This is a genomic window from Arthrobacter sp. 05T410 (genome assembly GCF_056396505.1).
In genome coordinates this window covers 1-56,256 of sequence record NZ_JBFTLP010000003.1, presented here as the reverse complement: position 1 = coordinate 56,256, position 56,256 = coordinate 1, and the positions used below count along the sequence as shown (strand labels likewise).

Genomic DNA, 56,256 nt, shown 5'->3' with positions numbered 1-56,256 from the left:
AGGCTCGCGCCAAGTCGATCCCCAGACCACCGTCAGCCACGAGGCGGATGATCATTTCTCTGTCCAGCTTCTTGATCGAGTGCCGATAGCCAAGAACTTGGGCAATGGTGCCGGGAAGAGCTTTCCCCAGCTTCAGCTCGACAATTGAAATGGCGCCGGTCGAGTCAATCGCAAGCAGATCTATGATTCCCACGACCATGCCCACCTGCCGGCCAATAATCAATAAGTCCTCGCCGAGAAGCCAAGGATGGGCCACCAGATAGTCCTCCAGGTCCTTCTCGGACCGGATCGGGAACCTTGGCGGTGTCCGCTCTGCCGCTACCACCGTTTTTCCGCCCCCTCGATAGGCGCCGGGCCCCGTGTGGGAGTGGAGCAATCCGTAGACAACCGGAAGACGGGCGTCCGATGTACCGCCGGCGCTCCCGAGGACCCCCGTTGATTGCAGACCGTTGCATAAAACGCGAGACAAGCGATCCGCGGAGTAGGCACTACGCACCGAGGCTCATTGCCGGCTTGGTGTCCCGGTCCAGATCGAGTTCGACGCCTAACGAGTGCCTCGGACCCTTCGAGGGTCGGCCAGTAGCGCATGTTGCTAAATCCCATGCTGCCAGTGTCCGGGTTCGACCCGCCGATGTCGCATCGGCGGTCGGTAACATCAGCGGCCCGAATTAGCGGTTACTTAGAAGCTGAATCGATTCTGGCCGTAAATCAGAATTCCTGGCAATTTAGCTACAAAGTCATATATCGACATACAGCGGAAGCTGTTCGAAGTCTCCGCCTTCGTGGTCGGACGGCCCCGCGGCTTGTGCTGCGGGGACCCCATGTGTTCGGATCCGCCGCCGGCGTCGTTTACGCAGGCGGCCGCGTGCGAGTAATGATACGTCCACATCGCGAACACCATTTGTCATATGAACCCTGCATGGAATCTGGCCGAAAATGGGCCACATTCGCCCACCTGCCGCCCACTTGTGCGCCGGCGGTCCGCAACCCGCGTGATTCCGGACATTTTCGGGCCGTATCTGGGCTAGAAATGGGCCGTCAGGGGGTGGGTATTGGCCCCGAAGCGGCCAGACACAATTCTTGCTCAATTTCGGGCCGGATCCGGCCCACATGCGGGCCGGATGTGGGCTACAACACTCTTCAGTACGCCCGGCGGCGCTGGATTCCCTGGCCAGCAGCAGCAAACAGTCCCGTCCTCGGACACTCTGTGGTGACTTCTGGTCAGTTTCTGACCAGAAACGGGCCAAGGCTTGGCCCTGACTTTGCAGCCTTCGGGTTGCATTTTTTTCGATGGCCGGCCCTCTGGCGAGGCCCATGCAGCGGTGGCCGCAACGGTCGCTGGAGCGACCTGCAGCGGAGCTGGAACGGCTGCTGGCGCATCCACTGTCACTGCGTTGCAGCGACTGGATGATGGCGTGTGAATCATTCCCTGGCGGGCCGGTGAACCCTCGGGAGCAAAGCCCCCTGACAGCTGCTGCGCAGCGCCTTCGGCACCCCGGCGGCTCCGTCTTCGTCCCTCAGACTCCACCCCCGCGGCACCTCGTATGGGACCGCTGCTCCTGCGTCACAGCGCCTGCCGGTACGAGATCAAATGAGGGCTCAACCACGCTCCTACTCCTTCGTCGCAGGCCCGTGACGCTGCTGCGCAGCACCGTTCCTACCGGGTGCCATGCACCTAAAAACCCGGTAGGAACCAAAATGCCCCCAACCCGCGGAAACTAGCGCCACTCCTCCCCTCCCTCCTACGAGTAGGAACCAAAAATGGTCGGGTAGGAACGAAGTGGTAGGCGCTACTTTCCCCTGATGTACCAGCAGAAATCCCGCCGATCTTCCGCTAAAGCTCCAGATGCGACGGACAAAGGGAAAGGGCATAAGGGGGGTTGGCACCTCGCTACGCTCGGTGGTCGGCACAGCCGACGACCCTTCGGTCGCTTCGCTCCCTCACCCTCCGCTGCGCTCCGGGCCCTCATGCGGTCGCTGCGCTCCCTTCCCCACCAACGCTGACGCGTCGTTGGGGTGCCCCTGAAGCCATCGCTGACGCGAGTGGCTCCAGCCCCCGGTGACCGCTGTCGCGGCCCCCGGACAGAGCCTCCTGCGACTTCGTCCCAGGCGTCTCTGGAGACAAGCGGAAAGACAGTGCCAATGCCTCGCGGCACGTGCCACCGGTGCCCGCCGGTCCGGGGCCTACAGGCCGGACCAATGCCGCCTACCTCGCTGCACCGTGCTCAAGCAGAAGTCTCGATATGCCTAGCGCCCGCACCTATGCAGCGAACGGGCTCCTCCGACCGGGTACATTGCCGCGCGGAGGATCACACGAAGGGCAGGCTCGGTGTGCGAAGCTGAGACTGCTCATATACGGGTGCAGGAGTCAGGGGGAGACAATGCCGACGGAGCCCAGCCATATGCGGAGGCAGATCGATGTCGTGCTGAATGGCACGCGGATCCCCATCGATGAGGCGGTGTTCACCGTACTGCTCGAGAACTCCGTGGCTGCCAACTACAGCGACTACAAGAAGGCACTCGAGTCCTCCTCGATCACGTTCGACTCCCTGGTCGCTCTCGCGCGGACGGGCGATATTCCGTACGTGCTCTTCTTCGCCCCGCGGCCGATGGCCGAGGCCCAGGTCAAATCCAAGACCGAGAAGCTGCTGGCCGGGGTTACCAAGGAGATTTTCGCGGTGAACTCCCGCGACCGAGTGCACCTCCGGGACATCGAGCTGATCGTGAAGGACCTCCTGCGCAAGCAGGAGCTGTTGAAGAAGAACGACAGCACCCTGATTCGAAACAGGATCGTGGGACTGCTATCCAGGCCCGGCAGGACCCCCGAGGAGGACGCGGCCAAGCTGATGGAGGCGCTCGGGCTCTCCCACGGTGCAATCCGGGTGGCCCGCTCGAAGGCTGACGCACTCGAAGTGGTGACCGCTCGCCTCGAAGCAAACCAGATCCTCGTCTCTCGCGGCGTCCCCAACGCCATGCCGCAGAACCTCACCAAGCTGAAGGGGAACTTCAGCGGCATGGCCATCAGAGACGCCAAGGTGCCCTATATCTTTCTCGCAGGCGGTAATCGAGGGGACAGCCAGGAGCCCGCCGGCCGGATGCTCTTCACACTCGTCCTCATGGCCGTGCTGGTGGCAAAGAAGAAATTCATGCCGGTCACTTACGACGGCTCCAGCGCCGGGACCGACATCGGACCGGAGTACGACATCGTCGGTGCCATCCTCATGCCTGCCGAGACGCTGCGCGGTTTGTCTCTCGGAGTTCTGGACGATGTGAAGGCTGCAGCCGAAGTCCTTCAGGTCACCCCCAGCGCGATCACGGTGCGGGCGATGCGGCTTGGGATGATCTCGCCTGCAGCCGCTGACGACCACCTACAGGAGCTGCGGCGGGAGTTTTCGCAACGCCCGAAGTCCCAAGCCCGGTCGCTGGCCACGGTGAAAGCTGTGCGCAGGTACAACGGGCGCGAGTTCTCCCGGCGCATGCTCGATGTCCTCGACGCCGGACGCATCTCCCGTGGCGAGTTCTGCCGCGTCGTTTGCCTCCGCCGTATCCGACCACACCAGATCAATGCCTTCCGTGAGGCCGTGCAGTGAGCAGCTACGGCGATATATATGTCATCGACAACAACGCCTTGACCTTCCTCGGACCGGCCCACCGTGCCGGCACGTTCTTCAAGCAGCACTGCCGGATTCCCAGCGAGGTTCTCCACGAAGCCGAAGGCTTTCCTGATATCGAGGAGCTGAGACAGCTGGAGTACCGAACCACGCCGAACGTCCTCGCAGCTCTCGTCGAAGTAATGGCCTCAGTGCCGCCCGAGGATAGAAAGCTCGTCGACCTCTACGCCAACCTTGGCAACGCCGATCCCCTTGTCGTCGCCTGCGCGCTGAACGGCCAGCAGAGGGATGATGAGGGCGCGCTGTTCTCATTGACTTGGACCGTAGTCTCGGGCGACAAGGCGGTGCAGGCCACGGCGCGTCGGTTCGGACTTCCGGTGCTGACCAACGAGGAGTTCCTTGTCCTTCTGAAGGACGGGTGATATCCCGGTGACAACCCGCTCACCTCATGGCCGGCACAGGCCATGGGAGCCCGGCTGCGTGAATGCCGTCGTGGGCAGCGAGGCCAAGCCTGCGTTGTGTCCAGTGCTATCTGCGCCCCCGGCACTAGCCATACGGTCACGCTCTTAGGCGCACTCCGTCTGCTCGAGCGGGCAGCCGGCGTCCTCACTGTGGAGCCGCGAGCCCTCGAACGGGCCATACGGTTGCGTGAAAGCCCCTCCACACCTTGGGGCCACCGTGGGAAAGATGTAGCTTTTGTACGGCCAGCACATCCGCTCGGTGATCGGCGGAACATTTGCTTGGCACGAACAGGCCGGAGACACTGCCACAGGAACTCAGACCTTCGGAACGACCTCGACCGTTTCTGCCACGGCCTCCCAGCTCGTAACGCGGCGGCCTTTGCCGACGGGGCAGATTGCGACGGTCATCAGAAACTCAACGATTGAACGTTTACGAGCGAGGGTCGCGGCGTTCCACCAGGCGCGCACGTCCTCAACACCGATCAGTTCGGCTAAAGGACTCCGGCTCACAGCGCTGGCGATTTCCGAGTCGACGGTCCTCAGCTGCTCTTCAATGTTGTCGAGTCGGTCCTGGGCGTCTGCCAGCCGTGCCGGGTTGTCGTCGATGAGCAAGAAGACGTTTTTCCGACTCGCTCGGAGGGCATCGCGGCGTGTGTGCAGCGCAGCGATGTCCGCCTTATCCTGCTCAGGACTCAGCAGGGTCGCAGCGTCAGGCTCCGACAAACGTGCGATGCACAGATTGGCGACAAGCTCGTCGATGAGGTCCCCGTTCCGCATGAAATGGCCGTTGACGCAGCGATAGGCGTGGTAGCGCTGCCTGGGAGCCGTGCCAGAGCCGTCCTTGCGGGCCGATGGATGCGTTTCCCCACGTGCTGAACGAACGGGCTCGCGGCACGCGGAGCACACGGCGAGACCGGAGAGGAGCCATTTGCGAGCCGTGCCGCGGTGGTTAGGTTTGACCCCGACGAGGCGGTCGCGAGTGGCGACCAATTGCTCCTGTTCCACAATTGCCTCCCAGGCGCCAGGGGTGCAGGCCTGAAGATCTATTTTTGCCAGATCATGCGTCCCAATGGGTTGCGCTGGCGGCAACACGGCCGCGTAGAACGGGTTCATGAGAATGCGGCGCACTGTGGCAGAGCGCCACGGAGCGCCTTTCCGTGTGGTCCTGCCGGCGTCGTTGAGGTCTCTGGCGATCTGTCCGAGCGACGCGCCGACAAGGAACTCGGCGAAAATCCGGCGGACGTCAGCGGCCTCGACTTCGTCTACGACGTAGCGCGTGCCCGTCGGGCCACGGTCGGCGGCGGATAGCCAGCGGTACCCGTGGGGCGTCATTCCGGCGGTCGGGTGCCCCTCCTTCCGCCGCTCGGCGGCGTAGCGGGCCGCGCGCGCCGCCTTGATCTTAACCTCGCGCTCGGCGAGGAGGACGAGCTGTTTGAGCATGAACGCGTCGATCTCGGTGTCGATGCCCTCACGGATTACGACCACACGGATGGCCCGGCGCGGCGGAGTTACATCGAGGACGTCGGTGAGACTTCGGGTAAGCCGGGAGGTTTCGGTGACCAGCAAGACGTCGAACGTGCCGGCGTCGAACTCCCGCAACATCCTCACCCAGTCCGTTTTCGGGCCACGGGCCGCAGAGGCGCCCGTGTCGTTGTCCCGGAACTCAGCAACCAACAGCCATCCCCGCCGCGCAGCCTCGGCACGGCAATCGTCGAGCTGTTGGGTGATGCCCGCATCGACATCCTCCGACTGCCGGGCATATATGGCGACGCGGGGGCGGGGTGTGACTGCATGAGACATACCGATGAGAATAGCAACAAGTACGCCTTAGGGATCGCACGGTGGCCAGGGTTGCGATGGCATATTCAGCGGTAGCCATTCCCGCCTGCGCGGCCGGCGGCCCTGTGCGGCCCCGCGGTTGAACGGGAACAACCGAGCTGGCGCCGGGGTAGATCTCATAGACCTCCGCAACGCCGCCCTCCCCTGCTTCGATGCGACGTGCAGCGGGAGTGTCCTGATTTGTTGACATCTGCTTTCCTTCCACGGGACACCGGCGTGATCGCCGGCTGATTCGACTCTCCCGGCTTGCACGTCGCGCCATAAGCCCCGATGGCAGCTAAGTGGAAAACGTGCCCGAAGATGCCGTTGTGGCGGCCTGTGGAGGAGAAGTGTCTGGCCCTTTCCGGTCGGCCAACGGCCGCCAAACGCAAAGCCCTGGTCCGCCGGCGTTTCGCCCGGGCCAGGACAGGGCTGAACCCGAGGGGCTGCGGTCCGCACTGCGACGACAGCCCCTCGGGTTCAGTTGGTGCGGGTCACCCGCGTTCCTAAGGCAGGAAGTATCCCGCGAGGTCGGCGATGAGGTGTGAGGATCCGGAGGACCGGTTGAACAACGTCACCTTTCCGTCTGAGCCGACGGGGACCGAGACCAGGTTCGGCACAGTCTGTCCGGCGGAGAAGTTCAGGTTGGACGCGTCCGGACGGGTGGAACCGGAGGGGTAGGCGGTGATGTAGCCGATGGACTGGGGCGACACGACCGTCAGGTTGAAGACAGCCGCCAGGACGCTCGAGGGGATGCCGTTGGCGCCGGCAATCTGGAAGGACACCGTGGAGTCCGGGCGAACAGCCGTTGCGTTTCGGGTGTCGAGGATCCTGGATGGACCCGTGGCCTTGAACGCACCGGTTGCTGACGGCGTGCCGCCGAGGTAGTAGCCGGCAACGTCTGCGATCAGGTGCGAACGTCCGAACGAACGATTGAGCAGTGTGACTTTTCCGTCTGGACCGATGGGGACCGTGACCAGGTTCGGCACTGTCTGTCCGGCGTTGAAGTTGAGGTTAGACGCGTCCGGACGCGCCGAGCCCGAAGCATAGGCCGTAATGTAGCCGATCCTTGTTGGCTCGGTCACTGTGAGGTTGAAGACCACAGCAGCGGCAGATGCCGGTATGCCGTTGGTCCCCGCAACCTGCAGGGACACGGTGGAATCCCCTGCAAGCGCCGTCGTGGACCGGGTGTCCAGCAGCCGCTTTGGCGCGAGGCTTTGGAAGGCACCCGGCGTCGCTGGCGTCCCCGTGACGTAGTAGCCGGTGACATCGGCGATGAGGTGGGTTGTGCCGGAGGATCTGTTGAACAGCGCCACTTTTCCGTCCGCACCCACCTTGACCGTTACCAGGTTGGGCACGTTTTGGTTGGCACGGAAGTTCACATTGGATGCATCCGGCTTTGTTGTCCCGGAGGGGTAGGCGGTGATGTAACCAATGGATTTTGCTTCAGTGACGGTCAGGTTGAAGACGACCGCCGCGACATTTGCCGGGATCCCATTAGCCCCTGCAACCTGGAAGGAGACGGCCTTATCGGCACCCACGGGCACCGTTTTCCGGGTGTCGAGGAACCGTTGTGGGGCAATCGGGGCAAACGTTCCGGGCAGCTGGGCGGCCGCCTTTCCGGCCTTGATAACGACGTCGTCAATGAAGCTGTCGCCTGCCTGCCGCCGGTGTTCGGCACCGAGTTGCATCTTGGTGACCGCGGTAAAGCCCGTGGCGATCTGCTTGCTGGAATACAGGAGTTTGCCGTCGAAGATCACCTCGACCGTGGAGGAGGCCCCATTTGCGACGACGTGCGTGACGATATGGTGCCAGGTGCCGAGGGGGACATTGACTTTCATCGGGGTGTAGCGGAGGGTTCCGTCGGGCGCCGCGACCCGCAGCCACATCGGGCCGACGCCGCCGTTGGATCGGTAGACGTCTATGAACCGGGTAGTCCCGTTGAAGAAGCGGAAGTACGGGACGTTGTTGCCGGCGACGCCCTCTTTGGTGATGTTGAACCAGCCGTCGGCGTAGACCTCATTGTTTCCGGCAGGAAGTGGTGCGGAAAAATTGGCCACCGACCCGGCATCCGTGGTGACGTGAACAAAGGCTGAGCAGCGGCCCGAGTGCTGCTGTGCCGAGGAGACATCGGCAGTGCCTGTCCCCGCGGTGAATGCGGCGGCGAAGCCTGCAGTGGTGAGGCTTCCGGACTCGAAGTTCGTGGCAATCACCGTTGTGCCAGGGTATTGGTTGGTCGGTTGGGGTGCTCCCGGCTGACAGGTCGGTACGGCGGCGGACGCCGGACTGGCACCGACCGCCAAACCGGTCAACACTAGTAGGTTGAGCGCTGCAATCACGCCCGCTTTATACAGTCGAATCATTGATCTGCCCCCCTGGCATGGCTCCCAGTTAGTACGAGACCCCAGATACTCCGGGATTCGAGGCGCCAAGGAGGTGCTGTGAGAAGCCGACGCACGAGACCGCTCATACTCCGACGGTGCCTGCCCCAAAGGTATCCCCCAGCAACTTGAATAAACCTTGGGCCCGGGGTGATCCCCGGGCTGCCGGCATCACGCCCGCAGCAGCCCCAGCAGCACGGGCACGACGCCGAGGCAGACGAAAGCCGGCAGGGAGCACAGGCCCAGCGGCACCACGAGCTTCACCCCGAGCGTGGCCGCGCGCTGCTCGGCGGCCCTGTTGCGTTCACGGCGGAGCCGGGCCGCCTGGGCATAGAGGAGCGCTGAGGAGGGGGCGCCGGTAAGCGCGGCGAAGGAAAGAGCGTCGCGCAGGGCCTGAAGTTGGGGCGCCCGGGCACCGGAGCTGCGCCATGCCGTGCCCCAGTCCGCACCGATTGCGAGGGCTGACACAACCGGCCGAAGCTGCCGCCCGAGTTCCGGTGGCATGAGGGCGGCCACGAGGTCGAGGGACCGGCCAAGTCCGGCTCCCGCATCCAGCATGGCGCCGATCAGTTCCAGCATCATGGCGGTGTCCCGCAGGCCCGGGAGGCCGTGACGTCCGTGCCGGCCGGCGTCGTGGACCGTCGGGCGCCGGGCGGCCCCGCCAGCAGGGGCCCGAAGCTGGCGCCGGAGCCGCCGGCGGACACGGCCCGGGCGGGCGAGGACGACTGCGGCTGCCCCGGCAAGGCTCGCTGCCATCACGAATCCGGCAAGTTCGGGCCTCACGGCGACCACCGCGGAGTCACGTTGGTGCTTCCGCCGCGGCGCGGACGAGCCTTGCGGACCACAACCGGCCGACGGCGGTCAGCGCCACGCCTGCGGCCAACGCCGCGAGGCCCCAGGGAGTTCCCAGCAGTGTCGCCACCGGGTCCACGCCGAGCAGCAGGCCGAGACCCAGGCCCGACAGGGGCAGCCAGGTCAGCAGACGAACGGTCGCGCGGGGGCCCGCCAAGGCCGTCTGCCGCGCTGCCTCGGCGTCGTCCTCCGTTTCAAGGTGGGCGGCAAAGCGCGCCAGGACATCGGCCAGGGGGCAACCGCTGGCTTCAGCGGTGTCAAAGCATGCGGCGAGCTCGCCCCACACACGCACGTCGCGGCGGGCCCGGTTGCCGACGGCACCCGTGGTGACCGTGACGACGGCGCCCGCACCGGCAGTGACCGCGGAGACCTCGCGGCGGATGGCCGCGGCCACGGAAGACCCGCGCCGGGCGGCGGCACGCGCGGCTGCGAGGATCCTGCGGGACTCCGGGCCGAGGACCGTGCCGGCGCCGTTTGCGGTGCGGGGCTGGCCGGCGCTGTGAACTGCGGCCTGGGCCGCCGGCCCGTCCCGCGCGGTGTCACCGCCGTACAGGGCCCACAGTTCATCCCACAGCCGGGCGGGGATGCGCCCTCCCTTCAGCAGCGCGGCCAACTGCTGGACCAGGACTGTCATGGGGACGGGCCCGGCATCGGCGGCTCCCCTGCCGCGCCAACGGGTCATGCCCCCGACGGCCCGTCCTGGGCGGGATCCCGGGGACCCGTAGGCCGCGGGAGCTCGCGTGCCCGCGGCGTGCAAGGCCCTGCGGGTACGATGGCCGGCCGCGCGCGGGGTGGGAAATGCCAGCCACACGGCCAGGACCAAAACGACGATGAGTAAGACGGTCATCGCTGCGTCCAGGGCTGGAGGGATTCGCGGCCGGAACCCGGCGGCCGTCCTGCCGGCAGCGCCGCCTGCAGTTCGGAGGGGTCCGCCCCGGCCAACCCGGGATCCAGGCCGAGACGGCGCGCCAGCAGCGGCCAGGCTCCGCCGAAGCGGAGCTCGCCCTGTTGGATCTCCAGTGCGGCGGCGACAACGAGGCCCGAGTCTAGGACCTCCATGATTCCAACGCTCGCCACCTGGCGGCCCGATTCGGTCCGCTCGACGTGCACGACGACGTCGATCGCGCTGGCGACCTGCAGCCGTACCGCGTCCTGGCCCATGCCGGCGAGCGCGCCGAGGGCCGCCAGCCGGGCAGGCACAGCCGCCGCCTCATTGGCGTGGATGGTCCCGCCGCCTCCGGTGTGTCCGGTGTTCATCGCCGAGAGCAGCTCGCGGACCTCGGCGCCGCGGCATTCGCCCACCACCAGCCGGTCCGGCCGCATCCTGAGGGCCTGGCGGACCAGTTCGCCCAAGTCGACGGCGCCACCGCCTTCCAGGTTTCCGTGCCGGGATTCCAGCGAGACGACGTGCGGGTGGACGGGATTCAGTTCTGCGGCGTCCTCAATCAGGACGAGTCTCTCCCCCGGGTGGCACAATCCCAGCAGTGTCGCCAGTAACGTGGTTTTCCCCGAACCGGTGGCCCCGCTGATGAGGAAGCTCAGCCTGGCCGCCACCATGCGTTCGAGCACGGACTGGACCAGGCTCCCGGGCGTCCCGGCCCCGAACATGCCGGCGCGCTTCAGCTCGGGCATGGAGAAGACCGTGGCCCGGCGGATCCGCACGCTCAGGAGGGTCCCGGCCGTGGAAATGGGCGGCAGCACCGCGTGCACCCGGTAGCCGCCGTCGAGCCGGACATCGACGCACGGCGAACCGTCGTCCAGGCGGCGGCCACCGGCTGCCACCAGCCTCGCGGCGAGGGCCCGGATCTGCGGTTCCCCGGAAAAGACGACCGGCGCCTTTTCCAGACCGCGGCCGCGGTCCAACCAGACCGAGTCCGGCCCGTTGACAAAGATGTCTGTCACGGCGGGATCACGGGTGAGCGGTTGCAGGGGGCCCAGGCCGTTCAATTCCGCGCTGATGCTCTCCACTGCGGCCAGGGCGCCGGCCGTGCCGAGCAGCCGCCCGCTCGCCTGGACCGCAGCCGCCACCCTTGAGGGGGTCACCGGGGAGGCATCGGCCATGACGGACTCGCGCACGGACTCCAGCAGCGTCTGGTCGAGAAATCCCTGCGAGCGGCGGCGGCCCGGTGCCCGCCGGGCCGGACGTTCCGGTCCGGCCGGTTCTACGGCCGCGTGGGCACTCATGAGCCGTCTCCGCCGTTCAGCTCAAGGAGTCCGGCCGCGAACCGGCGGACGGCGCGCTGCCGGCCGGTTTCGAGAAGGCGGCCGAGTTCCGTTGCCCCGGCCAGATCCTTGATGTCCGGCATGATGCCCTGAAGGACAAGCCCCACGGAGCCGGCGATCAGCGGCGCATCCAAAGCGGCGCCGCGACTGGCCCGGACCACGAGCGCGGTGTCCACGGGTGGAAGCTCCTGCAGCAGCCAGGCCGTGGCGACGGCGGCCCGCAGCCGGGCGGGCGCCACGACGATGATCCGGTCGCATTCGCCGGCGAAGGCCCGCAGGGCCTCCCGTTCCCGGCCGATATCCAGCACCACCAATTCGCAGCCGCGGCGTGCGGCGTCAAGAACCGCGGCCACGGTGGTCGCGTCCACCCCGGCGGCTTTGTCACGGGTTCCCGGCCACGACAGGAAGGAGAATCCGCCGGCGACCGGCAGCGACTCCTCCAGCTGGGCGGGGTCGATACTGCCGCTCACCCCGGCCAGATCCGGCCAGCGGAGCCCGTGGGTTTCCTCGGCGGCCAGCGCAAGTTCCAGGCCTCCGCCCCGGGGGTCGCCGTCGATCAGCAGCACCCGGATCCCGGCCCCGGCGGCGGCCTGCGCGATCCAGATGGCGGCGGTCGTGGCCCCGGCACCGCCGCAGCCGCCGGTGAGACCCAGCACCAGGCCGCCGGCTTCCGGGGCGCGGGACCGGCTCAGGTATTCCGCCAGCCAGGCGGCCGCGTCCGGCAACACCGCGACGCGTTCGGCCCCGACGGCGGCGGCCAGATGCCATAACCCTTCTCCGTCACCTTCGAGGCCGAGCATCACGGCAGGGGTCCTCCGCCGGGGCGGCAACCCGCGGATGTCGCTGCCCACCAGCACGGCGGCCGCGGCGTCCCAGAACGGCGCGGCCTCGGCAACGTCCTGCACCGTCCGCAGCTGGCCCCCGGCTGCTGCGACGATGCGTTCCACCTCGCTGCGCAGCACATCGGCGCCGGTTACGAGCAGGATTTCCGCGGAATCCCCGGGGGTCCAGGGCTCATGCGCCCGCGGTGGCGGTGAGCCTGGGCCACGGTCCTGGTGCCTGTTCATGCTGCCACTGTGCCCGGGCCGGGACCGCAGCGGAACCGCCGTCGTGGGCTATGTGGACAAGTCCGGCGTCTTTCCTGCACCGCGGCCGGGGACCGAGCACAGACCACGTCCCGGAGCAGGGCAGAATTGATCCTATGTATCTGCTGCTCGCTGCCCACGCCGACGGCGCGGCACTGCAGCAGCTCACGGCCGATGGCGCCCCCGAACCCTCCAATCCGGAACCCCGTGTGGTCAGGGCCGGCGACCTCGCCGGAATTGTGCGCGAGTTTGAGGAGCGGCACCCGCGCTGGATCTGGCACCGTACGCAGGACTGGTATCCCGCGTTGCTGCGCGCCGGGGTGGAACTCGAGCGCTGCTACGACCTCACCTTGTGCGGTTCGATCCTGGCCCACTCGGAGTTCACCGCCCACACCGGCTACGCGCAGGCGGCGGAGAAGCTGACCCAGGACGACGAGCTGAACCAGCCCCCGCGGGGGCTGCAGCCTCCTGCCCCGCCGCCGGAACAAGGGGCCTTGTTTGATGCCCCGGCCTCCGGCCGGCGTCCCGGCCAATCCATTGAGGCTCTCCGCGCCGAGTACGCCGCGCAGCAGGAGGCCCTTCGCCAGGCGGGACCTGCGCCCGGAACGGCCTCCGGCACGGTCGTCGTCCCTGACGCCGGCCGGCGCCAACGGCTCCAGCTGCTGCTCGCGGCGGAATCCGCCGGAGCCATGATCGCCGCCGAAATGCAGCACACCGGCGTCCCGTGGCGGGAGGAACTCCACGAGCAGATTCTCGCAGAACACCTCGGACCCCGCCCGGCTCCCGGTCAGCGTCCGGCCAAACTCGAATCGCTCACGGCCGAACTGAGGCTGCTGCTGAAGTCGCCCGCGCTGAACCCGGACTCGCCGCAGGAGCTCATGCGCGCCCTGCACCGCAACGGCATCGAAGTTAAAACCACCCGCCAATGGGAGCTGAAAGAATCCAGCCACCCCGTGATCGTGCCGCTGCTGGCCTACAAGAAACTGGCCCGTCTCCACGCGGCCAACGGCTGGGCGTGGCTTGATACCTGGGTGAAGGACGGCAGGTTCCAGCCTGAGTACGTGGTGGGCGGCGTGGTCTCGGGCCGGTGGGCGTCGCGGGGCGGCGGGGCGCTGCAAATCCCGCGCCAGGTCCGCGGCGCGGTCCACGCCGATCCCGGCCACAAACTGATCGTTGCCGACGCCTCGCAGCTGGAGCCGCGCGTGCTCGTGGCGCTGGCCCAGGATTCCAAAATGGCCGAAGCCGCCCGGGACAAGGACCTCTACGCCGGCATTGCCGCCCAAGGCTTCGGCGGCGACCGGGCGAAGGCGAAGGTGGCCCTCCTTGGAGCAATCTACGGGGCGACCACGGGCGAGTCCGGCCGGCTGATGCCCCAGCTGGCCCGCACCTACCCCCGCGCCGTGGGCTTCGTCGAGCAGGCTGCCCGCGACGGCGAAGCCGGCAGGACCGTGACTTCGCGCCTGGGCCGGAGCAGCCCGCCGCCGTCGGAGCGCTGGCTGCAGAGCCAGCACTCCACCACCGCGGAAGAGCAGCGCCGGGCGGACTCGATCGCACGCTCGCGCGGCCGCTTCACCCGGAACTTTGTGGTCCAGGGCTCGGCCGCTGACTGGGCGGCATGCTGGCTCGCGGAACTGCGACGGAGGCTTCGCGCCATACGGTCGGACGGCGCAGCCGCCGGCGAACTGGTGTTCTTCCTCCACGACGAGGTGATGGTCCACTGTCCCGAATCCGCCGTCGGGGATTGCATCAAGGCGATCGAGGACTCCGCAAATGCCGCGAAGGAGCTCTTGTTCGGCCGCATTCCGGTCGAATTTCCGGTCAGCGTGGCCGTCGTCGATTCGTACGACAATGCCAAATGAGTGACCGAAGTCACCGCCTGTAACGTACCCGTCGGTAGCGTTGTGTGCGCTCCGTCACCGGGCTACCCTCGGAAAGGCCGGTGAATTTCCCGTACGATCCGCCGGCTATTGCAACGACGCAAGGATATTGGGGAGGCACAGGTTTGGCTGGCATTTTTGAGATCGCGCAAGCTGGCGACAAGGCTTATTTCTTCAGGTTGACGGCGGCGGATGGCACGGTAGTGGCCGTGTCCCCGCTCTTCAGCTCCATCAAGAGCGCGGCGGCGGGCATCAACGCCGTGCGCGAGAACGCCGCGACCGGCCTGGTTGTGGATCATTCCGGCGCTCACCGGCGGGTCGCCTCCAGCAGGTCGGGAGGACGGGCGATGGCTCCCCTGGCAGGCAGCCCGGTGGCTGCCGGCTAGATGGCTGCAACCCCGTTGCTGCCCGGCAGGCAGCCCGGCGGCTGACAGCCAGCGGACCGGCCGGCAGGCCGGCGCCGTGCGGCCTTCACACATCAATCCCGTAGAGCCGCGCGCGGTCCCACGGCACGGCCCAGCCCAGCTGTTCAAAAAGCTGGTTCAGGATCATCCCGGTAAAACCCCAGACCACGACGCCGTTGACGGTGAAGGCTGGGCTCTGGAATGTCTGGCCGGCCCGGCTGACCGTGGCCATCACCCTGTTGTCCGGGTCCAGCAGGTCCCTGACCGGGACCCGGAACACCTGCGCGGATTCACCGTAGTCAACCACCCGGACCGGCGACTGGGCAGCCCACCAGGCCAGGACCGGCGTCACCAGGAAATTGCCCCGGGGCAGGGCCAGTTCAGGCATCACGCCGAGTACGTCCACCCCCGCAGGGTTCAGGCCAGTCTCCTCCTCCGCCTCGCGGAGGGCCGCGTCCACCACGGACTCACCCGGATCGATGCCGCCGCCGGGAAACGCCACCTGCCCGGGATGGTCCTCCAGCGTTTGGGCCCGCTGCAGCAGCAGCACGTCCAAATCGGCCGGAGCCAGCAACTTCTCGGACACAGCGGGGACGTTGTCGAGCGCACCAAAGAGCATCAGCACCGCCGCCCTACGGACCCGCTCGCCGGGTTCGACGGCGAGTTCCCGCCAGCGCGGATCCGGGGCCGGCGCCGTGCCCGCCTCCACCGCGGCAACGAGCTCGACGAGGTCCTGGCGCGCGGTCACGGCTGTTTCCTCTGCGATTCCATCCGGATTTCCGCGGCGCGGTGAGTCTCGGCCAGCAGCCGGGCCAGCAGTTGCTCCTGGCCCGGGGCGAGTTCGTACTTCAGCAATTTCTTTGACTTCTCCGGGTCGGTTTCCCCCATGCCGTAGCTGGGGCACCAATTGGCCACCGCGCAGGCGCCGCACGCCGGCTTCCGGGAATGGCAGACGCGGCGGCCGTGAAAGACGACGCGGTGCGAGAGCATGGTCCAGTCCTTCGGCTCGAACAGCTCAGCGACGTCCGACTCGATCCGGACCGGATCATCCGACTCGGTCCAGCCAAAGCGCCGGGCCAGCCGGCCGAAGTGGGTGTCCACCGTGATGCCCGGGATGCCGAAGGCATTGCCCAGCACGACGTTCGCGGTTTTCCGCCCGACGCCGGGCAGCGTCACCAGGTCCGCGAGCCGGCCCGGCACCTCGCCGTCGTACTCGTCCACCAGCCGGGTGCACAGCGCCAGGAGATTTCTGGCCTTGGCGCGAAAGAAGCCGGTGGGCTTGATGATGGCCTCCAGCTCGGCCGGATCCGCCTCCGCCATCCGCCGCGCATCCGGGTAGCGCGCGAACAGCAGGGGCGTGATCTGGTTGACCAGCACGTCCGTGGTCTGCGCGGACAGCACCGTGGCTATCACGAGCTCGAACGGCGTGCGGAAGTCCAGCTCCGCGTGGGCGTAGGGGTACTGCTCCGCGAGTTCCCGGTTGATCCGGCGCGCGCGGCGCTTGAGCGCCAGCATTGACTCCCCCGACGCCCGCGGCGCACCCGGCTTGGCGCTCCCCGGGATCGGGGTGCCGGGTTCCGAGCTGCCGGATTCCGTGGTCACGGCGGCGGACTAACCGCGTTCGATGTTGCTGAGGTCCCGCAAAACGCCGAGCCGGCCGTCGGTGTGCTGGACCAGGAACTCGTTGCCGCGGTCCTCCAGGGCAAGGACCCAGCCGCCGGGTTCAATGACGAACGCCGGGGCACCGGTGCGCACATCGACGGCGGTGCGGGGCTGCGCGACGGCGAACCAGAAGGCCTCGTGCACGGGGTGGACATCATCCTCCGCGGGCCGGCTGGCGGGATCAACGGTCGCGCCGATGGGTTCCTGCGGCCGGGCCTGTTCCTGCGGCCGGACCTGGGGGTTGACCGTAGTGGGGGCACTGCCGCCGGTGGCGGCCGGCACGCCGGCGGCCTGGGTCTGTTCCCCGGCCTGGGTCTGTTCCGCGGCGGGAGCGGTCTGTGCAGCCGCACCAGCGGCACCAGCGGCGGCGGCACCGGCTGCAGCAGGGACGCCCGCGGTCCGGGTCTTGTCCGCGGCGGACGAAGCAGACTCCGGAGCCGGGGCCTGCGTCGGGGCCGCCGATGAATCCGTAGATGCCGGGGCAGCCGCGCCGGCGGCTGGCACCACGCCCGAGATCTGGGTCTCCGGTGCGCCGGGGGCCGCAGCGCTGGGGGCCGCGGCGGACGCCGCACCCGCCGAAGATGCCCCGGCAGGTGTGGTTGCCGCCGGCGTGGCCGTCTGGCTGCCGGTGGCCGGACGCTTGGCCCAGCCCGCGGCCTCCCCGGAAGCGGCTTGGCCGGACGCAACCCGGCCGGAAGCGGCCGCGCCGGACGCAACCTGGCCGGATGCGGCCGCCAGAGAGGCGCCCGCCCCGGCTGCGCCTGCACCCGCAGCGTCCTTGGTCAATTTGGGTTGCTTCGGTTGCTTCGGTTGCTTCGGCGCCTTCGGTGCGCGGGGCTTTCGCACCGGGACAACAGCTTCGCGGGCAACCACGTGGGCAGGCGCGTCCTCCCGGCCCAGGAAGTCGCCGGCAAAGAACGGGATCCAGCGGCCCAGCACCGTGGCGGCGAAGAGCCCCAAAGCGCCCAGGAGCGCGATCAGCATGCTCGGCACGAACGCCCCGGCGGCGGCGAGGAAAAAGAAGGCCAGCGTGAAGGACGCTACAACGGACGCGAACTGGTCGATCGACAGGGATCCGATCCGGATCCTGGTCGACGGGCTGAGGCGGCGGGCCACAAACAACGCGGTGACAATGAGGGGCAGCACGATGCCCAGGCCCAGGAAGAAGAGGCTGCCCAGGTTCCAGAGGTTGTAGGCGAAGGCAAACATCGGAATCAGTGAGGCGATGAAAAGAAGCAGCGTGGAGCCGAAAACGGTGAGGTCACGGATGGTGAACGGGCCGAGGACGGCTTCGTTCTTCTTCCCGATCTTTTTGTCCACCGTGAAGCGTGGCGCATCCCCGAACCCGGCGGGCCCCGGCTGCGCCGTTCCACCCTGGTTCTGGGCGGGCGCCCGGAGCTGCCCGTTGTCTTGCTCGTTCATTCCGTATCTCCTTAGCATGGCGGCGCCCTGGACAGCGCCGTCTAACGGCAGGCAAGGACAGGACCGCCAGCGGTCCTGTCGCCTCCATCGGATGTCACAACTTCATCTCAGCCTAGCCAAGTGAATGGCCGATCACTAGCTGACAAGCCGTGGGCGGACGCAGCAGAATTCCCCAGATTTCCGAATCCCGGACGCTTGCCCCGGCCCGCCGTCCGGCGCCGGGGACAGACCACTCGGCGCTTAACGAACACCGCTCACGGTGCTGTTTGTGACGGGGCGCACGTTTGGTCGGACCCAAGTATTAGTGTTGATTCCAGACAGCGCTAGCGGCACTGCCGCCGTCTGCCGCCGCCCGACGTCGCGCATGCGGCCCGGCGCGACGGTGGCGAGCACGGCCGCGCAGCCCGGATCGATGAATGATGAGGTTCACCATGTCCCAGCAGACACCCGGCTCCACGGCCACTCAGACGCCCCAGGGCGATGCGTTCGAAAACCTGTCCCAGGAGAACCGCCGTTTCGCGCCGTCCGCCGAGTTCGCCGCGAATGCAGTGGTCACCGCCGCCGATTACGCAGAGGCCGACGCCGACCGTCCCGCCTTCTGGGCGAAGCAGGCCCGGGAGCTGCTGAGCTGGTCCAAGGACTTCACCCAGGCGCTGGACTGGTCCGACCCGCCATTCGCGAAGTGGTTCGTCGGTGGCGAGGTCAACGCCGCCTACAACGCCCTGGACCGGCACGTCGAGGCCGGCAACGGGGACCGGGTGGCGATCTACTTCGAGGGTGAGCCGGGAGATACCCGCACCTACACCTACGCGCAGCTGACCGAGGAGGTGAAGAAGGCCGCGAACGCGTTCGAGTCCCTCGGCGTGGCCAAGGGCGACCGCGTCGCCGTGTACCTGCCCATGATCCCCGAGGCCGTCATCACCCTGCTGGCCTGCGCCCGGATCGGCGCGATCCACTCCGTGGTCTTCGGCGGCTTCTCCGCCGAAGCCCTGCGCTCCCGGATCGACGACGCCGAGGCCAAGCTCGTGGTCACGGCCGACGGCACCTACCGCCGCGGCAAGCCCAGCGCGCTGAAGCCGGCCGTCGACGAAGCGTTGTCCCACGAGGGAGACGGCACCGGACACACCGTGCAGAACGTCGTGGTGGTCAAGCGCAACGGCCAGGCCGTGGACTGGCACGAGGGCCGGGACCACTGGTGGGCGGACACCGTCGGCGCCGCGTCCCCCACACACACCGCCGTCGGGCACGACTCCGAACACCCGCTCTTCATCCTCTACACCTCCGGCACGACGGGCAAGCCCAAGGGCATCCTGCACAGCACCGGCGGCTACCTCACCCAGGGCGCCTACACGCACAAGGCGGTCTTCGACCTCCACCCGGAGACCGACGTCTACTGGTGCACCGCCGACGTCGGCTGGATCACCGGGCACTCCTACGTCGCCTACGCCCCGCTCATCAACGGCGCCACCCAGGTCATGTATGAGGGCACGCCGGATTCCCCGCACCAGGGCCGCTGGTGGGAAATCGTGGAGAAGTACAAGGTCTCCATCCTCTACACCGCCCCCACCGCGATCCGCACCTTCATGAAGTGGGGCAAGGACATCCCGGCCAAGTCCGACCTCTCCTCGATCCGGGTCCTCGGTTCCGTCGGCGAACCCATCAACCCCGAGGCCTGGATGTGGTACCGCGAGGTCATCGGCGGCAACGCCGGCAAGAACGGCGAGCGGAAGGAAAACCCCGCACCGATCGTGGACACCTGGTGGCAGACCGAGACCGGGGCGCAGATGATCGCCCCGCTGCCCGGCGTCACGGCCACCAAGCCCGGCTCGGCCCAGGTCCCGCTGCCGGGCATCGCCGTGGACGTCGTGGACGAACTCGGCGAATCCGTACCCAACGGCCACGGCGGCTTCCTCGTAATCCGCGAACCGTGGCCCGCCATGCTGCGCGGGATCTGGGGCGACCCGGAGCGGTTCAAGGAAACGTACTGGTCCCGCTTCGCGACCATGTACTTCGCCGGCGACGGCGCCAAGAAGGACGAGGACGGCGATATCTGGCTGCTGGGCCGTGTGGATGACGTCATGAACATCTCCGGCCACCGCCTCTCCACCGCCGAAATCGAGTCCGCACTCGTGTCCCACCCCGCGGTGGCCGAAGCCGCCGTCGTCGGCGCCGCGGACGAGACCACCGGCCAGGCCGTCGTCGCCTTCGTGATCCTCCGCGCCGACGCCACGGACACCGGCGACGCGATCGTCCAGGAACTCCGCAACCACGTGGGCAAGGAAATCGGCCCGATCGCCAAACCCAAAACCATCCTCGTGGTCCCGGAACTGCCCAAAACCCGCTCCGGCAAGATCATGCGCCGCCTGCTCAAGGACGTCGCCGAAGGCCGCGAAGTCGGCGACGCGACCACCCTGGCAGACAACACCGTCATGGCCCAGATCGCCCAGTCGCTGAAGAAATAGCCGGTTCGTTCCCATAAGGGTTCGTCGGCTGTGTTTGGCTCGCCTGTTTGTCCGGCGGCGGCGCCGCCCACCGTGGTGGGCCGCGCCGCCGTCGTCGTTGGTCCTGTCTGTCGACGCGGCCGCGGCGGGAACATCCGCAGCAGCGAAGAATGCGGCAGTAACGAACGGCGCGCGCGGGCCGCGGCGCGATAGATTTGCAGACATGACTGAAGCCACCTCCGCCACCGTTGCCGGCCGCGGCACCATCCTGGTTCTCAACGGACCCAATTTGAACCTGCTTGGCACCCGCGAGCCCGAGAAATACGGGACGGCGACGCTGGCCGACGTCGAACAGCTCGCCAAAGACGCCGGTGCCGCGCACGGCCTGGACGTCGAGTGCTTCCAGTCCAACCATGAAGGGGCCCTCGTGGACGCCATCCACGCCGCCCGCGGGAAGGCGGTGGGAATCGTGCTCAACGCCGGCGCCTACACGCACACGTCCGTGGCCATCCGGGACGCCATTTCCGCTGTTGCCCTGCCGACGGTCGAGGTGCACATCACCAATGTTCACGCCCGCGAGCCTTTCCGGCACCATTCCTACCTTTCGGACATCAGCAAGGCCGTGATCGCCGGCGCCGGGATCCTGGGCTACCGCTTCGCGGTGGAATACCTCGCCGGGCTGCACGCGGCCGGGGACTGAGCATGTCCCCCGCCGAACCCGCGGCGGCGGAAGCATCCGGGGAACCGTCCGCAGCTCCGGACGCTGCCACGGGCACCGCCTCGGACACAGCTCCGGACGCGGCTACGGCTACGGCTACGGCTACGGCTACGGACACAGCGCAGTGGTACCGGCACTTCGGCACGGTCGATGCCCCCGGTTCCTCCCCCTGCTATGCCGCGTGGTCCGTGGGGATCGCCGGGGACGCCGAGGTGATTCGGCGGATTGATCAGTGGCCGCACGACAAGCGCCAGCCGCTGCTGATCCTCGCCGCGGCCCGGTTCCTCGGCGCGCAGATCAGCCCTTACCGCGATTTCCGGAGGTTCCTGGACCATCACTGGGACGCGGTCTCGGAAATCGTGCTGTCCCGGTCCACGCAGACGAACGAGGCCGGCCGCTGCGCCACCCTGCTGCCCTCACTCGCGCAGATATCCGCGACAGAGGGCCGGCCGCTGGCCCTCATCGAGGTGGGCGCCTCGGCGGGGCTGGCACTGTTCCCTGACCGCTACGGTTACGAGTTTGTCGACACCGGGGCGGGGGCACCGGATGAGTCGGCGGGGGACCCGGCGGCGGAAGCAAGGACGACGCGGCTGGTTCCGGATGGCGCCCAGCCTGGCACGTTTCCGGTCCTGCGCTGCCTCACCTCGGGCCCGGTGCCGCTGCCGACGGAAATTCCCCGGGTGGCATGGCGTGCCGGGATCGACCTCAACCCCCTGGACGTGCGCGACCCGGCCGACGTCGCCTGGCTCGAAGCCCTCGTCTGGCCGGAGCAGGAGTTCCGGCTTGAACGGCTGCGCCAGGCGATCGCCATTGCCAGGGAACGGCCGCCGCTGCTGGTGGCCGGCGACCTCAACGAACAACTTGTGGAACTCGCCGGCCGCGCCCCGGCCGACGCCGCCCTGGTGGTATTCCACAGCGCCGTCATGGCGTACCTGGATGCCGGCGGCCGCTCCCGGTTCCGGCGCACCATGGCGGATCTTGCCGCGGAGCGGGGCTGCCACTGGCTCTCTAATGAAGGCCACATGGTGGTGGTGCAGGCAGACGGGTCCAGTGTGGTCCCGGAAATGGATGACGCCCGGCTCCGCGGCCGGTTCCTGCTGCTGCAGGACGGCCAGCCGGCAGCCATCACGGGCCCGCACGGGCAGAGCCTGGAGTGGCTCTAGCCTGCGTGCGGCTCCGGCCTGGCTGTGGCTAGGGCCTGCGTGGCCGTCCGGTTATTTCTTGATGCACTGTCCGGACGAAACGGCACTGCCCAGACCCGGCGCCTGAGCCGCCACGGGGCTCAAGTCATTCATGGTGATCGCAAATCCGAGCGAGGACTCGGTTGTGGCCTTGGCAAAAACCACCCCAGCCACCTGCCCGTCCATGGTCAGGAGCGGACCCCCGGAGTTGCCCGGCTGCACGTCGCCGGCCAGCCGGTAGACGTCCTCGGGCGACGCATTCTTGCCATAGATGTCCGGGACCAGCACGGTGGCGATGTCCTGCACCGTGGCCGGTTTGGACTGGAAAGGCCCGCCGTGCGGATAGCCGGCAAAGGCCGCGGCGCTGCCGGACGGCAGGTCGGCGGCCAGCGCCAGGGGTTCCGAGCGCAGACCGTCAACGGCCACGACGGCGAGGTCGTGCTGGGAGTCAAAGTACACGACGCGCCCAGGCAGTGCCCGGCCACCGGGCGTTTCCACCACCGGTTCGTCGACCCCGGCGACCACATGGGCGTTGGTCACCACGCGCCCGGGGGCGACGACGAAGCCTGTTCCCGTCTGGTTCTGACCGCACTGGTAGGCGGTTCCGGCGATCTTGAGCACGGACGCGGCGGCCTTGTTCAGCGCCGGCGTGTCCGTGCTGGTGTCCGGAACGGCAACGGGCTGGCTCTGGCCGAAGCCGTCCAGCAGCGTGGGGATTCCCTCGCCGATCACGGCGGAACGTAGCTGCGCCATTGATGCCTTGACCGGCATCGGCGTCACGCCGTCGATGAACCTGATGACTTTGGATTCCGCGAGCTGCTGGGACACGAACGGCACACCCAGGGCCCCGATGCTGAACGCCAGCATCGACATCACAAGGGCGGACACCACCACGTTCACGCCCCCGCCCACGAGGCGGTCCGCCGCCCGCAGGGGGCTGAACGGGACCACGCTGCGGATTCGCCGCCCGATCATGGTGCCGAGGCCGTTGCCCACGATCATCAGAAGGACCGCCGTGGCGACGATCGCCGTCAGGCGCCAGCCGCTGTCCTCCACGAGGCCGCTGACGATGGGCACGGAGACGAAGGCGGCGACGGCGCCTGCCGCGAATCCCGCGATGCCTCCGAGCGTCACAAGGAAGCCGTTGCGAAGACCGTGGATCAGGTAGGACAAGAGCGCCACAACCAACAGCAGGTCCAAAATGGTCAAGCCAAACACCGGGGCTCCTCACAGACAGTTCAGCGACGATTCTACCGGTGTAAGCTGAACGTTTGCCGACCGGCCGCCAGCCTGCACAGGGATCTGCGCGGACTTCCCGAGCCGTTCGCTTTCGGCCCCTTCGGGCGTTTCCGTGCCAACTACGTCACAGAAGCTCCAAAATTCTGAAAGAATGGCTGAAGCGCCCCAGCCGACACAGCTAGTCAGGAGATTTCATGGATATCGAGGTATTGCGCCGCGCACCCCTTTTCGCCACGCTCGACGACGAGGCGTTCCGTCTGCTGACGGACGAACTTACCGAGGTGGACCTTTCACGCGGTGCCTCGGTATTCCGGGAAGGCGACCAGGGTGACCAGCTTTACTTCATCGTCTCCGGCAAGGTGAAGCTCGGCCGCACGTCGCCGGACGGCCGCGAATCACTGCTGGCCATCCTCGGCCCGGGCGAACTTTTCGGCGAAATGGCGCTGTTCGACCCCAGCCCGCGCACGGCCACGGCAACTGCCGTTTCCGAGACGCGTCTTGCCGGTCTGAAGAACGAGAGCCTCAACGCGCTGCTGCGCACCCGCCCCGAGGTCTCGGCCCAGCTGCTGCAGGCCTTGGCACGCCGCCTGCGCCGCACCAACGATTCCCTTTCCGACCTCGTCTTCTCCGACGTGCCGGGCCGTGTGGCCAAGGCGCTGCTGGATCTGGCCGACCGCTTCGGCCGCCCGGCGACCGACGGCGTCCTGGTCGCCCACGAACTGACGCAGGAGGAGCTCGCCCAGCTGGTTGGCGCCTCCCGTGAAACGGTCAACAAGGCCCTCGCAGAATTCGTGCAGCGCGGCTGGCTGCGCCTGGAAGCGCGCGCCGTCGTCATCCTTGACATGCAGCGCCTGCGCCAGCGTTCCCGCTAGGGATCCCCAGCAGCAACCACGAAGGCCGGCCCCGGAAACGGGACCGGCCTTCTGCCGTTAATCTTCTGCCGTTAATCCGCGGTGGCGGTTTCGGGCTGGTTGTCCGCGGGACATGTCCACTGGTGCGGATCGGGGCGGAGCATGTCCCCGGGCCGGCAGGCAGCACGAAGGGACATGTCCCGCCCCGGCTGCAACGACTGGACATAATGCCACTATGTCCACCTGTCAGGTCCACCGGAGGGCATGTCCCGGGCCGGCACGCGGCACGAAGGGACAAGTCCAGTGCTCAGGAGCAGGGCGGGGCATGTCCCGGGCCGGCACGCGGCACGAAGGAACATGTCCAGCGCTCAGGAGCAGGGCGGGGCATGTCCCGGGAATCGCCCGGCCCCCGCCCAAGCCAAGCCCTAACAGGCTGCCCGCATGGGGTCAGCCTTCCGTGGCGTCGGCGCTCCCCGGGCCTAGCGTTCCCGCTGCGGTTCGCCGGCGATCGTTTTGGCTGCTTCGACTTCAAGCATGAGCCGGCCGTCTTCCTCGACCAGCTTCGGCTGGTACACGTGGGCCTTGCGCTTGTAGCTGAGGTAGGCGATGCAGCCGTTGGCCTTGGCCATCTTCTCAAGCATGATCTCCGAGCCAGGGACCAGGAGTTCGCCCAGGGTCCGGCCGACGGTGTTCTCCTGCCCTACCTCGTCACCCAGCACGGTGCTGTCCCGCTCGCTCACGACTTTCCGGACGCACACCCAGCGGCCCCAGACGCCCTTGCTGGCTAGCAGCGAGGGCTGCTGGTTCACGGGCACGGTGGCGGCAAAGTAGCGGGTATTGAACCGGCGGTGCGCGAAGTCGGGGCTGAGCCAGTTCACCAGGGGTTTGAGCAGGTCAGTGCGCAGCGAGAGCCCGCGTTTGGCGAGCAGGTCGGTGAAGGATTTCTCCTGCTCGGCCACGGCTTCGCGGGCGCGCATCCAGTCGGCGCTGGAGGTCAGCTCCACCGTGGTGGACAGGTCGGGGCCGGCCAGCAGGATGCCGGTCTCCTCAAACAGTTCACGGATGGCACCGACGACGTGTCGGCGCGCCAGCCCGACGTCGGACGTCCCCATCTGCTCGGCCCAGTGCTGGGGTGAGGGGCCCAGCCAGCCGACGGCGTCGTCGTCGGTGGATTCCAGCGATCCGCCGGGGAAGGCGAGGACACCGAGCGGGGAGGACCCCGTGCGGTAGCCGAGCCAGGTCTCCAGGCCCGTGGGCGAATCCCGCAGCAGGATCACGGAGGAGGCCAAACGGGGCGCGCGGGGCGTCCGCTCACCGTGTTCAATCCAGCTGCGGGCTGCTCCCTCAAGATCCGGGGGCAGGACGAACAGGCGGCGTTCTAACTGAGGCAACGAAGTAACCGGTCTACTAGGCGAATTCAGCGATCAGTTCGACTTCGACGGGCGAGTCGAGCGGCAGAACGGATACGCCGACGGCGGAACGTGCGTGCTGGCCGGCGTCGCCGAGGACCTGGCCCAGCAGCTCCGAGGCGCCGTTGATGACACCGGGCTGGCCGGTGAAGGAAGGGTCGGAGGATACAAATCCGACAACCTTGACGATCCGCGTGATGCGGTCGAGGTCGCCGATCACACTCTTGACGGCGGCCAGGGCGTTGACGGCGCAGACGGCAGCGTAGGCCTTCGCGTCCTCCGGGGACACCGTGGATTCGTCGGAGGCGCCCGCCGAACCGGTGGAAACCTTTCCGGTGGCCTCGAGCTTGCCGTTGATGAACGGCAACTGCCCGGAGGTGTAGACGTGGTTGCCGGAAATCACGGCCGGAACATACGCCGCGACCGGAGCGGCGACGTCGGGGAGCGTCAGGCCCAGCTCCGCGAGGCGCTGTTCGACGGCGGACGACGCGCCCGCGCCGGCCGTGTGGCTCGCTGCGCCGGCCGTGTTTTCGGAGATGTTTTCCGCGCCCGCCGGCGTGGCCGGAACGGCTTCTGAGGGGGTGTTCATGGCTACTGCTTCTCCCGCTTCAGGTAGGCAACCAGGCCGTTTCCATCGGGTCCCGGAACAACCTGGACGAGCTCCCAGCCGTCGTCGCCCCACTGGTCCAGGATCTGCTTTGTGGCGTGAATAATGAGCGGAATCGTGGCGTACTCCCATTTGGTCATGACATAAAGCCTAGTCGTTGCCGGTAAAGTGGAAAACATGGCGACTGGCAAGAACCCTTTATTCGACACGGCCACCACCCTCGGAAAGATCTTTCTTTTCCTGGGCGTGAGCGCTATTTGCGGTGTCCTGGTGGCGGGCCTCCTGGTCCCCGCGGCGGCCGTCTCGGGCAGTGCGGCGAGCGGTTCGATCCAGTTTTTTGACACGCTCCCCGCTGAGCTGAAGGTCGATCCGCCGAGCCAGTCGACCACGATCCTGGCGTCCGACGGCAGCCCGATCGCGAACCTCTACGCGGAAAACCGCACCCGTGTTTCGCTGGACCAGATGTCACCGCACATCAAGGACGCGATTATCGCCATCGAGGACAGCCGCTTCTATGAGCACGGCGGTGTGGACACCACCGGCATCCTGCGCGCGCTCGTGAGCACCGCCCGCGGCAACAAGCAGGGCGCGTCCACGATCACGCAGCAGTACGTCAACAACGTTATCAACTCCTCGCTGGAGGCCGAAGGCAAGGGCGACGAGGTCCTGCTCAACGGCGTCAACAAGGGCGTCGGGGACAAGCTCCGTGAAATGAAGCTGGCCATCGCGCTGGAGAAGAAGTTCACCAAGGAGCAGATCCTCGAGGGCTACCTGAACATCGTGTTCTTCAACCGGGACGCCTACGGCATCGAGGCCGCGTCCAAGTTCTTCTTCAGCACCACGGCCAAGGACCTGACCCTGCCGCAGGCGGCCCTGCTGGCCGGCGTCGTGAACAGCCCCTCCTACTACGACCCGATCACCAATCCGGAGAACGCCAAGGTCCGCCGCGACCTCGTGCTCCACGCGATGCTGACGCAGGGCAAGATCAAGCAGGCCGACTACGATGCCGCGGTGGCGACGCCGGTGCAGACCAAGGTCACCCAGCCCCGCCAGGGCTGTGCGTATTCGCAGACGGCGCCGTACTTCTGCGACTACGTGCTCCACCTGCTCCTGAACAATCCGGCGTACGGGGCCGACGCTGCCGAGCGTGAGCGGAAGATCTTCCGCGGCGGCCTGACCATCAAGACCACGCTGGACCCGAAGGCCCAGGCCGTGGCCCAGGCCCAGGTGGACGGGTCGGCCGGCGCGAACCCGGACAAGTGGGGCGCCTCGCTGGTGTCCGTGCAGCCTGGTTCGGGCAAGATCGTCTCCATGGCCCAGAACACCGTCTGGTTCCCGGCCGACGGCAAGTTCGACCAGACCCAGAACTTCAACGTGGACGTGCAGGATGCCAAGGGCAATGACCTCAACGGCCTCGGCGGCTTCCAGCCCGGATCCACGATGAAGCCGTTCACGTTCGCGGAGTGGCTCAACGAGGGCAAGTCGATGAGCACCCAGCTCAACGGCGCCGTGCGGCGATACCCGCCCGGCTTCCCGTGGAAGAACACCTGCCCCACACCGACGACCGACTCGTACGACGACACGGCCGGCACCCACGACCTGCAGAACGCGGACGAGAACCATTACAAGTACATGTCGGTCCTTGACGGCCTGGCGAACTCCATCAACACCATCACGTTCGCCTCTGCCGCCCAGGTGGACCTCTGCGGGATCCAGAAGATCGTGGATGCCGTCGGTATCCACGAAGGCCTGCCGAGCCCGAACGGCGACGATCCCAACCCCAAGGTTCCGATGACCCGGTTGAGCAGCCTGATCGGCGCCCGCCAGACGGCGCCGCTGACCATGGCCAGCGCATTCGCCACCTTCGCCAACAACGGCAAGTACTGCGAACCGATGGCCATCGAGTCGGTGACGGACGCGACCGGCGCGCAGCTGCCGGCCCAGTCACCCAACTGCCGGGACGCGATCAAGCCCGAGGTGGCCCACGGCGTCGCGTACGCCATGCAGGAAGTGCTCAACCGCGGCTCGGGCTCGCTGATCCAGCCCCGGATTTCGACCCGGACCACGTTCCCCATCGCGGCGAAGACCGGCACCAACGACAACAACAGCTCCACCTGGGTGGCGGGCTACACCAGCGGCCTGGCGACGGCCACGTGGTTTGGCGATCCCCTGGGCAACCAGCAGCGCGCCGGGCAGAACGTCACGATCAACGGCAACTTCTACAAGGGCATCGACGGTTACATGATCGCCGGGCCGCAGTTCTCGAACTACATGGCCCAGGTGGCACCGGCCTACGGCACCGATCCGTTCCCGGCCCCGCCGTCGGACATGCTGTACTCCCCGGCCCCGGTCCCGGACCCGATCTCAACGCCGCGGACCTCCATTCCGACCGCCAAGAGCACCGAGCCGGCCACGCAACCGTCCGCCGACCCGACACCGGCACCCACGAAGTCCTCCGGCAAGAAGTAGCCGATGACCCTGGGCAATGACCTGGCGAGCCGCGTTCGAAGCATCGGACGCGGCTTTGCCGTGACCGCCGCGATCGGGACGGCGGCGGGGGCGGCCGCTACCGGCTACGGGCTGTGGGAGAAGAACCAGTTTGTGATCAGGGAGGAAACCCTCCCCATCCTGCCGGCCGGGTTCGGCCCGTTCCGGATACTGCACCTGTCCGATATCCACTTCGTTCCGGGCCAGCACCGGAAGGCGCAGTGGCTGTCCTCCCTGGCGCAATTGCAGCCGGACCTCGTGGTGAACACGGGCGACAACCTCAGCCATGCCAAGGGCGTGGACCCCCTCGTAGCGGCCCTGCGGCCCCTGCTGGAATTTCCCGGCGTGTTTGTCCCCGGCTCGAACGACTACTTCGGCCCGAGCCTGAAGAACCCGGCGTCATATTTGCTCGGGCCCTCGGGCGAGCGCAAGCACCCGGAAAGGCTCGACTGGCCCCGGCTGCGTGCCGAGTTCGGCATGTCCGGCTGGGTGGACCTGACCAACCGCTGCCAGTCGGTGGTGCTCAAGGGCATGCGCTTCGATTTCTCCGGCGTTGACGATCCGCACCTGCGCCTCGAACGGTACGCGGGCTGGCCGCGCGGGACCAAGGGCCGGGACGCCGACCCGCACCTGCGCATCGCCGTCGCGCACGCACCCTATCAGCGCGTCCTCGACCACTTCACCGAAGCCGGCGCCCACCTCCTCCTGGCCGGCCATACCCACGGCGGCCAGATCTGCGTCCCGGGCTACGGGGCCCTGGTCACCAACTGCGACCTGCCCACCTGGCGGGCCCGGGGGCTGCACACCTGGGAGAGCAACGGGAGGACGACGCCGGTGAACGTCTCGGGCGGCATCGGCACGTCCCGCTTCGCCCCTGTCCGCATTGCCTGCCGGCCCGAAGCCGTTCTGCTCACGCTGACCTCCCGCGCCTAGGCCTGGCCGCGGCCAGTGCTGCCCGCCCTCCGGCCTGGCCGGTGGACATGCCCTCCCCTGGCGCCCGAGCCCACGGGACATGCCCTCCCCTGGTCGCGGGCACTGGGTATAGGCCCACAATGCCCACCCGCTGCGGCCACCACTGGACAGGTCCCACCGGGCGCGGCACCACCGGACATGTCCCGCGGTCACCCGCCGCCCGCACCTATTGCGGATCGCAATGACTGGGCGAGATGCTGGGAGCGCTGAACAACGTGTGAATCCGGTCACCCGATGGCCTAGGGTAGTTGCTACAGGAAACTACATTCAACGGTGCGATCTATGCACGGGCGTCTTAAGAAGCAGGCATGGCCAAGCAGAGCTCATTCTTCACCTCCATCAGCCGTCTCTACCCGCACGTCAGGCCAATCCTGCCCCGGCTGGTCATGGGCCTGCTCTGCGCGCTGCTGGCCAGCGTCATGGCACTGGCCATCCCGCAGGTGCTGCGCGTGCTGGTCAACGAGTCCCTGACCCCCGGCGGCAGCGCGGAAGCCGTCTGGACTGCCTCGCTCCTCATCCTGGTCCTGGGCATCGCCGAGGCGGGCCTCGTGGCCCTGCGCCGGCAGTTCGTCATCAATCCCGCCACCACCGTCGAGACCCGGATGCGGGTCTCGCTCTACGGGCATCTGCAGGACCTCACAGTTTCCTTCCATGACCGCTGGGGCTCCGGTCAGCTGCTGTCCCGGGCCATGACGGACCTGAACTTCCTGCGCCGCTGGATGGCCTTCGGCGCCATCATGATGGTGGTCACGACGCTCACCGTGGTGATCGGCGTCGCGGTGATGTTTGCCATGAGCTGGCAGCTGGCCCTGATCTTCCTGGCCGCCGCCGTGCCGATCATGATCTACGGATTCCGCTTCCGCACCCGCTTCAGCAAGGTGGCCCGGCGCAGCCAGGACCAGGCCGGGGACCTCGCCACCACGGTCGAGGAATCCGTGCACGGCATCCGCGTCCTGAAGGCCTTCGGCCGCAGCCGGGAGGCCCTGGAGAACTTCAACGAACAGGCCGAGGAACTCCGGCAGACCGAGATCGCCAAGGCCAAGCACCTGGCCACGTTCAGCCTGGTGGTGACGCTCCTGCCCGAACTCGCGCTCGGCGCCGGCCTCGTCGTCGGCATCCTGCTGGCCTCCACGGACCAGCTCTCCATCGGGTCCCTGGTGGCCTTCTTCGCCACCGCCGCCGTGGTCGCCGCGCCGGTCGAGTTCTGCGGCATGCTGCTGGCGATGGCCCTCACCGCGAAGTCCGCGGTGGACCGGCACTTCGAGGTCATGGACGCGCAGAACACGATCACCAGCCCGGACCGGCCCCGCCGCCCGGCCGGCCTCAAGGGTGCCCTCAGCTTCCGCAATGCCTCGTTCGCGTTCGAGGACGCCCCGGACAAGCCGATCCTCAAGAACATCACCCTGGACATCCGCCCCGGCGAAACCATGGCCCTCGTGGGCATCACGGGCGGCGGTAAGAGCGCCCTGCTCCAGCTGGTCCCCCGCCTCTACGACGTCACCGGCGGTGCCATCACCATCGACGGAGTGGACCTGCGCGAGTTCGCGGTGGAGGACCTGCGCACCGTGGTCTCCGTGGCGTTCGAGGACACCACGCTGTTCTCCAGCTCCGTCCGGGACAACGTCCTGCTCGGCGCGCCCGACGCCGGATCGGCGGAGGGCCGCGACGCGGCCCTGGAGGAAGCCCTCGACGTCGCCCAGGCCCACTTCGCCTATTCCCTGCCGGACGGGGTCGATACCCTGATCGGCGAGGAGGGCCTCAGCCTCTCCGGCGGCCAGCGCCAGCGCATCGCCCTGGCCCGGGCCATCGCCGCGAAACCGGCGGTGCTGGTCCTGGACGACCCGCTCTCGGCGCTGGATGTGAACACCGAAGTCCTCGTCGAGGCCCGGCTGCGCAAGGTCCTCGCGGACACCACCACGCTGATCGTGGCCCACAGGCCTTCCACGGTGGCGCTGGCCGACCGGGTGGCCCTGCTCGAGGACGGCCGGATCGCCGCCGTCGGAACCCATGCGGAACTGCTCGCCAAGAACAGCCATTACCGCTACGTGATCGCCAGCCTGGACCCGGAACCGCGGGACCTGGATTCAGAATTGTCCGCCCTCGAGGACCAGTCCGAGGAGATTTCCCGATGAGCAGCGCAACGTTCGGCACCGCCAATGAGGACAACGCGCACCTCAGCAGGAACGAAAGCAAGGCCGTCCGGCGACGCTCCCTGACCCTCCTGGGCTCCCTGATCCGCCCCGTCCGGGCCCGGTTCTGGCTGACGATCGGCGCCGTCGTGCTGTCCCAGGCCGCCCGCGTGGCCGGGCCGGCCCTGATCGCCTTCGGCATCGACCACGCCCTGCCCGCCGTGCGCGCCGGCGACAACCTGCCCCTGGTGCTGACCGGCGCCGCCTACCTTGCCGCGGCCGTCGTGGCCGCCGGCCTGACCGCCCTGTACGTGACCTCGACGGCGCGGCTCAGCCAGGCGATGCTGCTGGACCTCCGCGTCCGGGTCTTCCGCCACACGCAGCGGCTGAGCCTGGAATTCCACGAGAAATACACCTCGGGGCGCATCATCGCCCGGCAGACCTCGGACCTGGAGGCCCTGCGCGAACTCCTGGATTCCGGCGTGAGCTCGCTGGCCTCGGGAATGCTGTTCATGGCGTTTACCGCCGTGACGGTGTTCGCCTTGGACTGGCGCAGCGGCGTGCTGGTGCTGGCCGCCGGCGTGCCGATGTATTTCCTGGCCCGCTGGTACCAGAAGCACTCCCAGATCGCCTTCCGCGAATCCCGGGTGGTCTCGGCCCGGCTGATCGTGCACTTCGTGGAGACCATGACCGGGATCCGCGCCGTGAAGGCCTTCCGGAAGGAACGCGAGAATGCCGCGGGCTACTCCGAACTGTCGGAGGACTACCGCCGCGCGACCGTCCGCTCCATCAACCTCAACGGCATCTTCCAGCCGGGGCTGGTGCTGATCGGGAACGTGTGCGTGGCCCTCGTGCTGCTCACCGGCGGCTTCCGGGTCCTCAGCGGCGACCTGGAGGTCGGCGTGCTCCTGGCCCTGATCCTGTCCGCCAAGCGCTTCTTCCAGCCGGTGGACCAGATGGCCATGTTCTACAACTCCTTCCAAAGCGCCCAGGCGGCCCTGGAAAAGGTCTCGGGCCTGCTCGAGGAGGTCCCCACTGTCAGACCGCCGAAAACACCCGCGGCCCTGTACGACGCGCGGGGCAGCATCGATTTCAACGGCGTCGAATTCCGCTACGGCGACGGCCCGGTGGTCGTCCCGAGGCTGGACCTGCACATCCCCGCCGGGCAGACGGTCGCGCTCGTCGGGCAGACCGGCGCCGGCAAATCCACCCTCGCGAAGCTGATTGCCCGCTTCTACGACGTCTCCGCCGGGTCGCTGACCCTCGACGGCGTGGACCTGCGCCAGCTCAGCACCGAGGACCTGCGCCGGAACGTCGTCATGGTCACCCAGGAGGCCTTCCTGTTCAGCGGCTCCGTGGCGGACAACATCGCCCTGGGCCGGCCCGAAGCCTCGCGTGCGGAGATCGAGGACGCGGCCCGGGCGGTGGGGGCGCACGCCTTCATCATGGAACTGCCGGACGGCTACGACACCGACGTCAACAAGCGCGGCGGCCGCGTCTCCGCCGGGCAGCGCCAGCTGATCAGCTTCGCCCGCGCGTTTCTGGCCCGCCCGGCCGTGCTGATCCTGGACGAGGCAACGTCCTCGCTGGACATCCCGTCGGAGCGCATGGTCCAGCAGGGCCTCGCGGGGCTCCTGCGCGGGACACGGGAGGCCGGCCAGCGGCCGTCCGATGGACAGGCGGGCGGCGGACAGCCCGTTGCAGACTCGGCCCCCGGCCCGGACTCGGCCCCCGGTCCCGGGCGGACAGCGCTGATCATTGCCCACCGGCTCTCCACCGTGGAGACGGCGGACCGGGTGCTGGTGGTGCACGACGGACGGGTCGTGGAGGACGGCACCCCGGAGCAGCTGATCGGCGACGGCGGCGCCTTCGCCCGGCTCCACGGCGCCTGGAAAGACTCGCTGGTCTGAACAGCGCCTGCCGGGACCGGTCGGCGTCCGGGCCGGGACGACGGCGGGACACGTCCCGGCCGGCGCCCGATTTCACATCCGGGGCCATGATCGGATACTCTTGTGAAGTTGCTTTTGAAGCAACGGATCGGGATGTGGCGCAGCTTGGTAGCGCGCGTCGTTCGGGACGACGAGGTCGCAGGTTCAAATCCTGTCATCCCGACCAAACACAAAGAGGGCCCTCCACACGGAGGGTCCTCTTTTGTATGTCCGGTGGTAGGTCCGGCACGATTTCATGACACCGGCACCGGCGATCGTCCCGGCCCAGGGCCCGGCCCCTGCCCCCCGGACACAACGCAGCCCCGGGAGGAAATCTCCCGGGGCTGCGCCGGATATCCGTGCCGCAGGCAGCCGGCCGTTGCTGCGCCGGGCCTGCCGTGTCGGGCTTGTTACATCGGGCTTGTTACATCGGGTCGGGCCAGTTGCCGACGTTCAGCGAGTGGGTCATGGGGTCGGGCCAGTTGCCCACCGCCTGGGCGGTGCGCATGGGATCGGGCCAGTTGCCGACGGCGGCAACGTCTGAGACATCGGTAAGTGAAGCAGCGGACAGCACGGCCGGGGCCGCGGCGGAGAATGCCAGTGCGCCCGCCAAAACGGCGCCGGCTGCAATCTTCTTCAACATAAGTTTCCTCAATATGGGTTGGGGTTCCTTAACCAAGTCAGCACTACCCTTGTTGACACACATTGTAAAATGGTTTCTACAGAGACTGTCAAGCATTTAGTACAAAGAATGTCCGGAATTAGKAGGTATCCGTGGGGAACGGATTTGGGGAGAAGCTCCGCGCGGAACGGCTCGAACGGGGCCTGACGCAGGCGGAGTTGGGCCGTGACCTGTACTCCCCCAGCTACATTTCTCTGCTGGAAACCGGACGCCGCGAGCCGACCGCCGATGTCATCGAGGAGCTTGCCCGCCGGCTTGAACTGGCCCCCAAGGCGCTTGAGGCCTGGAGCCAGCCGGTGTCCGTCAGCGACGCCGAATACGTGCTCGCGGGATTGTATGCCCGGCAGGCCTGGGACCTCCGGGACTACCCCGTGGCCGCCACCCACGCCGCCGCCGCCGCCAAGATCGCCCTGGAGGCCAAGAACACCAGCGCGTGGTGGAACATGACCTATATGCAGGCCGAGTGCCTGATCAAGCAGGGCCTCTGGCAGGAGTGCAAGGACGTGGTCCAGAATCTCCTGGAGCACCCGATGGCCGCGGAGTCTGCCGGGCTCGGCGTCCGGGCCCAGCAGATGCTCGCCGCAGCCTCGCAGGGCCAGGGGCAGCTGACCGCCGCCGTCGAGCATGCGCAGGAAGCGGTGCGGCTCTGCGCACAGCTGCCCAAAGGCTCCACCATGATCATCGGCGCCCTCCGCGCCCTGATTGGTGCCCTGGCCGAGAGCGGCCGGCTCGATGAGGCCTGGGAGTACTGCCAGGCCATGAACGACCAGATGGACGACCACTCGATGTCCCAGCTCGCCGGCGAGGTGGCCTGGGTGATCGGCAACGTGGCCTTCATGCGCCACGACTATCCCGAGGGGATCAAGTACCACGAGCGGGCCGGCCGGCTGCTCTCCCCGGCCAACGACATCGACCTGTGGGCCCGGTTCAACAAGGCCTCCGCCGCCGTCCGCCTCTCCTCGGGAATAGTCGAACCCGAGACGCTCTCATCGATCGAGCGCGCCGAACTGGCCCTGTCGATTGTCGGCGGCAACAAGACCGACCAACTGGAGGTCGCCTTCATCCGGGCCCGCTGGCTCTACCTCACGGGCGACATCGTGGCCGCCGTCCAGAAGCTGCGCGAGATCCATGCCGAGCGGGAGGCTCTGGCCCGGCACACGGCCGGCGAGGTCTCCCTGCTGCTGGGGAAGGCGCTCAAGGCTGCCGGGGAGGCCGCGGAGGCGCTGGTGTACCTCGAGGAAGCCCAGAAGGAGTTCAGCGCGGCGGGCGCCTCGGACCGGGTCCAGCAGGCGCTGGACGCCGTGCTCGAGATCAAGCTCGCCCAGCGCCGGGCCGAGGCCGCTTCCGCGGAAGCCTAGCCCCGGCCGGACCGGGCTGGGCGAACGGCCCGGCTAGGCGAACGTCCGGCCGGTGAGCTTCTCGTAGGCCTCCACGTAGCGGCTGCGGGTGCGCGCCACAACGTCGGCCGGAAGGACGGGCGGGGGCGTGTCCGAGGCCTTGTCCCAGCCCGACTCCGGCGAGGTCAGCCAGTCGCGAACATACTGCTTGTCATAGGACGGCTGCGCCTGGCCGGGCCGGTACGTGGCCGCATCCCAAAACCGTGAGGAATCCGGGGTCAGCACCTCGTCGCCGAGCGTGATGACGCCGGTCGCCGCGTCGAGGCCGAACTCCACCTTGGTGTCCGCCAGGATGATGCCGCGGCCGCGCGCGATTTCCTCGGCCTTGGTATAGATCTCCAGGGTCAGCCTGCTCAGGTCCGCCGCGACGTCCGCACCCACGAGGCCGACGACGGCGTCATAAGTGATGTTCTCGTCGTGCTCGCCCACCTCGGCCTTGGCCGACGGCGTGAAGATCGCCTCCTGCAGCCGTGACCCGTCAACCAGGCCGGCGGGCAGCGGGATGCTGCACACTGTGCCCGACGCGCGGTACTCCGCGAGCCCGGTGCCGGTGAGGTAGCCGCGGGCGATGCATTCGACCGGGAACATGTCCAGCTTCTTGCAGATCATTGCCCGGCCCTCGACGGCGGTGGGGACACCGTCGTCGGCCGTGGAGGCGAGGACGTGGTGCGCGACCTCGAGCTGGTCGAACCACCACAGGCTCAGCTGGGTCAGGATGCGGCCCTTGTCCGGGATCTCGCTGGCCAGGACGTGGTCGAACGCACTGATCCGGTCGCTGGCCACCACCAGGACACAATCCTGGCCGAAGCGTTCCGCGAGCGCCGGGTCCGTCGGGACGTAGAGGTCGCGGACCTTGCCGGAGTAGACGTGCCGCCAGCCGGGCAGGTCCTGCGTAGCGGTGTCGAGCCCGCCCTTGGGCGGGGTCTCAGGCATGGTCTCAGGCGGGGTCTCAGGCGTGGTCTCGGGCTGGGTGCCGGGCGTCGGCGCTGCGGATTCGGTCACGTTCATGCCTTCGCTTTCGACGCGGCCGCGGTTCCCGGCCCGGCTACCCGGATCTGGCCGCGGGCGGCCTTGCCGCCGATATCGGTGCGGAACTGGCTGCCGTCCAGCTGGACGAGCTCGACGCCGTCGTACGCCCGCTCCCGGGCCTCCACGAGGTCCGTGCCCAGCGCCACCACGGCCAGGACGCGGCCGCCGGCGGAGACGACCTTGCCTTCGCCGTCGAGCTTGGTCCCGGCGTGGATCACGTGGACGCCGTCCAGGGCGTCGACCTTCTTCAGGCCCCGGATGCGGTCGCCCGTCCGCGGGGTGTCGGGGTAGTTTTCGGCGGCCACGACGACGGCGACGGCCGTGTCCTTGGACCAGCGCAGCGGCTGCACCTTGTCCAGCTCGCCCTTGGCGGCTGCCATGAGCAGCCCGCCGAGGGGCGTCTTGAGCCGGGCGAGGACGGCCTGGGTTTCGGGATCGCCGAACCGGACGTTGAATTCGATGACCCGCGTGCCGCGCGAGGTCAGGGCGAGGCCGACGAAGAGGACGCCGACAAACGGGGTCCCGCGGTGCGCCATCTGGTTGACCGTGGGCTGGGCGACGCGGTCGATCACTTCCTGGACGAGGCCTTCGGGGGCCCACTCCAGCGGTGTGTACGCGCCCATGCCGCCGGTGTTGGGGCCCTCGTCGTTGTCGAAGATGCGCTTGAAGTCCTGCGCCGGGGACAGGGCCACGGTGTTGGTGCCGTCGCAAAGGACGAACACGGAGACCTCGGGTCCGTCCAGGAACTCCTCGATCACCACGGTGCCGCCCGCGTCGAAGCAGGTCTGGGCATGCGCGAGGGCCTCGTCCCGGTTGGAGGTGACCACGACGCCCTTGCCGGCTGCGAGCCCGTCGTCCTTGACGACGTACGGGGCGCCGAATGTATCGAGGGCGTCGGCGGCTTCCCCGGCGTTGGAGGCAACGCGGGCCATTGCGGTGGGGACGCCGGCCTCGGCCATGACTTCCTTGGCGAAGGCCTTGGACGCTTCCAGCTGGGCCGCGGCCTTGCTGGGGCCGAAGACCGGGACGCCGGCGGCGCGGACGGCGTCGGACACGCCGGCTGCGAGCGGCGCCTCCGGACCGACCACCACCAGGTCAACGGTGAGCTTGAGGGCCAACGCCGCGACGGCGTCGGGATCGTTCGCGTCGATCGCATATGTGGGGACCAGCGCGCTGATGCCGGCGTTGCCCGGGGCCGCGTGGACCTCGGAAACGTTCGGGTCTGCAAGCAAGGATCGGACAATGGCGTGTTCGCGGCCGCCGGGGCCGATGACAAGTACCTTCACAGTCTCCAAGGGTACGTGGTGCACCCCGCAGGCTCCTAAGCTGTGTCGGCCGCCGGACATGCTCAATTTTCGCGGCGGCGCCTCGCGGGCGCCGGGCAATCCTGAGCGCGGCGCTCCCGGCGCAGGGCGGCAATCCTGAGTCCGGCAGTCCCGGGCACCAGGCAATCCTGAGCTCAGCAGCGCCGGGGACCGAGGGCAACCCGCGGGACATGCCCAGTCCCGGCCGCGGCCACTGGGCATAATGCCACCATGCCCATGCCTGGCTCCCGAGGCTGGACATGTCCCGTGGTGCCGGAGAGCATGCCCCTGCAGGAATACCAAGGCTGGACATGTCCTCTCTGGGTCCGGGGAGCATGTTGCACGCGCCAAGTTACGGCCGGACATGTCCCCCGGCCGCCTGGCACAGACCCAGGCACAAGCCACCGGACCGCATCTGAGTCTTCAGCGCGGCACCCACGGGGCCGGGCAACCCGTGGGACATGCCCAGTCCCGGCCGCGGCCAGTGGGCACAATGCCACCATGCCCATGCCCGGGCGCCAAGGCTGGACATGTCCCGTGGTACCGGAAAACATGCCCACGCCCGAGTCCCAAGACTGGACATGTCCCGGGGACCGCGGGGCATGTCCACGCCAGGGTCCGGCAGGAGGGCATGCGCACACGCCCGGAACCACGCCCGGCGCCGGACAATCCGCGGGGCGCGCGGCTACGAATGGCATGTATGAACAAACCCAGCATGAAGCCCAGCAAGCGGTTCCGCGGCGCCACAGCCCTGGCCGCAGTGGCCGGAGTGGCTGCGGCCGCCGTCGTCCTGTCCGTCGCGGAACTGATCGGGGCGTTCTTCACCACACGGGCGACGCCCCTGATTGCGCTGGGCTCGACGTTCATCGACTTCACGCCGCTGTGGATGAAGAACTTCGCCGTTGAAACGTTCGGCACCAACGACAAGGCCGCATTATTCGTCGGCATGGCGGTCACGATCCTGCTCCTGGCGTGCGTGCTCGGCATCGTGGCGTACCGGACATGGGCCCTGGGTGTGGCCGGGGTGGTGCTGATGGGCGCCGTGATCGTCGGCAGCGTGGTGACGCGGGCCAGCGTCAAGCCGATCGATGCCATTCCCTCCCTGATCGGCACCGTCGCCGGGCTGGTGGTGCTGCGGCTCCTGATCACCYGGCTGTGGCGGATGCAGGAATGGCCGGACCGGGCAGCGGACGTCGCCGCGAAGGAACCCGAGCGCCCGGCGACCACGCGGCGCGGGTTCTTCGCCGCCGCCGGCATCACCGCGGCCGCCTCGGCCGTCGCCGCCACCGGCGGACGCCTGCTGAGCGCGGCCCGCAGCAACGTGGCCGCGGCCCGCGAGTCGCTGCAGCTGCCCGCGCCCGCCAAGGCCGCCGCCGCGGTCCCGGCCGGGGTCCAGTCCAAGGCGCCCGGCGTCACGCCGTGGCTGACCCCGAACAAGGACTTCTACCGGATCGACACGGCGCTGAGCGTGCCGGAGATCAACGTCCAGGACTGGGAACTGCGCATCCACGGCCTCGTGGAACAAGAGGTCCGGCTCACCTTCCAGGACCTGCTCGACGCCCAGCTCATCGAATCCCATGTGTCCCTGACCTGCGTGTCCAACCCGGTCGGCGGCAATCTGGCCGGCAACGCCAAGTGGCTGGGCATGCCCATCCGCGACGCCCTGAAGCTGGCCCGCCCCACACAGGGCGCGGACATGGTGCTTTCCACCTCGGCTGACGGCTTCAGCGCCTCGACGCCCCTGGAAGTCCTCCAGGACGACCGCGACGCGATGCTGGCGATCGGCATGAACGGCGAGGCGCTCCCGCTCGAGCACGGCTACCCGGTGCGGATGGTGGTTCCCGGCCTGTACGGCTTCGTCTCCGCCACCAAGTGGGTGGTGGACCTGGAGGTGACCCGGTTCGCGGACAGCAAGGCGTACTGGACCCAGCGGGGCTGGTCCGAACGCGGCCCGATCAAGACCATGGCGCGGGTCGAGGTGCCCAAGTCCTTCGCCAAGGTCCCCGCCGGAAAGATCGCCATCGGCGGCACCGCGTGGGCCCAGACCCGCGGGATCACCAAGGTCGAGGTGCAGATCGACAGCGGGCCCTGGACCGAGGCGGTACTCTCCGACGAGGCCTCCCTCATCACGTGGCGGCAGTGGTCCCTGGACTGGGATGCCACGCCGGGCCCGCACTACATCAAGGTACGCGCCACGGACGGCAAGGGCGAGGTCCAGACGGACAAGCGGGCGGATCCGGTTCCGGACGGCGCCTCCGGCTGGCAGTCGGTGATGGTGACCGTGGAATAACCGGGGTATCAGCACCGGGCACCATAGACTTGCAGCATGGCTTTGAACCCGCATGCAACATTCACAGTCGACTCCGCCGTCGAACTGGCAGTCATCGAACGCAGCGGCTTCGTGGAGTCCCGCCACATCGGCTCGGCCGTGGTGCTGGCCGCGGACGGGACGGCAGTGATCGAGCTCGGCGATGTGAACGCCCCGATCCTTGCCCGGTCCACGCTCAAACCGTTGCAGGCCCTGGCCTCGATGCAGTCCGGCGTACCCCTGCGGGGCGCCCAGGTGGCCATCGCGTGCGGCAGCCACGTCGGATCCCTGGATCACATGGACGTGGTCGAGGGCATGCTCAAGGCGGCCGGGGCCAAGGAAGACCAGCTGCAGTGCCCGGCCGACTGGCCCCAGGATGAGACCGCCCGGAACTGGCTCGTCCAGACCGAGCGGGGCAAGTCCCGGCTGGCCTTCAACTGTTCGGGCAAACACGCCGCGTTCCTTTGGGCGTGCACGGAGAACGGCTGGGACAAGAACAGCTACCTCGAACCCAACCACCCGCTGCAGCAGCGCATCCGCTCCGTGATCGAGGAGTACTGCGGCGAACGCATCACCCACCTGGGCATCGACGGCTGCGGCGCGCCGGTTGCCGCCGTCTCCCTGATCGGCCTGGCCCGGGCCTACTCGAAGCTGGCCAAGGCCCCGGGCGACAAGAACTCGAACGCGCGGGCAGCCACCATTGCCACGTCCATGCTGGACTACCCGTGGGCCGTCCAGGGGCGAGGGCAGGCCAACACGATCGTCATGGACGAACTCGGCATCCTGGCCAAGATCGGCGCCGAGGGCGTCCTGGTCATGGCCACCCGCCAGGGCGTCTCGGTTGCCATCAAGATGCTCGACGGCAACATCCGGGCCACCACACTGGTCGGGCTGACGCTCCTCGCGGCCTCCGGCGCCGTCGAAATCCCTGAAGTGTCCAGCGTCCTGGACAAGGTGGTGGACCCGGTACTGGGCGGGGGACGCCCGGTAGGCAAGATCCGGCTCGGGCGGGCCGTCGCGGCACTGCTGGACTAGGAGACTCGGGAAAGTGGCTGTATCGCGCCGTCGAATCGCCATGGACGAGGGCCGCGCGGCACTCGCCGCGTGGCAGGAAGCCACCGCGACCGCACCGGGCCCGAACGTGCCGGCCGCCGGGGTCCCGGGCTCTGGAGGACCCGGCGCCGTCCCGCGCACCACGATCGCGACGGCGGTGCGATACTGCCTGGAAGAAGTCACCGCGCGGGCGCCCGGGAACTCCGTGGAGGTGCGCGTCCCGCCGTTCGGCGTCACCCAGTGTGTGGAGGGCCCGCGGCACACGCGCGGCACCCCGCCAAACGTCATCGAGTGCGACGCCGACACCTGGCTGGCGATGGTCAGCGGACGATTGAGCTGGGCCGACGCCGTCGCCGCCGGCCGTGTTGCCGCCTCGGGACTGCGCGCGGACCTGTCCGCCCTCCTGCCCCTCTAGGTCACCCGGCGGCGTCCCTCAGGACCCACCAGCCGGGGCCCGCGCCCGCAGTCGTGCCCCCAGCCGCGCCTCAGCCGCGCCCGATGAACGGCATGCCCGCAGCTGTCACCACGAGGGATCCCACGTTGGCCGACGCCGGCATCCCGGCCATCAGCAGCACGGCCCGGGCGGCGTCCTGCACCGCAAAGGTCGGCTCGGCCCGCAGGCTGCCGTCTGCCTGGGCGGTCCCGGAACCGACGCCGATCTCCTCCATGAGCTCCGTCGCCGCGTTGCCGATATCGATTTGTCCGCAGCTGATGCCGAAGCCCCGGCCGTCCAGGTCAATGCTTTTAGTCAGCCCGGTGATGGCGTGCTTGGTCACCGTGTAGGCCACCGTCCGCGGCCGGGGCGAATGCGCCGCGACCGAACCGTTGTTGATGATCCGTCCGCCCTGGGGCGACTGGGCCTTCATGGCCCGGACGGCGGCACCGGCGCAAAGGAGGGACCCCGTGAGGTTCACGGCGACGGTCGCGTCCCAGTCCTCCACGGTGATCTCGTCCACCGCGGCGGCGGGGCCGAACACGCCGGCGTTGTTGAAGAGCACGTCCACGCGCTCCCACTGCCCCAGCGCGGCGGCGAAAAGCCGTTCGACGTCGGCGGGGACGGTGACATCGCACGGGACCGCGAGCGCCTGGCGGTGGCCGGCCGCGGTCTCTCGGAGCGGTTCTTCCCGCCGCCCCGCCAGGACCACCCGGTAGCCCTCGGCCAGCATGAGCCTGGCCACTGCGCGGCCGATGCCGGAACCGGCTCCGGTGACAACGGCGACCCTTCCCGGGGTGTGGTGCTGGCTCATGAGGTCCTCCTCGACGGTTAGGCGCTGCCCGGCCAGCGTACCGCCGAGACGGCACATCACGGCAGTGTTTCGCGTCCGGAACGCCGCGAGCTGTCTCCTCGGGGGCGTCGGCTGGCGGCTGGCGGCGCTTCAGCCCGGCCGCGGGGCGGACGGCCGAGCGGCAGCCGCCTAGCGGGAGTCGTCGCCGCGGTCCCGGGCCTGCCGGCCCGTGCGGTAGCCGGACCAGAACGCCAGCAGGAGCAACCCGATGCTGATCAGCGCGACCCCTGCCCAGATCCACGGGCCCATGACCATGAGCCCCTGCAGCACAACGGGCCCCGTGGCCACCGGAGCATACGCTACCCAGCCAAAGTCCTCCTGCGTCACCGGCTGGGCAAGAAGGGCCAGCCCGGCGAGCAGCATGGCCGCGGCAGTGAGCGGCACCGCCACACGGCCCAGCAGATTCTTCCGGGCACGGCCGGTGTTCCGATTCCCCCGCGGCTTCATGGCCATACTGTAACCGTTCGGCGCGGCGAACCGGCTGGGAAACGGCCTACTCGATTATCAGGTCAGGTACGGGCCTGCGCCCTCTTGCCCGCCAGCGAGCCCCCCAAGGTGGAGTTTGAGCGCCCGGCACCGCCGCGCCGCCCCCTGATCACCCGGGCGGACGATCCGGGCACGGCGGCCCGGCCATCGGCGCTGCGGTCCCTGATCAGGCCGGTTCCGGCGATTTCCCTTGCCTGGGCGACGCCGGCAACGGCGGCTTTCTTGGTGGGAAACGTCACTGAGACTGCCATCAGTTGCCCTGCCCCGTCCATCATCCGAATGCGGTAGCCGCCCTCGGGCGCGTCCACGAGCTCAAAATATCCCGCCATTTGCAACACTCCTAGTTCCCTCGTATCCCCCGCCGGGATATTAGTAAGTGTACTTATTTTACGGTGCGGGGAAAGTGCTGAAGGTCCCGCCCTTCGTCCGCCGGCGGTCGCCGCGGCGGGGCCGCGGGGGCCACTGCGGTCGCCGCGGCGGGGATCACGGAAGCGGGGTGTCGCTGCGGCGGACGCCGTCTTCATGCAGTTCCAGCGCGCTCATGACGAGGGCGAAGTGGCTAAAGGCCTGCGGCGTGTTGCCCAGCTGCCGGCCGGTCTCGACGCCCCACTCCTCGCTGAGGAGCCCGACGTCGTTGCGCAGCGCCAGCAGGCGCTCGAACAGCTCCCGGGCCTCATGGCGCCGGCCAGCCCCGATCAGGGCCTCGACCAGCCAGAAGGAGCATGCCAGGAACACCCCCTCCTCGCCGGGCAGCCCGTCATCGCTCTGTGCCGGCAGGTAGCGTCGCAGGAAGCCGTCGTGCGTCAACTCGCGCTGGACCGCATCGATGGTTCCGATGATGCGCGGATCATCCGGCGGGAGGAACCCCACCCGGGGCAGCAGCAGGAGGCTCGCATCCAGCTCCGGCCGCCCGTAGGACTGCACGAATGTGTTGCGGTCGGCGTCGAACCCGTTGGCCATGACCTCGGCGTGGATGGCGTCACGCAGCTCCTCCCAACGGTCCGCCGGGCCGGTCAGGCCGAAGTCCCGGACGCCCTTGACCATGCGGTCCGCCGCTACCCAGGCCATCACCTTGGAGTGCGTGAAATGGCGTTGCGGGCCGCGCATTTCCCACAGCCCGTTGTCCGGCTGGCGCCAGGCCGTCTCCAGATGTTCCATGAGGGCCACCTGGACGTCCCAGGCGTCGTCGGTGTGCTTGAGCAGGGAGTTCCGGGTCAGGGACAGGCAATCGAGGACCTCGCCCCAGACGTCGAGCTGCAGCTGGCCGGCCGCACCGTTACCGGTCCGCACCGGAGCGGAGTTTTCGTAGCCCTTCAGCCACGGCAGTTCGAGCTCCGGCATCCGGCGTTCGCCGTGGAGCCCGTACATGATCTGCAGATCCGCCGGGTCCCCGGCGATGGCGCGGAGCAGCCAGTCGCGCCACGCGCCGGCCTCCTCCGTGTAGCCCGCGGCGAGCAGCGCCTGCAGCGTGAGCGTGGCGTCGCGGAGCCAGCAGAAGCGGTAGTCCCAGTTCCGGGTACCGCCGATCTCCTCCGGCAGGGACGTCGTGACGGCGGCCACGATCCCGCCGGTCGGGGCAAACGTCAGGGCCTTGAGCGTGATCAGCGAGCGCTGGACGGCGTCGCGGTAGCGCCCGGTGACCGTGCACTTCGCCGACCATCGAAGCCAGAACTCCTCGGTCGACGCCAGGACCGTTTCCGGGTTCACCGACCGCGGCCGGCCGAGGTGGCTGGGGCTCCAGGTCAGCACGAAGGGCACACGCTCCCCGGCCTTGACCGTGAAGTCGCTGACGGTATGCATCCGCTCACCGCGCAGGGGCGCCTCGGTCACCAGGTAGGCGGCATCAGGCCCGGCGACGGCGTGGATCCCGAGCTCGTCGTGGCGGACCCACGGCACAATATGGCCGTAGTCGAACCGGAGCGCCAGTTCGCCGCGCATCCGCACCGTGCCGCGGACACCGACCACGATCCGCACGATATCCGCCACCTCGTCGCGGGGCGGCATGAAGTCAATGATCCTGACCTTGCCCTCGGGCAAATCCCACTCGGTTTCCAGGATCAGCGTGCCCTTGCGGTAGCGGCGGCGCGTGCATTCCCCGCCGCCCGCCGGCGCCAGGAGCCACCGGCCGGCCGCGGGGGAATCGAGGAGGGCGCTGAAGCAGGCCGGCGAGTCGAAGCGCGGCAGGCACAGCCAGTCGATGGAGCCTTCGGTGCTGATCAGGGCAGCGGTGTGCAGATCGCCGACCATTGCGTAATCCTCGATGCGTACCATGACACTTACAGTGCCACACCGCCGTCGCCCCCGGCACGGTAGAGGGAGCACGGTGGAGGGAGCATGGCGTCGGCGGAAGGGGAAGGGGCATGGCAGGGCACGTGGCCGCTGTGCGGATCGGCACATCCGGCTGGAGCTATGACCACTGGGACGGGGTCCTCTATCCGCCGGGCCTGCCAGCCCGGGACAGGCTGGCATATTACGCGGCCCGCTTCGACACCGTGGAATTGAATGCCAGCTTCTACCGCTGGCCGAAAGAGGGCTCGTTCGCCAGCTGGCGCCGCCGCCTGCCCGACGGTTTCGCCCTGTCCGTCAAGGCGCCCCGCGGCCTGACGCACGCCAAGAAGCTTTACGCCCCCGAGGTCTGGGCGGACCGGATCACCCGGTGCTGGCACGAACTCGGCGACAAGCGGGCCGTGCTGCTCGTCCAGCTGCCCCCGGGCTTGGCGCGCGACGACGCCCGGCTGGACTACTTCCTGGCGGCTCTGCCCGGCTGGATCCGCGTCTGTGTGGAGTTCCGCCACCCCAGCTGGGACGACGACGCCGTGTACGCCCTGCTGGAACGTCACGGCGCGGCCTACTGCATCATGAGCGGCGCCGGGCTCCCGTGCGTCCTGCGCGCCACCGCGGCGTTCGTCTATATCCGGCTGCACGGCCCCGACCACGACGTCCTGTACGGCGGATCCTATTCCGATGACGACCTGCGCTGGTGGGCGGACCGGATCCGCGAGTGGCAGGCCGGCGGGAAAGACGTCTACGCGTACTTCAACAACGACGGCGGCGGCAACGCCGTCCGCAACGCCGCCACACTGCGCGGGCTGCTGGGTTAGCCGCCACGCTGGTAATCCGGCGTGGCGGGGGCCCGCGTCCGGGGACCCCGCCGGCACAGCCGGAGCCCGGCACTGTGGGAGAGTGGAGGCATGGAATTGGCCTCGCAACCAGCGCAGCAGCTGCCCGTGTCCGGCAACAGGGCCTTCCGGCTCGCCCACTGGGTGTCGGACACCGTCAACGGGTTCCGGCTCAAGACGGCCCGGCGCTGGAAGTTCAGCCCGCAGACAGTCGCCTATCAGGGCTACGGCTCGACCGAGTGGGTCAGGGTACTGGGCCGCGTGGTCCTCACCAGCCGGCCGGTGCCCGGCGGCAAGGCGGAGCGGCTGGCCCTGAACGGCAACCAGAACTTCCGCGGCTGGCGGGCGTTCACGAGCGTCCCGGTCCAGTTCACCGAGGTGGAGATCCAGATCGGCGGCGTCACCACCCGCGTGCATGCGGACCGCGGCGGCCTGGTGGACACCCTGGTTCACGTGGCGTTGACCCCGGGCTGGCATACGGCCGTGCTGCGCGCCGAGGGAACGGAACCGGTCGAGGCCAGGATTTTCGTGATCTCGCCGGACACCAGGCTCGGCATCGTCTCGGACATTGACGACACCATCATGGTCACCGCCCTCCCCCGGCCCTTCCTGGCGCTGTGGAACACCTTCGTCCTGAACGAACGGGCCCGGATGGCGACACCCGGCATGGCCGTCCTGCTGGATCGGCTCCAGGTGGAGCACCCGGAGGCGCCGGTGATCTATCTGTCCACCGGACCGTGGAACGCAGCTCCCACCCTGGCCCGTTTCATCGCCCGGAACCTCTATCCCTCGGGCGCGCTGCTGCTCACGGACTGGGGGCTGACGCACGACCGCTGGTTCCGCAGCGGCCAGGAACACAAACGGCGGAACCTTGAGCTGCTGGCCCAGGAGTTCCCGAACATGCGCTGGCTGCTGTTCGGCGACAACGGCCAGCACGATGAAGAGATTTACTCCGGCTTCGCGCAGAAGCACCCGGACCAGGTGGCCGCGATCGGCATCCGGCAGCTCTCGGCCAGTGAGGCCGTCTTCGCCGGCGGCCACTCCGACACCGGAGACCACTCGGAGTCCTCCGTCCCGTGGTTCTATTCGCCCGACGGCGCGGGGCTCGCCAAGGGCCTGCAGGACTTGGATCTGCTCTAGGTTGACCCGGCTTGAGGGGCGTCAGCTCGCCGGGTGCGGCTCTCCGACGTCGGCGGTTTCGTCCTGCCCGCCGGCGCCGCCGGGCTGCGCTGCGCTGCCGGGCTCTCCGGCGGACGCCGAGCTTCGGGCCGCAATGACCTCCTGGAGCCAGTAGTAGGAGGCCTTCGGCGTGCGGACCTGGGTATCGAAATCGACGTGCACCAGACCGAACGGCTGCTTGTAGCCGGCGGACCACTCGAAGTTGTCCATGAAGGACCACACATAGTAGCCGCGAAGGTCGACGGCCTCGGCGGCGCCGCCGGGACGTGTCGCTTCCAGGGCCGTGCCGATGTGGTCTGCAAGGTAACGCAGGCGCCGTTCGTCCGGGATTATCCGTTGGTTCGCCCCGACAGGCTGGACCACGACGTCCTCGAAACTGGCCCCGCCCTCGGTGATGAAGACCGGGGGCAGATCCGGGTAGCGGTCGGCCATCTCGGCCAGGGCGACGGACATGTATTGGGGCTTGACCGGCCAGCCGTAGGCCGTGGTCTCGGTGTCCGGGAACTGCGCGATGTGGAAGGGCGCACCGGGTGTCCCACTGAGGTCGTCCCCCATGGCCTCGGCCATGCCGGGCGGCACGGCCCCCTCACCCGGACCCGCCCCGACAAGGGTGGGCATGTAGTAGTTCAGGCCGTAGAAATCCAGGGGCTGGGAAATCAGCTCCATGTCTTCGCTGGACGGGCTGAAGGACGACGAAAAGAAGGTGGCGGCCCGGATGACATCCGGGTATTTGCCGAGCAGCACCGGATCGGCGTAGAGCCGGTTCTGCGCCACATCCATGAGTCCGGCACTGACCTTGTCCAGCGGGTTCGCGGTGGCCGGGACCATCGGTGAGTAAACGTTGGTGATGCCGATGTCGCCCGGCACCTTGGCGGCGCGCAGCGCCTGGAGCGCCAGGCCGTGGCCCAGCAGTTGGTGGTGCACGCTGGGGAGGGCCTTGAGCATGAGGGCCTCCCCGGGCGCGTGCATGCCCAGGGCGTAGCCGTTGGTGGTGACTGTGGCGGGCTCGTTGACAGTCACCCAGCGCCTCACGCGGTCCCCGAAGGCAGCCGCGGCGATGGCGGCGAAGTCCCCCAGCCGGTAGGCCGTGTCACGGTTCATCCAGCCGCCGGCCTCATCCAGGGGCAATGGGGTGTCCCAGTGGTAGAGCGTGGCCATGGGGGAAATGCCGTTGGCGAGCAACAGGTCGATCAGCCGGTCGTAGAAGTCCAGCCCGGCAGGGTTCGCGGGCCCGCTCCCGCCGGGCTGGATCCTGGACCAGGACAGCGAAAACCGGTACGAGTCGATCCCCAGCTCCTTCATCAGAGCCACGTCCTCGGGCATCCGGTGGTAGTGGTCGCAGGAAACGGCCGGACTCTGGTCCTCCACGATCGAACCCGGCTTCGCGGCGAAGACATCCCATCCGGAAGGGCCGCGGCCGTCTTCATCGAGTGCACCCTCGATCTGGAAGGCGGAGGTCGCTACACCCAGGGTGAAGCCGGGCGGAAGAAGGGAAGCCAGATCCTTGGCGGAAGCGTTCATCGACGGGGACCTCTATGTAGTTTCGGTGGTTGGTTGACTGATTTTAGGCTCCCCCGGGGGTGAGCGCCACGACCCTGGCCGTTTGACGGACGCGATGCCAACGGCCACTGTTGATCGGTGCACGTGAAAATTGAACAAGGCGTCAACCGCCGGCCGCCATCGGCGCCGCCCAGCCCCGGCCGGCAGACGGCAGCCCTCCTTTGCTTCCTGGCGGTCTCCCATGGGGTGTCCTTCGTGGCGTCGCTGGTCATTATCGGCAACGCCGGCGGCTGGTACGCGGCGGCAGAGAAGGCTCCGTGGACTCCGCCGGGCTGGGCCCTCGGAGCGGTCTGGACGGTGCTCTACACGACAATGGCAGTGGCGGCGTGGCTCGTCTGGCGCCGGGAAACAGGACTTCGCTCCGGGCGCGGCCGGGGGGCCATGACCGTCTACGCCATCCTGCTGCTCGTCAACCTCGCCTGGGCGCCCCTGTTCTTCGGCATGTACCCCATGGCCGGCGGGGCCGCGCTCTGGCTGGCCCTGCTGCTCATCGCCGTCCATGCGGTGGCCGCCGCCGTCACGGTGGTCCGGTTCGGCCTGATCAGCCGGGCAGCGGGCCTGCTCATGCTGCCGTACCTCTCCTGGATCGTGTTCTCGCTGAGCCTGAACGCCTATGCCGCCGCCAGCAACTGATCCTGGCATCTGCTGGTCCCTGCCGTTCAGAACAGCGACGTCTCCGGCCCGAACAGGAAGACTTTGGCGTGCTCCACGGCCTTGCGGAAGGCATCGTTCCGCAGCGTCACGAGCTGCTCAGCCTCATCCAGCGAGGGTTCCAGATACTCCGTGAAGCCGGGCCTCAGCACCCAGATATCACCCGCGGGCGGCAGGTAGAACACGCCGAAGGACCGGTGTTGGCTGTCTTCATCTGTCCAGACCGGGACCACCGCCAGCGCCGCACCCGTGTCGATGTTGATCCATTGCGCACGGGGCAACGGGGCCTCATGCGCCTCCGGGTCCAGGAACGGCGCCGTTCCCTCGCCCCAGCGCGCTTCGAAGCGCTCGTGGAACACCGGCATAAGGTGCGAATCGTAGCGGCGCCATGCGCTCATGGCTGGTCTCCTCCTCAGTGGATGGGGCTGCTGGATGTAACTGCTGGGTGGGTTCCTGCCCGGGTCAGCGGCCTGGCCAAGAGAGTTTCCCCGTCACGGCCCGGGTTCCCAGCGGACGGGGAGCACGCGCACAAGGGGATCCCGACGCCGGATGATGCGCACCGGGATGTCGCGGCTGCCTTGGCCGGCATGGTCGTTCCGGTGCTGGAAGGTGTCGTCCTCGACGGCGGGACGCCAGCCGCCGGCGTCGTACTCCGCCCGGCTCCTGGCGTCCCGCAGCACGGCGAAAGCGTGCAGAATGGCGCCGACATCGGGAGGATCGACGTCAGACTGGCCGACGTCGGGATGGTGCCGGCGCATCAGCGCCCGGAAGGCGCGGCCAATCTCCTGCCGGCCCGCCTCCGGCGAGACGTGCAATAGCGCGTAGTAGCCTCGGGGATCAGGGTTCCTGCCGGGCATGATCGGCCTCCGTTGCATGGAGCCGGAGCCGGAGCGACGCTGCGGGCGCCGCGCCGGCCCGGGGGCTACTTCCCGATCTCCTGCATCTTGTCCTGCGAACGGGTGACTTCAATCTTCCGCGGCTTGGCCGCCTCCGCCACCGGGATGCGGAGCGTCAGGACGCCGTCGGCGTAGTTCGCCTTGACGTTCTCCGTATCCAGGGTGTCGCCGAGGATCAGCTGGCGGCTGAACACTCCACGGGGACGCTCCGAGACCATCAGTTCCACGTCGGGCTGCACCGGATCGCGCCGTTCCGCCCGGACCGTCAGGACATTGCGCTCAATGTCGAGCCCGATCGAGTCGACATTGACCCCCGGAAGATCGAAGGCGACGACGAATACGCCGTCTTCCTGCCATGCGTCCATGGGCATGGGCGCGGGGCGTGCCACCGTCCCGAACACCTGCTGGGCAAGCCGGTCGAAGTCACGGAACGGGTCCGTCCGAATCAACATCATTTCCCACTCCTTCAGCGAGACTTGATCTGCATTCCTTCTACAACCCACCTCAAGTTTTCTGTGGTGGCGGGTATAGATTTTTTATAGCACCGGTGAAACACTGATGCAAGGGAATTTCCGGAACGGGAGGAAGACCATGGCGGACCGAGGCGCGAATTCAGGCCTGTACGCCATCTCGGTCGTGGCGCAGCTGGTGGGCACGGGGCAGCAGAATATCCGGCTCTACGAGCGCCGGGGGCTCCTCGCGCCGGACCGCACCGCGGGTGGCACCCGGCAGTACAGCGACGCAGACCTTGTGGTGCTGCGGCGGATCGGCCAACTCCTGGCAGAAGGGCTTAACCTGGCCGGCGTGGCCAAGGTGATGGAACTCGAGGCCGCCAACGCCCGGCTGCGGGCCGAACTCAAGCGGGCGCGCAGCCGCTGACGGTGCTCAGTCCTGGCTGGTGTCGGCGGTCGAGAGCGTCCCGGTGACCTGTTCGCCCGGAATCCGCGCCGTCCGCCAGGTGTCCAGCGCAATGACGCCGCCCAGGATCACGAGCGAGATCGAGAAGGCGCCCAGGGCATCGGTCATCCAGTGGTAGCCGAGGTACAGGCGGCTGACGGCGGCGAAGAAGATGCCGATCCCCGCCACGATGAAGGCGATAACAGCGGACATGGGGTTCTTCCGGCGCGAAAAGACCAGGTACGTGGTCACCAGCAGGAAGTCGCACGCGCCGAGGACGTGGCCGGACGGAAACGAGAACGTGGAGTCTGCGCCGAAGAGCATGAGGTCGATCGGAGGCCGGTGGCGTTCGACGATGTGGCCGATGATCTGCGCCAGAATGACGCCGGTCAGCATGGCACCGGCCAGGAGCATCGGCCGCCAGGCATGCTTGGCGATCAGGCCCCAGGCCACCGTCACGATCAGGACGATGATTGGCAGGCCGATGGGGCCGAAGATGATCGCCAGGATGATCATGATGATGGTGGTGGGTTCCGCGCGCAGGGTCAGGAGCCAGGTCCGCACGGGCTCATCCGCCGCCGAGATGCCGGCGTGCTGCAGGACTCCGGCGAGGATTACCACGAACAGCACGGCGCCCGCGATCATCAGCACGACGGCGGTCCGGTAGAGATTCCGGCGCGCCGTCACGCTCATGAAGCGCTCCTCCACGACGAACTTTTCGTGGAAGGTCCGCCACCGTCCCTGGGGTTTGCCTGCTTGAGCCTGTGCCATGTCGCTGTGCCGCCTTTGCGCCGTGTTGTGGATGGTCCCCGTTGAAGATTATCCCTGTTATTTACCGGGCGGCGGGCACATGGGCCGCCCGGGCTTCCCGCGGGAGGGTCCAAGGCCGGAGGCCGGTTGCGTAACCCGCCGGCCGGACAGGGCAGGACCTTGCTGTGAGCCGCTTCACAGTGTAGCCTCCAACACAACTTGTGATGCTTATAAAGCAACTCTTAGGAATCAATGATGAGCTGGATGGAGAACAACATGGTCGAGGAAAAGCCTGACGGCGCCGGCGCAGGGCGGAACCGCGGCAAGGTCACCGACGTGGAGACCTACGGCATTGAGCGGATCCCCGAAAAGGACCGCAATGCCAGCGCCTTTGACTTGTTCAGGGTTTCGTTCGGCGGAGCCAACACCTTTGCCACCGCCTTCCTGGGCGCATTTCCGATCCTGTTCGGCCTGTCGTTCTGGCAGGGGCTCGCCGCGACGGTGACGGGCCTGGTTGTCGGCGCCCTCCTGCTGGCGCCCATGGCCGTCTTCGGCCCGACGAACGGAACCAACAACGCGGTGTCCTCCTCCGCCCACCTGGGCGTGCACGGCCGGGTGGTCGGATCATTCCTGTCACTGCTGACCGCGCTGGCATTTTTCTCCATCTCGGTCTGGAGCTCCGGCGATGCCCTGGTCGGCGGGCTGAACCGGCTCGTTGGCCTGCCGCAGGACATGGGCTCGTTCGCCGTCGCCTACGGCCTCTTCGGTGGACTCGTTCTGGTGGTCTGCGTCTACGGGTTCAAGTTCATGCTGCTGGTGAACAAGATTGCCGTCACCGCGGCCACCCTGCTGTTCGTTGTCGGGTTCATCGCCTTCGCGGGCGACCTCAACCTGAACTTCGAGGGTGCCTTCGGCACCGGATTCGACGGCGTCGGCGTCGCAGGGTTCATCCCGGCGTTCATCGGCGCGGCACTGATCGTCATGTCCAACCCCATCTCCTTCGGCGCGTTCCTGGGCGACTGGGCGCGCTACATCCCCACCGCCACCCCGAAGCGCAAAGTCATGGGCGCGGCGCTGCTGGCCCAGCTGGCCACCCTGATTCCGTTCGTCTTTGGCCTGGCCACGGCGTCCATCATCGCCACCAAGGCGCCGGAATTCATGGACCCGGCGGCGCCGAACTACGTCGGCGGCCTGCTGGCCGTCTCCCCGGCCTGGTACTTCATCCCGCTCTGCGCCATCGCCCTGATCGGCGGCATGTCCACCGGGGCGTCCTCGCTGTACGGGACCGGCCTTGACTTCAGCAGCGTCTTCCCGAGGTTCAACCGGGTCCAGGCCACCCTGTTCATCGGGGTCCTGGCGATCGCCTTCATCTTCGCCGGCCGCTTCGCCTTCAACCTCGTCCAGAGCATTTCCACGTTCGCCACCCTGATCGTGACCTGCACCGCGCCCTGGATGGTGGTGATGATCATCGGTTTCATCACCCGCCGCGGCTGGTACGACGCCGACGCCCTCCAGGTGTTCAACCGGCGCCAGACCGGCGGACGGTACTGGTTCAACCACGGCTGGAACCTGCGCGGCATGACGGCCTGGCTGGTCAGCGCCGCCGCCGGGCTGAGCATGGTGAACATGCCCGGCCAGTTCCAGGGGCCCCTGGGCAACCTGGCCGGCGGCGTGGACATCAGTCTGCCGGCATCGCTGGGGCTTGCAGCCGTCCTCTACCTCGGGCTGCTGTGGATCTTCCCGGAGCCGCGCGGAGTGTTCCCGGCCGCCGGGCCGCGCTGGATCCCCTCGAAGGACACCCCGGTGCCGCCGGTCATCGATGCGGCTGGAAACACCGTCGCTGCCGGAACACCGGAGGCAGCCGCGCCGGACTTGCACGGCGACTTCGACACGGAACTGGTGGGCCAGCGGTGACGTGGTTCGATCTCAGCGTTCCGCTGCGCACCGGAATGCCTGTCTATCCCGGCGACCCGGAGGTCCGGATCGCATCGGCACTGACCGTGGAGGCCGACGGCGCCAACGTGCTCTCGCTCGGACTGGGCTCCCATTCGGGTACCCACGCCGACGCACCCCTGCATGTGGGCGACGGCTGGGCAGCTTTGGACGAATTGCCGCTGTCCCTTTTCGGCGGCGTCGCCGAAATCGTGGACGTCCGGGACGTGGCCCGCGGCGGCGCCATCACCGCCGCGCACCTGGCGGGGATCGCCCCGGCGGGCTCCGCCGGAAATCCTGGGGAACCTGGAAATCCGGACAATCCCGAGAAGATCCTCCTGCTGCACACCGGCTGCGCAGCGGCGTGGGGAACGGAGGAGTACCTCAAGCACCCATGGCTGGAGGCCGCGGCGGCGCAACTGATCGTGGACCGCGGCTACCGCGCCGTAGGCCTGGATGCCCTCAGTGTGGATCCAACCTCCCCCGGCGCCACGCACGGCGACCAGCAGGGCAACCAGCACGGCGACCCGGCCGACGGCAGCTTCCCCGCCCACGCCATCCTGGCCGGAAACGGCTGCATCATCGTGGAAAACCTCACCGGACTGGAGCAGGTCCAGCGGGCCACAGACGCAGGATCCGACGTCGAGCTCTTCCTCTTTCCCCTCAATATCCCCGGGGCCGACGGCGCCCCGATCCGGGCCGTGGCCCGGCCGCTGCCGGCTGCGGCGCTGCAGCCGGCAGCGCCCCGCGACCTCAGCCGCGAAGAGGTCCAGGAGGCAGCCGACCGCCTGGTCGCCGCCTTCGCCGCCACGGACACCGAGGCCTACTTTGCGGCCTTCAGCCCGGAGGCGACCTTCATCTTCCATCCGGAAGCCCGGCGCCTTGGGTCCCGCTCCGCCTACCGCACCCTTTGGGACAGCTGGCTCGCCGGTGGTTGGCGTGTGCTCGAATGCCGGAGCAGCGAGCAGGATATCCAGCTCCTCGGGGCTACCGCGGTGTTTTCGCACCGCGTGGCCACGACGGTCCGGGTTGACCGGGACGGTGGCCGCGATACGAGCGATGAACGGGAGACCATCATCTTCTCCCGCGCCTCCGACGGCGGCATTGTTTGCGTCCACGAGCATCTTTCGGCCTGCCCGCAGTGATGCCGGGTGATTAGACTCACTGCGACCACCCGGGCCTGGGTGGATCTGCAGGTCAGCCGCCCGGGCCGCAATCTGCGGGCATTTGGCGTCCGCACGGGCCACGCGCACATGCGGCGTGGTGATTTGACGGGCCAATAAATATGACGTTACTGTTCCTGAATCCATTGGGGCCGACTAGAAGTACTCCAAGAAAGACAGAGCGATGACCACCATTACCGAGCCCATTGAGATCCAGGTCGACAACCGGCGCGTGCTCGACGACCGACTCAACGACGCCGTCCGCGGGCTGCAGCAGCTCGCCATGACAACCGGGACGCACGGCATTTTGCTCACGCGGCACAAGCCGGGCCACTACACCGCGGCCCTCTCCGACCAGGTCCCCTTCGGCATGACCCGGGAACAGGTTCACTAAGCAACCAGCAAACCGGACGCTGAGAGCCGGACTCAAAAGAGCCAGGTCCCGGGCGGCTGAGCATCGACTCGCCGCCCGGGACCTTTTTGGTGCTTAAGGCACTGCCATCCGTCAGTGCCAGTTACCCGTCGTGGTCGGGTTACCAGTCATGGACGGTGCCGTCGACGAGGCGGTTGTAGGGCAGGTAGGCCTGCTGGTAGGGGAACGCGGCGGCGGCTTCTTCGTTGAATTCGACGCCGATGCCGGGCGCCTCGCCGGGGTGGAGGTAGCCGTCGACGAAGGTCATGGATTGTTCGAAGACCTCGTTGGTCGCATCCGAGTGCTGCATGTATTCCTGGATGCCGTAGTTGTGGATCGCCAGGCCCACGTGCAGCTGCGCGGCGAACCCGACCGGGGAGATGTCGGTGGGGCC

Annotated in this window: 50 protein-coding genes and 1 tRNA gene (1 of these 51 only partly in view); 24 read left to right on the top strand and 27 right to left on the bottom strand. The window is 68.1% G+C overall.

The features are described from left to right. Positions 1-325: the start of an endonuclease NucS domain-containing protein gene (locus AC1DFR_RS04890; protein WP_476872850.1), read on the bottom strand. Its footprint begins 662 nt before the window's first position; the window shows 325 of its 987 coding nt (coding positions 1-325); it begins with the start codon at positions 323-325; the stop codon falls past the left edge of the window. A gap of 2,077 nt (positions 326-2,402) precedes the next feature. Between AC1DFR_RS04890 and AC1DFR_RS04885 the strand changes: the two genes are divergently transcribed. Both AC1DFR_RS04885 and AC1DFR_RS04880 read left to right on the top strand, forming a co-directional pair. Beyond that, positions 2,403-3,590 (top strand): hypothetical protein, encoded by a 1,188-nt coding sequence (locus tag AC1DFR_RS04885; RefSeq protein WP_476872849.1) that lies wholly within the window; start codon positions 2,403-2,405, stop codon positions 3,588-3,590. After that, positions 3,587-4,033, top strand: coding sequence for a hypothetical protein (locus AC1DFR_RS04880; protein WP_476872848.1), 447 nt, complete (start codon positions 3,587-3,589; stop codon positions 4,031-4,033). Before AC1DFR_RS04885 ends, AC1DFR_RS04880 begins: the two co-directional genes overlap by 4 nt. A gap of 354 nt (positions 4,034-4,387) precedes the next feature. Here the strand turns inward: AC1DFR_RS04880 and AC1DFR_RS04875 are convergent, their stop codons facing one another. The 6 genes from AC1DFR_RS04875 to ssd all read right to left on the bottom strand — a co-directional run bounded on the left by AC1DFR_RS04875 (position 4,388) and on the right by ssd (position 12,413). Continuing rightward, positions 4,388-5,872 carry a recombinase family protein gene (locus AC1DFR_RS04875; RefSeq protein WP_476872847.1) on the bottom strand — a complete coding sequence of 495 codons (1,485 nt, stop codon included), beginning with the start codon at positions 5,870-5,872 and terminating at the stop codon, positions 4,388-4,390. A 524-nt stretch (positions 5,873-6,396) separates the two neighbouring features. Then, positions 6,397-8,103, bottom strand: a complete 1,707-nt coding sequence (locus AC1DFR_RS04870) for a hypothetical protein (protein WP_476855526.1) — start codon at positions 8,101-8,103, stop codon at positions 6,397-6,399. Between the two features lie 339 nt (positions 8,104-8,442). Continuing rightward, on the bottom strand, positions 8,443-9,054 hold the full coding sequence (locus AC1DFR_RS04865; protein ID WP_476855525.1) for a type II secretion system F family protein: 612 nt from the start codon (positions 9,052-9,054) through the stop codon (positions 8,443-8,445). 16 nt (positions 9,055-9,070) lie between these two features. Continuing rightward, a complete protein-coding gene (locus AC1DFR_RS04860; RefSeq protein WP_476855524.1) occupies positions 9,071-9,805 on the bottom strand; it encodes a hypothetical protein in 735 nt (244 codons plus the stop codon). Positions 9,806-9,966: 161 nt separating this feature from the next. Continuing rightward, entirely contained in the window at positions 9,967-11,307 is a 1,341-nt protein-coding gene (locus tag AC1DFR_RS04855; protein WP_476872252.1) for a TadA family conjugal transfer-associated ATPase, read from the bottom strand. Beyond that, positions 11,304-12,413, bottom strand: a complete 1,110-nt coding sequence (gene ssd, locus AC1DFR_RS04850; protein WP_476872251.1) for a septum site-determining protein Ssd — start codon at positions 12,411-12,413, stop codon at positions 11,304-11,306. The genes AC1DFR_RS04855 and ssd overlap by 4 nt, the downstream gene beginning before the upstream one ends. Before the next feature lie 134 nt (positions 12,414-12,547). Between ssd and AC1DFR_RS04845 the strand changes: the two genes are divergently transcribed. Further along, positions 12,548-14,290 carry a bifunctional 3'-5' exonuclease/DNA polymerase gene (locus tag AC1DFR_RS04845; protein ID WP_476872250.1) on the top strand — a complete coding sequence of 581 codons (1,743 nt, stop codon included), beginning with the start codon at positions 12,548-12,550 and terminating at the stop codon, positions 14,288-14,290. A gap of 80 nt (positions 14,291-14,370) precedes the next feature. Next, positions 14,371-14,694 carry a YegP family protein gene (locus AC1DFR_RS04840; RefSeq protein ID WP_308288883.1) on the top strand — a complete coding sequence of 108 codons (324 nt, stop codon included), beginning with the start codon at positions 14,371-14,373 and terminating at the stop codon, positions 14,692-14,694. Positions 14,695-14,779: 85 nt separating this feature from the next. Here the strand turns inward: AC1DFR_RS04840 and AC1DFR_RS04835 are convergent, their stop codons facing one another. The 3 genes from AC1DFR_RS04835 to AC1DFR_RS04825 all read right to left on the bottom strand — a co-directional run bounded on the left by AC1DFR_RS04835 (position 14,780) and on the right by AC1DFR_RS04825 (position 17,796). Next, positions 14,780-15,460 carry an NUDIX hydrolase gene (locus tag AC1DFR_RS04835; protein ID WP_230008029.1) on the bottom strand — a complete coding sequence of 227 codons (681 nt, stop codon included), beginning with the start codon at positions 15,458-15,460 and terminating at the stop codon, positions 14,780-14,782. Continuing rightward, a complete protein-coding gene (nth, locus tag AC1DFR_RS04830; protein WP_230008030.1) occupies positions 15,457-16,227 on the bottom strand; it encodes an endonuclease III in 771 nt (256 codons plus the stop codon). The genes AC1DFR_RS04835 and nth overlap by 4 nt, the downstream gene beginning before the upstream one ends. A gap of 96 nt (positions 16,228-16,323) precedes the next feature. Continuing rightward, on the bottom strand, positions 16,324-17,796 hold the full coding sequence (locus tag AC1DFR_RS04825) for a hypothetical protein (protein ID WP_476872846.1): 1,473 nt from the start codon (positions 17,794-17,796) through the stop codon (positions 16,324-16,326). A 431-nt stretch (positions 17,797-18,227) separates the two neighbouring features. Here AC1DFR_RS04825 and acs point away from each other — a divergent pair, with 431 nt between their 5' ends. The 3 genes from acs (at position 18,228) to AC1DFR_RS04810 (ending at position 22,118) form a co-directional block, all read left to right on the top strand. Next, positions 18,228-20,258, top strand: coding sequence for an acetate--CoA ligase (gene acs / locus AC1DFR_RS04820; protein WP_476872845.1), 2,031 nt, complete (start codon positions 18,228-18,230; stop codon positions 20,256-20,258). 202 nt (positions 20,259-20,460) lie between these two features. Next, positions 20,461-20,937 (top strand): type II 3-dehydroquinate dehydratase, encoded by a 477-nt coding sequence (gene aroQ, locus AC1DFR_RS04815; RefSeq protein ID WP_230009056.1) that lies wholly within the window; start codon positions 20,461-20,463, stop codon positions 20,935-20,937. Between the two features lie 2 nt (positions 20,938-20,939). Then, the gene (locus AC1DFR_RS04810; protein WP_476872844.1) at positions 20,940-22,118 is read left to right on the top strand and encodes a DUF2332 domain-containing protein; all 1,179 of its coding nucleotides are present in this window, start codon (positions 20,940-20,942) and stop codon (positions 22,116-22,118) included. Positions 22,119-22,169: 51 nt separating this feature from the next. On the opposite strand, the gene AC1DFR_RS04805 is transcribed toward AC1DFR_RS04810, so the two are convergent. Further along, positions 22,170-23,354 (bottom strand): MarP family serine protease, encoded by a 1,185-nt coding sequence (locus AC1DFR_RS04805; RefSeq protein ID WP_476850249.1) that lies wholly within the window; start codon positions 23,352-23,354, stop codon positions 22,170-22,172. A gap of 215 nt (positions 23,355-23,569) precedes the next feature. Between AC1DFR_RS04805 and AC1DFR_RS04800 the strand changes: the two genes are divergently transcribed. Then, a complete protein-coding gene (locus AC1DFR_RS04800; protein WP_011693220.1) occupies positions 23,570-24,247 on the top strand; it encodes a Crp/Fnr family transcriptional regulator in 678 nt (225 codons plus the stop codon). A 458-nt stretch (positions 24,248-24,705) separates the two neighbouring features. On the opposite strand, the gene AC1DFR_RS04795 is transcribed toward AC1DFR_RS04800, so the two are convergent. The 3 genes from AC1DFR_RS04795 to AC1DFR_RS04785 are packed head-to-tail and all read right to left on the bottom strand — an operon-like array spanning position 24,706 to position 26,382. Then, positions 24,706-25,617, bottom strand: coding sequence for an NUDIX hydrolase (locus AC1DFR_RS04795; protein WP_476855516.1), 912 nt, complete (start codon positions 25,615-25,617; stop codon positions 24,706-24,708). A 16-nt stretch (positions 25,618-25,633) separates the two neighbouring features. After that, entirely contained in the window at positions 25,634-26,224 is a 591-nt protein-coding gene (locus tag AC1DFR_RS04790) for a RidA family protein (RefSeq protein WP_476872843.1), read from the bottom strand. Between the two features lie 2 nt (positions 26,225-26,226). Beyond that, the gene (locus tag AC1DFR_RS04785; RefSeq protein WP_003797879.1) at positions 26,227-26,382 is read right to left on the bottom strand and encodes a DUF4177 domain-containing protein; all 156 of its coding nucleotides are present in this window, start codon (positions 26,380-26,382) and stop codon (positions 26,227-26,229) included. Between the two features lie 37 nt (positions 26,383-26,419). Here AC1DFR_RS04785 and AC1DFR_RS04780 point away from each other — a divergent pair, with 37 nt between their 5' ends. The 5 genes from AC1DFR_RS04780 (at position 26,420) to AC1DFR_RS04760 (ending at position 33,945) form a co-directional block, all read left to right on the top strand. Beyond that, a complete protein-coding gene (locus tag AC1DFR_RS04780; protein ID WP_476855514.1) occupies positions 26,420-28,711 on the top strand; it encodes a transglycosylase domain-containing protein in 2,292 nt (763 codons plus the stop codon). 3 nt (positions 28,712-28,714) lie between these two features. Next, the gene (locus tag AC1DFR_RS04775; protein ID WP_476872842.1) at positions 28,715-29,662 is read left to right on the top strand and encodes a metallophosphoesterase; all 948 of its coding nucleotides are present in this window, start codon (positions 28,715-28,717) and stop codon (positions 29,660-29,662) included. Between the two features lie 347 nt (positions 29,663-30,009). Continuing rightward, complete coding sequence (locus AC1DFR_RS04770) at positions 30,010-31,833, top strand: ABC transporter ATP-binding protein (protein WP_476872841.1); 1,824 nt, start codon at positions 30,010-30,012, stop codon at positions 31,831-31,833. After that, the gene (locus AC1DFR_RS04765) at positions 31,830-33,740 is read left to right on the top strand and encodes an ABC transporter ATP-binding protein (RefSeq protein ID WP_476872840.1); all 1,911 of its coding nucleotides are present in this window, start codon (positions 31,830-31,832) and stop codon (positions 33,738-33,740) included. Before AC1DFR_RS04770 ends, AC1DFR_RS04765 begins: the two co-directional genes overlap by 4 nt. 128 nt (positions 33,741-33,868) lie before the next feature. After that, a tRNA-Pro gene (locus tag AC1DFR_RS04760) sits at positions 33,869-33,945 on the top strand. Between the two features lie 237 nt (positions 33,946-34,182). Here AC1DFR_RS04760 and AC1DFR_RS04755 read toward each other — a convergent pair. Next, the gene (locus tag AC1DFR_RS04755) at positions 34,183-34,401 is read right to left on the bottom strand and encodes a hypothetical protein (protein WP_018776166.1); all 219 of its coding nucleotides are present in this window, start codon (positions 34,399-34,401) and stop codon (positions 34,183-34,185) included. Positions 34,402-34,532: 131 nt separating this feature from the next. Between AC1DFR_RS04755 and AC1DFR_RS04750 the strand changes: the two genes are divergently transcribed. Next, positions 34,533-35,798: a helix-turn-helix domain-containing protein gene (locus tag AC1DFR_RS04750; protein ID WP_459385576.1), complete on the top strand. Its 1,266-nt coding sequence runs from the start codon at positions 34,533-34,535 to the stop codon at positions 35,796-35,798. A gap of 33 nt (positions 35,799-35,831) precedes the next feature. On the opposite strand, the gene AC1DFR_RS04745 is transcribed toward AC1DFR_RS04750, so the two are convergent. Beyond that, the gene (locus AC1DFR_RS04745) at positions 35,832-36,770 is read right to left on the bottom strand and encodes a phosphoribosylaminoimidazolesuccinocarboxamide synthase (RefSeq protein WP_476873029.1); all 939 of its coding nucleotides are present in this window, start codon (positions 36,768-36,770) and stop codon (positions 35,832-35,834) included. A gap of 71 nt (positions 36,771-36,841) precedes the next feature. Continuing rightward, on the bottom strand, positions 36,842-38,152 hold the full coding sequence (purD, locus tag AC1DFR_RS04740) for a phosphoribosylamine--glycine ligase (RefSeq protein ID WP_476855508.1): 1,311 nt from the start codon (positions 38,150-38,152) through the stop codon (positions 36,842-36,844). Between the two features lie 733 nt (positions 38,153-38,885). On the opposite strand from purD, the gene AC1DFR_RS04735 reads away from it, so the two are divergent. Genes AC1DFR_RS04735 through AC1DFR_RS04725 form a run of 3 tightly spaced genes read left to right on the top strand, consistent with a single transcriptional unit; the run spans position 38,886 to position 41,946 of the window. After that, positions 38,886-40,460, top strand: a complete 1,575-nt coding sequence (locus AC1DFR_RS04735; protein ID WP_476872839.1) for a molybdopterin-dependent oxidoreductase — start codon at positions 38,886-38,888, stop codon at positions 40,458-40,460. A 36-nt stretch (positions 40,461-40,496) separates the two neighbouring features. Further along, positions 40,497-41,513: an asparaginase gene (locus AC1DFR_RS04730; RefSeq protein ID WP_476872240.1), complete on the top strand. Its 1,017-nt coding sequence runs from the start codon at positions 40,497-40,499 to the stop codon at positions 41,511-41,513. 13 nt (positions 41,514-41,526) lie between these two features. Continuing rightward, positions 41,527-41,946, top strand: a complete 420-nt coding sequence (locus tag AC1DFR_RS04725) for a sterol carrier family protein (protein ID WP_230009166.1) — start codon at positions 41,527-41,529, stop codon at positions 41,944-41,946. Positions 41,947-42,016: 70 nt separating this feature from the next. On the opposite strand, the gene AC1DFR_RS04720 is transcribed toward AC1DFR_RS04725, so the two are convergent. From AC1DFR_RS04720 to AC1DFR_RS04705, 4 genes are all read right to left on the bottom strand, one after another. Beyond that, positions 42,017-42,778, bottom strand: coding sequence for an SDR family oxidoreductase (locus tag AC1DFR_RS04720; RefSeq protein WP_476850259.1), 762 nt, complete (start codon positions 42,776-42,778; stop codon positions 42,017-42,019). A 168-nt stretch (positions 42,779-42,946) separates the two neighbouring features. Then, entirely contained in the window at positions 42,947-43,264 is a 318-nt protein-coding gene (locus tag AC1DFR_RS04715; RefSeq protein WP_476850260.1) for a hypothetical protein, read from the bottom strand. A 62-nt stretch (positions 43,265-43,326) separates the two neighbouring features. Further along, on the bottom strand, positions 43,327-43,632 hold the full coding sequence (locus AC1DFR_RS04710) for a hypothetical protein (protein ID WP_223913587.1): 306 nt from the start codon (positions 43,630-43,632) through the stop codon (positions 43,327-43,329). A gap of 154 nt (positions 43,633-43,786) precedes the next feature. Then, positions 43,787-45,574: a glycoside hydrolase family 15 protein gene (locus AC1DFR_RS04705; protein ID WP_476850261.1), complete on the bottom strand. Its 1,788-nt coding sequence runs from the start codon at positions 45,572-45,574 to the stop codon at positions 43,787-43,789. Between the two features lie 89 nt (positions 45,575-45,663). Here AC1DFR_RS04705 and AC1DFR_RS04700 point away from each other — a divergent pair, with 89 nt between their 5' ends. Further along, positions 45,664-46,404: a DUF72 domain-containing protein gene (locus tag AC1DFR_RS04700; protein ID WP_476872838.1), complete on the top strand. Its 741-nt coding sequence runs from the start codon at positions 45,664-45,666 to the stop codon at positions 46,402-46,404. 90 nt (positions 46,405-46,494) lie between these two features. Continuing rightward, positions 46,495-47,562, top strand: a complete 1,068-nt coding sequence (locus AC1DFR_RS04695) for an App1 family protein (protein WP_476872837.1) — start codon at positions 46,495-46,497, stop codon at positions 47,560-47,562. Positions 47,563-47,583: 21 nt separating this feature from the next. On the opposite strand, the gene AC1DFR_RS04690 is transcribed toward AC1DFR_RS04695, so the two are convergent. Continuing rightward, on the bottom strand, positions 47,584-49,122 hold the full coding sequence (locus tag AC1DFR_RS04690) for a GH1 family beta-glucosidase (RefSeq protein ID WP_476855503.1): 1,539 nt from the start codon (positions 49,120-49,122) through the stop codon (positions 47,584-47,586). A gap of 123 nt (positions 49,123-49,245) precedes the next feature. Here AC1DFR_RS04690 and AC1DFR_RS04685 point away from each other — a divergent pair, with 123 nt between their 5' ends. Beyond that, positions 49,246-49,794 (top strand): TspO/MBR family protein, encoded by a 549-nt coding sequence (locus AC1DFR_RS04685; RefSeq protein ID WP_476872836.1) that lies wholly within the window; start codon positions 49,246-49,248, stop codon positions 49,792-49,794. Positions 49,795-49,820: 26 nt separating this feature from the next. On the opposite strand, the gene AC1DFR_RS04680 is transcribed toward AC1DFR_RS04685, so the two are convergent. The 3 genes from AC1DFR_RS04680 to AC1DFR_RS04670 all read right to left on the bottom strand — a co-directional run bounded on the left by AC1DFR_RS04680 (position 49,821) and on the right by AC1DFR_RS04670 (position 51,163). After that, positions 49,821-50,210 carry a hypothetical protein gene (locus tag AC1DFR_RS04680; protein ID WP_230007693.1) on the bottom strand — a complete coding sequence of 130 codons (390 nt, stop codon included), beginning with the start codon at positions 50,208-50,210 and terminating at the stop codon, positions 49,821-49,823. Positions 50,211-50,303: 93 nt separating this feature from the next. Next, positions 50,304-50,669, bottom strand: a complete 366-nt coding sequence (locus AC1DFR_RS04675; protein ID WP_476872835.1) for a J domain-containing protein — start codon at positions 50,667-50,669, stop codon at positions 50,304-50,306. A gap of 65 nt (positions 50,670-50,734) precedes the next feature. Next, positions 50,735-51,163, bottom strand: coding sequence for an Hsp20/alpha crystallin family protein (locus AC1DFR_RS04670; protein WP_476850266.1), 429 nt, complete (start codon positions 51,161-51,163; stop codon positions 50,735-50,737). Positions 51,164-51,299: 136 nt separating this feature from the next. Between AC1DFR_RS04670 and AC1DFR_RS04665 the strand changes: the two genes are divergently transcribed. After that, positions 51,300-51,587: a MerR family transcriptional regulator gene (locus AC1DFR_RS04665; RefSeq protein WP_028276131.1), complete on the top strand. Its 288-nt coding sequence runs from the start codon at positions 51,300-51,302 to the stop codon at positions 51,585-51,587. A gap of 6 nt (positions 51,588-51,593) precedes the next feature. Here AC1DFR_RS04665 and AC1DFR_RS04660 read toward each other — a convergent pair whose 3' ends face one another. Then, positions 51,594-52,376 (bottom strand): phosphatase PAP2 family protein, encoded by a 783-nt coding sequence (locus tag AC1DFR_RS04660; RefSeq protein WP_230007696.1) that lies wholly within the window; start codon positions 52,374-52,376, stop codon positions 51,594-51,596. 234 nt (positions 52,377-52,610) lie between these two features. On the opposite strand from AC1DFR_RS04660, the gene AC1DFR_RS04655 reads away from it, so the two are divergent. The 3 genes from AC1DFR_RS04655 to AC1DFR_RS04645 all read left to right on the top strand — a co-directional run bounded on the left by AC1DFR_RS04655 (position 52,611) and on the right by AC1DFR_RS04645 (position 55,844). After that, positions 52,611-54,269: a purine-cytosine permease family protein gene (locus AC1DFR_RS04655; protein ID WP_476872234.1), complete on the top strand. Its 1,659-nt coding sequence runs from the start codon at positions 52,611-52,613 to the stop codon at positions 54,267-54,269. After that, a complete protein-coding gene (locus AC1DFR_RS04650) occupies positions 54,266-55,432 on the top strand; it encodes a cyclase family protein (RefSeq protein ID WP_476872834.1) in 1,167 nt (388 codons plus the stop codon). Before AC1DFR_RS04655 ends, AC1DFR_RS04650 begins: the two co-directional genes overlap by 4 nt. A gap of 202 nt (positions 55,433-55,634) precedes the next feature. Continuing rightward, positions 55,635-55,844, top strand: a complete 210-nt coding sequence (locus AC1DFR_RS04645; protein WP_028276129.1) for a hypothetical protein — start codon at positions 55,635-55,637, stop codon at positions 55,842-55,844. Positions 55,845-55,983: 139 nt separating this feature from the next. Here AC1DFR_RS04645 and AC1DFR_RS04640 read toward each other — a convergent pair. Further along, positions 55,984-56,256, bottom strand: a 273-nt coding sequence (locus AC1DFR_RS04640) for an enolase C-terminal domain-like protein (protein ID WP_476872833.1), incomplete at its 5' end; no start/stop codon positions are given.

Excerpts from the sequence above, each read along its gene's own strand:
- AC1DFR_RS04705 (WP_476850261.1), bottom strand. The coding sequence starts at position 45,574 with ATGGTACGCATCGAGGATTACGCAATGGTCGGCGATCTGCACACCGCT.
- AC1DFR_RS04885 (WP_476872849.1), top strand. The coding sequence starts at position 2,403 with ATGCGGAGGCAGATCGATGTCGTGCTGAATGGCACGCGGATCCCCATC.
- AC1DFR_RS04755 (WP_018776166.1), bottom strand. The coding sequence starts at position 34,401 with ATGTTGAAGAAGATTGCAGCCGGCGCCGTTTTGGCGGGCGCACTGGCA.
- AC1DFR_RS04730 (WP_476872240.1), top strand. The coding sequence starts at position 40,497 with ATGGCTTTGAACCCGCATGCAACATTCACAGTCGACTCCGCCGTCGAA.
- AC1DFR_RS04770 (WP_476872841.1), top strand. The coding sequence starts at position 30,010 with ATGGCCAAGCAGAGCTCATTCTTCACCTCCATCAGCCGTCTCTACCCG.
- AC1DFR_RS04800 (WP_011693220.1), top strand. The coding sequence starts at position 23,570 with ATGGATATCGAGGTATTGCGCCGCGCACCCCTTTTCGCCACGCTCGAC.
- AC1DFR_RS04680 (WP_230007693.1), bottom strand. The coding sequence starts at position 50,210 with ATGAGCGCATGGCGCCGCTACGATTCGCACCTTATGCCGGTGTTCCAC.
- AC1DFR_RS04790 (WP_476872843.1), bottom strand. The coding sequence starts at position 26,224 with ATGAACACCCCCTCAGAAGCCGTTCCGGCCACGCCGGCGGGCGCGGAA.
- acs (WP_476872845.1), top strand. The coding sequence starts at position 18,228 with ATGTCCCAGCAGACACCCGGCTCCACGGCCACTCAGACGCCCCAGGGC.
- AC1DFR_RS04845 (WP_476872250.1), top strand. The coding sequence starts at position 12,548 with ATGTATCTGCTGCTCGCTGCCCACGCCGACGGCGCGGCACTGCAGCAG.
- AC1DFR_RS04715 (WP_476850260.1), bottom strand. The coding sequence starts at position 43,264 with ATGAAGCCGCGGGGGAATCGGAACACCGGCCGTGCCCGGAAGAATCTG.
- AC1DFR_RS04785 (WP_003797879.1), bottom strand. The coding sequence starts at position 26,382 with ATGACCAAATGGGAGTACGCCACGATTCCGCTCATTATTCACGCCACA.
- aroQ (WP_230009056.1), top strand. The coding sequence starts at position 20,461 with ATGACTGAAGCCACCTCCGCCACCGTTGCCGGCCGCGGCACCATCCTG.
- AC1DFR_RS04700 (WP_476872838.1), top strand. The coding sequence starts at position 45,664 with ATGGCAGGGCACGTGGCCGCTGTGCGGATCGGCACATCCGGCTGGAGC.
- AC1DFR_RS04665 (WP_028276131.1), top strand. The coding sequence starts at position 51,300 with ATGGCGGACCGAGGCGCGAATTCAGGCCTGTACGCCATCTCGGTCGTG.
- AC1DFR_RS04655 (WP_476872234.1), top strand. The coding sequence starts at position 52,611 with ATGAGCTGGATGGAGAACAACATGGTCGAGGAAAAGCCTGACGGCGCC.
- AC1DFR_RS04675 (WP_476872835.1), bottom strand. The coding sequence starts at position 50,669 with ATGCCCGGCAGGAACCCTGATCCCCGAGGCTACTACGCGCTATTGCAC.
- AC1DFR_RS04775 (WP_476872842.1), top strand. The coding sequence starts at position 28,715 with ATGACCCTGGGCAATGACCTGGCGAGCCGCGTTCGAAGCATCGGACGC.
- AC1DFR_RS04875 (WP_476872847.1), bottom strand. The coding sequence starts at position 5,872 with ATGTCTCATGCAGTCACACCCCGCCCCCGCGTCGCCATATATGCCCGG.
- AC1DFR_RS04720 (WP_476850259.1), bottom strand. The coding sequence starts at position 42,778 with ATGAGCCAGCACCACACCCCGGGAAGGGTCGCCGTTGTCACCGGAGCC.
- nth (WP_230008030.1), bottom strand. The coding sequence starts at position 16,227 with ATGCTGGCGCTCAAGCGCCGCGCGCGCCGGATCAACCGGGAACTCGCG.
- AC1DFR_RS04810 (WP_476872844.1), top strand. The coding sequence starts at position 20,940 with ATGTCCCCCGCCGAACCCGCGGCGGCGGAAGCATCCGGGGAACCGTCC.
- AC1DFR_RS04855 (WP_476872252.1), bottom strand. The coding sequence starts at position 11,307 with ATGAGTGCCCACGCGGCCGTAGAACCGGCCGGACCGGAACGTCCGGCC.
- AC1DFR_RS04690 (WP_476855503.1), bottom strand. The coding sequence starts at position 49,122 with ATGAACGCTTCCGCCAAGGATCTGGCTTCCCTTCTTCCGCCCGGCTTC.
- AC1DFR_RS04825 (WP_476872846.1), bottom strand. The coding sequence starts at position 17,796 with ATGAACGAGCAAGACAACGGGCAGCTCCGGGCGCCCGCCCAGAACCAG.
- AC1DFR_RS04745 (WP_476873029.1), bottom strand. The coding sequence starts at position 36,770 with ATGCCTGAGACCCCGCCCAAGGGCGGGCTCGACACCGCTACGCAGGAC.
- AC1DFR_RS04710 (WP_223913587.1), bottom strand. The coding sequence starts at position 43,632 with ATGGCGGGATATTTTGAGCTCGTGGACGCGCCCGAGGGCGGCTACCGC.
- AC1DFR_RS04670 (WP_476850266.1), bottom strand. The coding sequence starts at position 51,163 with ATGATGTTGATTCGGACGGACCCGTTCCGTGACTTCGACCGGCTTGCC.
- ssd (WP_476872251.1), bottom strand. The coding sequence starts at position 12,413 with ATGAACAGGCACCAGGACCGTGGCCCAGGCTCACCGCCACCGCGGGCG.
- AC1DFR_RS04860 (WP_476855524.1), bottom strand. The coding sequence starts at position 9,805 with ATGACCCGTTGGCGCGGCAGGGGAGCCGCCGATGCCGGGCCCGTCCCC.
- AC1DFR_RS04695 (WP_476872837.1), top strand. The coding sequence starts at position 46,495 with ATGGAATTGGCCTCGCAACCAGCGCAGCAGCTGCCCGTGTCCGGCAAC.
- AC1DFR_RS04765 (WP_476872840.1), top strand. The coding sequence starts at position 31,830 with ATGAGCAGCGCAACGTTCGGCACCGCCAATGAGGACAACGCGCACCTC.
- AC1DFR_RS04780 (WP_476855514.1), top strand. The coding sequence starts at position 26,420 with ATGGCGACTGGCAAGAACCCTTTATTCGACACGGCCACCACCCTCGGA.
- AC1DFR_RS04660 (WP_230007696.1), bottom strand. The coding sequence starts at position 52,376 with ATGGCACAGGCTCAAGCAGGCAAACCCCAGGGACGGTGGCGGACCTTC.
- AC1DFR_RS04645 (WP_028276129.1), top strand. The coding sequence starts at position 55,635 with ATGACCACCATTACCGAGCCCATTGAGATCCAGGTCGACAACCGGCGC.